51 protein-coding genes and 1 pseudogene (1 of these 52 running past the window's edge) are annotated in these 57,671 nt (G+C 36.5%); 27 read left to right on the forward strand and 25 right to left on the reverse strand.

The annotated features are described in order from the left end of the window. Nucleotides 1-484 precede the first annotated feature (484 nt). A complete protein-coding gene (locus M2R48_RS11370; protein ID WP_151803078.1) occupies nt 485-1,783 on the forward strand; it encodes an MFS transporter in 1,299 nt (432 codons plus the stop codon). A 109-nt stretch (nt 1,784-1,892) separates the two neighbouring features. Next, a complete protein-coding gene (locus tag M2R48_RS11375; protein WP_004821903.1) occupies nt 1,893-2,228 on the forward strand; it encodes a hypothetical protein in 336 nt (111 codons plus the stop codon). 138 nt (nt 2,229-2,366) lie between these two features. Here the strand turns inward: M2R48_RS11375 and M2R48_RS11380 are convergent, their stop codons facing one another. Together M2R48_RS11380 and M2R48_RS11385 are read right to left on the reverse strand one after the other, a co-directional pair. Further along, a complete protein-coding gene (locus M2R48_RS11380) occupies nt 2,367-4,397 on the reverse strand; it encodes a DUF4034 domain-containing protein (RefSeq protein ID WP_262086190.1) in 2,031 nt (676 codons plus the stop codon). Continuing rightward, nucleotides 4,394-6,289 carry a cytoplasmic protein gene (locus tag M2R48_RS11385; RefSeq protein WP_262086191.1) on the reverse strand — a complete coding sequence of 632 codons (1,896 nt, stop codon included), beginning with the start codon at nt 6,287-6,289 and terminating at the stop codon, nt 4,394-4,396. Before M2R48_RS11385 ends, M2R48_RS11380 begins: the two co-directional genes overlap by 4 nt. 171 nt (nt 6,290-6,460) lie before the next feature. Here M2R48_RS11385 and M2R48_RS11390 point away from each other — a divergent pair, with 171 nt between their 5' ends. Beyond that, nucleotides 6,461-7,162: an SIR2 family NAD-dependent protein deacylase gene (locus M2R48_RS11390; RefSeq protein ID WP_262086192.1), complete on the forward strand. Its 702-nt coding sequence runs from the start codon at nt 6,461-6,463 to the stop codon at nt 7,160-7,162. Nucleotides 7,163-7,216: 54 nt separating this feature from the next. Here M2R48_RS11390 and M2R48_RS11395 read toward each other — a convergent pair whose 3' ends face one another. Together M2R48_RS11395 and aspA are read right to left on the reverse strand one after the other, a co-directional pair. After that, a complete protein-coding gene (locus tag M2R48_RS11395; RefSeq protein WP_262086194.1) occupies nt 7,217-8,218 on the reverse strand; it encodes a DUF4349 domain-containing protein in 1,002 nt (333 codons plus the stop codon). A 144-nt stretch (nt 8,219-8,362) separates the two neighbouring features. Then, a complete protein-coding gene (aspA, locus tag M2R48_RS11400) occupies nt 8,363-9,814 on the reverse strand; it encodes an aspartate ammonia-lyase (RefSeq protein ID WP_262086195.1) in 1,452 nt (483 codons plus the stop codon). Between the two features lie 374 nt (nt 9,815-10,188). Here aspA and putP point away from each other — a divergent pair, with 374 nt between their 5' ends. Further along, nucleotides 10,189-11,694: a sodium/proline symporter PutP gene (gene putP / locus M2R48_RS11405; RefSeq protein WP_034617251.1), complete on the forward strand. Its 1,506-nt coding sequence runs from the start codon at nt 10,189-10,191 to the stop codon at nt 11,692-11,694. 50 nt (nt 11,695-11,744) lie between these two features. Here putP and M2R48_RS11410 read toward each other — a convergent pair whose 3' ends face one another. Then, nucleotides 11,745-12,242 (reverse strand): Lrp/AsnC ligand binding domain-containing protein, encoded by a 498-nt coding sequence (locus tag M2R48_RS11410; RefSeq protein WP_004821915.1) that lies wholly within the window; start codon nt 12,240-12,242, stop codon nt 11,745-11,747. Between the two features lie 120 nt (nt 12,243-12,362). Here M2R48_RS11410 and putA point away from each other — a divergent pair, with 120 nt between their 5' ends. Further along, a complete protein-coding gene (gene putA, locus M2R48_RS11415; RefSeq protein WP_262086196.1) occupies nt 12,363-16,118 on the forward strand; it encodes a trifunctional transcriptional regulator/proline dehydrogenase/L-glutamate gamma-semialdehyde dehydrogenase in 3,756 nt (1,251 codons plus the stop codon). A 141-nt stretch (nt 16,119-16,259) separates the two neighbouring features. On the opposite strand, the gene M2R48_RS11420 is transcribed toward putA, so the two are convergent. The 5 genes from M2R48_RS11420 to M2R48_RS11440 all read right to left on the reverse strand — a co-directional run bounded on the left by M2R48_RS11420 (nt 16,260) and on the right by M2R48_RS11440 (nt 19,746). Beyond that, complete coding sequence (locus tag M2R48_RS11420; protein WP_262086197.1) at nt 16,260-16,826, reverse strand: TetR/AcrR family transcriptional regulator; 567 nt, start codon at nt 16,824-16,826, stop codon at nt 16,260-16,262. Nucleotides 16,827-16,855: 29 nt separating this feature from the next. Continuing rightward, nucleotides 16,856-17,200 carry a DMT family transporter gene (locus tag M2R48_RS11425; protein WP_004821920.1) on the reverse strand — a complete coding sequence of 115 codons (345 nt, stop codon included), beginning with the start codon at nt 17,198-17,200 and terminating at the stop codon, nt 16,856-16,858. 902 nt (nt 17,201-18,102) lie between these two features. Continuing rightward, a complete protein-coding gene (locus M2R48_RS11430; protein WP_004821923.1) occupies nt 18,103-18,327 on the reverse strand; it encodes a hypothetical protein in 225 nt (74 codons plus the stop codon). A 77-nt stretch (nt 18,328-18,404) separates the two neighbouring features. Then, nucleotides 18,405-19,400 carry an alpha/beta hydrolase gene (locus tag M2R48_RS11435; protein ID WP_262086198.1) on the reverse strand — a complete coding sequence of 332 codons (996 nt, stop codon included), beginning with the start codon at nt 19,398-19,400 and terminating at the stop codon, nt 18,405-18,407. A 130-nt stretch (nt 19,401-19,530) separates the two neighbouring features. Then, entirely contained in the window at nt 19,531-19,746 is a 216-nt protein-coding gene (locus M2R48_RS11440; RefSeq protein WP_034617245.1) for a hypothetical protein, read from the reverse strand. 338 nt (nt 19,747-20,084) lie between these two features. On the opposite strand from M2R48_RS11440, the gene M2R48_RS11445 reads away from it, so the two are divergent. Continuing rightward, nucleotides 20,085-20,366: a hypothetical protein gene (locus tag M2R48_RS11445; RefSeq protein WP_004719854.1), complete on the forward strand. Its 282-nt coding sequence runs from the start codon at nt 20,085-20,087 to the stop codon at nt 20,364-20,366. Nucleotides 20,367-20,639: 273 nt separating this feature from the next. On the opposite strand, the pseudogene M2R48_RS11450 reads toward M2R48_RS11445, so the two are convergent. The 4 genes and pseudogenes from M2R48_RS11450 to M2R48_RS11465 form a co-directional block, all read right to left on the reverse strand. Next, nucleotides 20,640-21,866 (reverse strand): annotated as a pseudogene (locus tag M2R48_RS11450) (acetamidase/formamidase family protein). Between the two features lie 414 nt (nt 21,867-22,280). Next, nucleotides 22,281-22,661, reverse strand: a complete 381-nt coding sequence (locus M2R48_RS11455; RefSeq protein WP_262086199.1) for an MliC family protein — start codon at nt 22,659-22,661, stop codon at nt 22,281-22,283. A gap of 437 nt (nt 22,662-23,098) precedes the next feature. Beyond that, on the reverse strand, nt 23,099-23,476 hold the full coding sequence (locus tag M2R48_RS11460; protein ID WP_262086200.1) for a hypothetical protein: 378 nt from the start codon (nt 23,474-23,476) through the stop codon (nt 23,099-23,101). Between the two features lie 129 nt (nt 23,477-23,605). Continuing rightward, nucleotides 23,606-23,731: a hypothetical protein gene (locus tag M2R48_RS11465; RefSeq protein WP_004821939.1), complete on the reverse strand. Its 126-nt coding sequence runs from the start codon at nt 23,729-23,731 to the stop codon at nt 23,606-23,608. Between the two features lie 211 nt (nt 23,732-23,942). Here M2R48_RS11465 and M2R48_RS11470 point away from each other — a divergent pair, with 211 nt between their 5' ends. After that, nucleotides 23,943-24,407: a DoxX family protein gene (locus M2R48_RS11470; protein WP_262086201.1), complete on the forward strand. Its 465-nt coding sequence runs from the start codon at nt 23,943-23,945 to the stop codon at nt 24,405-24,407. 93 nt (nt 24,408-24,500) lie between these two features. Here the strand turns inward: M2R48_RS11470 and M2R48_RS11475 are convergent, their stop codons facing one another. Beyond that, nucleotides 24,501-24,902 (reverse strand): hypothetical protein, encoded by a 402-nt coding sequence (locus M2R48_RS11475; protein ID WP_262086202.1) that lies wholly within the window; start codon nt 24,900-24,902, stop codon nt 24,501-24,503. Nucleotides 24,903-25,396: 494 nt separating this feature from the next. On the opposite strand from M2R48_RS11475, the gene xseA reads away from it, so the two are divergent. The 3 genes from xseA to M2R48_RS11490 are packed head-to-tail and all read left to right on the forward strand — an operon-like array spanning nt 25,397 to nt 27,837. Then, a complete protein-coding gene (xseA, locus tag M2R48_RS11480) occupies nt 25,397-26,659 on the forward strand; it encodes an exodeoxyribonuclease VII large subunit (protein ID WP_262086203.1) in 1,263 nt (420 codons plus the stop codon). Then, the gene (gene xseB, locus M2R48_RS11485; protein ID WP_034615548.1) at nt 26,652-26,846 is read left to right on the forward strand and encodes an exodeoxyribonuclease VII small subunit; all 195 of its coding nucleotides are present in this window, start codon (nt 26,652-26,654) and stop codon (nt 26,844-26,846) included. Before xseA ends, xseB begins: the two co-directional genes overlap by 8 nt. Nucleotides 26,847-26,889: 43 nt before the next feature. Further along, nucleotides 26,890-27,837: a hypothetical protein gene (locus tag M2R48_RS11490; protein WP_262086204.1), complete on the forward strand. Its 948-nt coding sequence runs from the start codon at nt 26,890-26,892 to the stop codon at nt 27,835-27,837. Nucleotides 27,838-27,970: 133 nt separating this feature from the next. Here M2R48_RS11490 and pepN read toward each other — a convergent pair whose 3' ends face one another. Then, nucleotides 27,971-30,580 carry an aminopeptidase N gene (gene pepN, locus M2R48_RS11495; RefSeq protein WP_262086205.1) on the reverse strand — a complete coding sequence of 870 codons (2,610 nt, stop codon included), beginning with the start codon at nt 30,578-30,580 and terminating at the stop codon, nt 27,971-27,973. A 205-nt stretch (nt 30,581-30,785) separates the two neighbouring features. Here pepN and M2R48_RS11500 point away from each other — a divergent pair, with 205 nt between their 5' ends. The 5 genes from M2R48_RS11500 to dsbG all read left to right on the forward strand — a co-directional run bounded on the left by M2R48_RS11500 (nt 30,786) and on the right by dsbG (nt 35,262). Next, nucleotides 30,786-31,028, forward strand: coding sequence for a hypothetical protein (locus M2R48_RS11500; protein WP_262086207.1), 243 nt, complete (start codon nt 30,786-30,788; stop codon nt 31,026-31,028). Between the two features lie 27 nt (nt 31,029-31,055). Next, complete coding sequence (locus M2R48_RS11505) at nt 31,056-31,511, forward strand: hypothetical protein (RefSeq protein ID WP_262086209.1); 456 nt, start codon at nt 31,056-31,058, stop codon at nt 31,509-31,511. A gap of 68 nt (nt 31,512-31,579) precedes the next feature. Continuing rightward, on the forward strand, nt 31,580-33,613 hold the full coding sequence (gene dsbD / locus M2R48_RS11510) for a protein-disulfide reductase DsbD (protein ID WP_262086210.1): 2,034 nt from the start codon (nt 31,580-31,582) through the stop codon (nt 33,611-33,613). Nucleotides 33,614-33,624: 11 nt separating this feature from the next. Then, nucleotides 33,625-34,455, forward strand: coding sequence for a TlpA disulfide reductase family protein (locus M2R48_RS11515; protein WP_262086211.1), 831 nt, complete (start codon nt 33,625-33,627; stop codon nt 34,453-34,455). A 57-nt stretch (nt 34,456-34,512) separates the two neighbouring features. After that, complete coding sequence (gene dsbG, locus M2R48_RS11520; protein ID WP_262086212.1) at nt 34,513-35,262, forward strand: thiol:disulfide interchange protein DsbG; 750 nt, start codon at nt 34,513-34,515, stop codon at nt 35,260-35,262. Between the two features lie 136 nt (nt 35,263-35,398). Here the strand turns inward: dsbG and hpaR are convergent, their stop codons facing one another. The 3 genes from hpaR to M2R48_RS11535 all read right to left on the reverse strand — a co-directional run bounded on the left by hpaR (nt 35,399) and on the right by M2R48_RS11535 (nt 37,267). Further along, nucleotides 35,399-35,830, reverse strand: coding sequence for a homoprotocatechuate degradation operon regulator HpaR (gene hpaR / locus M2R48_RS11525; protein ID WP_262086213.1), 432 nt, complete (start codon nt 35,828-35,830; stop codon nt 35,399-35,401). Between the two features lie 698 nt (nt 35,831-36,528). Beyond that, nucleotides 36,529-36,909, reverse strand: a complete 381-nt coding sequence (locus M2R48_RS11530; RefSeq protein ID WP_004821964.1) for a hypothetical protein — start codon at nt 36,907-36,909, stop codon at nt 36,529-36,531. A gap of 19 nt (nt 36,910-36,928) precedes the next feature. Further along, nucleotides 36,929-37,267 (reverse strand): hypothetical protein, encoded by a 339-nt coding sequence (locus M2R48_RS11535; RefSeq protein ID WP_262086214.1) that lies wholly within the window; start codon nt 37,265-37,267, stop codon nt 36,929-36,931. A 137-nt stretch (nt 37,268-37,404) separates the two neighbouring features. Between M2R48_RS11535 and M2R48_RS11540 the strand changes: the two genes are divergently transcribed. Continuing rightward, nucleotides 37,405-37,944: a LexA family protein gene (locus tag M2R48_RS11540; protein WP_262086215.1), complete on the forward strand. Its 540-nt coding sequence runs from the start codon at nt 37,405-37,407 to the stop codon at nt 37,942-37,944. 107 nt (nt 37,945-38,051) lie between these two features. Then, a complete protein-coding gene (locus M2R48_RS11545) occupies nt 38,052-39,251 on the forward strand; it encodes a winged helix-turn-helix domain-containing protein (RefSeq protein ID WP_262086216.1) in 1,200 nt (399 codons plus the stop codon). Between the two features lie 135 nt (nt 39,252-39,386). Here the strand turns inward: M2R48_RS11545 and M2R48_RS11550 are convergent, their stop codons facing one another. Beyond that, nucleotides 39,387-39,593 carry a hypothetical protein gene (locus tag M2R48_RS11550; RefSeq protein WP_262086217.1) on the reverse strand — a complete coding sequence of 69 codons (207 nt, stop codon included), beginning with the start codon at nt 39,591-39,593 and terminating at the stop codon, nt 39,387-39,389. Nucleotides 39,594-39,944: 351 nt separating this feature from the next. Here M2R48_RS11550 and M2R48_RS11555 point away from each other — a divergent pair, with 351 nt between their 5' ends. From M2R48_RS11555 to accC, 4 genes are all read left to right on the forward strand, one after another. Next, nucleotides 39,945-41,261: a Y-family DNA polymerase gene (locus tag M2R48_RS11555; RefSeq protein ID WP_262086218.1), complete on the forward strand. Its 1,317-nt coding sequence runs from the start codon at nt 39,945-39,947 to the stop codon at nt 41,259-41,261. Between the two features lie 235 nt (nt 41,262-41,496). Next, nucleotides 41,497-41,952: a type II 3-dehydroquinate dehydratase gene (gene aroQ / locus M2R48_RS11560; RefSeq protein WP_004719793.1), complete on the forward strand. Its 456-nt coding sequence runs from the start codon at nt 41,497-41,499 to the stop codon at nt 41,950-41,952. Between the two features lie 17 nt (nt 41,953-41,969). Beyond that, a complete protein-coding gene (locus M2R48_RS11565) occupies nt 41,970-42,389 on the forward strand; it encodes an acetyl-CoA carboxylase biotin carboxyl carrier protein (RefSeq protein WP_004719790.1) in 420 nt (139 codons plus the stop codon). Between the two features lie 16 nt (nt 42,390-42,405). Continuing rightward, entirely contained in the window at nt 42,406-43,770 is a 1,365-nt protein-coding gene (gene accC / locus M2R48_RS11570; RefSeq protein ID WP_004719789.1) for an acetyl-CoA carboxylase biotin carboxylase subunit, read from the forward strand. A gap of 115 nt (nt 43,771-43,885) precedes the next feature. Here accC and M2R48_RS11575 read toward each other — a convergent pair whose 3' ends face one another. Beyond that, nucleotides 43,886-44,374, reverse strand: a complete 489-nt coding sequence (locus M2R48_RS11575) for a hypothetical protein (RefSeq protein ID WP_004821977.1) — start codon at nt 44,372-44,374, stop codon at nt 43,886-43,888. Between the two features lie 253 nt (nt 44,375-44,627). Between M2R48_RS11575 and M2R48_RS11580 the strand changes: the two genes are divergently transcribed. Both M2R48_RS11580 and M2R48_RS11585 read left to right on the forward strand, forming a co-directional pair. Further along, nucleotides 44,628-46,103 carry a GGDEF domain-containing protein gene (locus tag M2R48_RS11580; protein ID WP_034615571.1) on the forward strand — a complete coding sequence of 492 codons (1,476 nt, stop codon included), beginning with the start codon at nt 44,628-44,630 and terminating at the stop codon, nt 46,101-46,103. 22 nt (nt 46,104-46,125) lie between these two features. Further along, on the forward strand, nt 46,126-47,616 hold the full coding sequence (locus M2R48_RS11585; protein ID WP_262086219.1) for an amidase: 1,491 nt from the start codon (nt 46,126-46,128) through the stop codon (nt 47,614-47,616). Nucleotides 47,617-47,823: 207 nt separating this feature from the next. Here M2R48_RS11585 and M2R48_RS11590 read toward each other — a convergent pair whose 3' ends face one another. Genes M2R48_RS11590 through M2R48_RS11600 form a run of 3 tightly spaced genes read right to left on the reverse strand, consistent with a single transcriptional unit; the run spans nt 47,824 to nt 51,522 of the window. Continuing rightward, nucleotides 47,824-49,314 carry a sulfite reductase subunit alpha gene (locus tag M2R48_RS11590; RefSeq protein ID WP_262086220.1) on the reverse strand — a complete coding sequence of 497 codons (1,491 nt, stop codon included), beginning with the start codon at nt 49,312-49,314 and terminating at the stop codon, nt 47,824-47,826. Between the two features lie 12 nt (nt 49,315-49,326). After that, on the reverse strand, nt 49,327-49,917 hold the full coding sequence (locus M2R48_RS11595) for a PepSY-associated TM helix domain-containing protein (RefSeq protein WP_262086221.1): 591 nt from the start codon (nt 49,915-49,917) through the stop codon (nt 49,327-49,329). A 48-nt stretch (nt 49,918-49,965) separates the two neighbouring features. Next, nucleotides 49,966-51,522, reverse strand: coding sequence for a DUF2271 domain-containing protein (locus M2R48_RS11600; protein WP_262086222.1), 1,557 nt, complete (start codon nt 51,520-51,522; stop codon nt 49,966-49,968). Nucleotides 51,523-51,623: 101 nt separating this feature from the next. On the opposite strand from M2R48_RS11600, the gene M2R48_RS11605 reads away from it, so the two are divergent. From M2R48_RS11605 to M2R48_RS11620, 4 genes are all read left to right on the forward strand, one after another. Further along, nucleotides 51,624-52,520: a DUF4198 domain-containing protein gene (locus M2R48_RS11605; RefSeq protein WP_004821988.1), complete on the forward strand. Its 897-nt coding sequence runs from the start codon at nt 51,624-51,626 to the stop codon at nt 52,518-52,520. A gap of 356 nt (nt 52,521-52,876) precedes the next feature. Next, nucleotides 52,877-53,755: a sulfite exporter TauE/SafE family protein gene (locus tag M2R48_RS11610; protein WP_034615589.1), complete on the forward strand. Its 879-nt coding sequence runs from the start codon at nt 52,877-52,879 to the stop codon at nt 53,753-53,755. A gap of 143 nt (nt 53,756-53,898) precedes the next feature. Beyond that, complete coding sequence (locus tag M2R48_RS11615; RefSeq protein ID WP_004719768.1) at nt 53,899-54,990, forward strand: 3-deoxy-7-phosphoheptulonate synthase; 1,092 nt, start codon at nt 53,899-53,901, stop codon at nt 54,988-54,990. Nucleotides 54,991-55,064: 74 nt separating this feature from the next. After that, a complete protein-coding gene (locus tag M2R48_RS11620; protein ID WP_262086223.1) occupies nt 55,065-55,589 on the forward strand; it encodes a protein tyrosine phosphatase family protein in 525 nt (174 codons plus the stop codon). A gap of 128 nt (nt 55,590-55,717) precedes the next feature. Here the strand turns inward: M2R48_RS11620 and M2R48_RS11625 are convergent, their stop codons facing one another. Then, nucleotides 55,718-57,671 carry the 3' portion of a M66 family metalloprotease gene (locus tag M2R48_RS11625; protein ID WP_262086224.1) on the reverse strand. The gene runs 1,004 nt beyond the window's last position, so the window shows 1,954 of its 2,958 coding nt (coding positions 1,005-2,958); its start codon lies beyond the right edge, outside the window; the stop codon is at nt 55,718-55,720.

Consider the following 57,671-nt stretch of genomic DNA (forward strand, 5'->3'; position numbering starts at 1 on the left):
CCCGCTGCGCCTTGCGCTGCAAACAAAGCAGTGCTTTGTTCTTGCTCAGGGTTGTGGCTAAAATTATCTCAGCCTACGTTATGAAACTCGAAAATAGTCTCGCTATTCTCTTCGTTTCATGCCTTGCCTGCTCAATTTTAGTCTACAACGCAAGCCATTTATGAAATGTCAACAGACCCTATTTAACTTAAATCATAAGCAAATTTATCTAAAACCAAGTTTGATAATTATTTATTTTTTTCATTTTTACAACATAAAATTAAGCAATAAATTCTCATATTACGCAAATTAAAACAAGAACATTCGTGCGTTAATTTATAGATATAGCTGTATTAAGCTGTGTATTTTTTGTACCAATCCCGTATTTGTATAATCGTTTAATCTTAAAATCAAAATGCAAAATCCAAACAGTTTGAAATGCAAAAAATTTGATTTTTCACATTTTCAAGACATAAAAATCGCAGCAGCATAATAAGGATATTTTATGACAGAAACACATATATATCAGCCACATGAAAAACGTAATCGTGTCATGGCTATCGTTGGGGCTGCTTCTGGTAACTTGGTGGAATGGTTTGATTTCTATATTTATGCAGCATTCGCAACCTATTTCACCCATGCATTAACCGCTCCAGATATGGATGACTCCACAAAAGCAATTTATGTGTGGGGCGTCTTTGCTGCTAGTTTTTTCATGCGGCCCATAGGCAGTTGGCTTTTTGGCTGGATTGGCGATACCTATGGACGTAAAAAATCCATGATCATTTCTATTACATTAATGGCGATCAGTTCATTTTTATTTGCAGCACTCCCGACTTATGATCAAGTCGGTATGGCAGCACCATTTCTATTATTGGCTGTACGTCTGTTACAAGGACTTTCAGTAGGTGGTGAGTATGGTACTGTTGCGACCTATATGAGCGAGGTTGCTTTAAAAGGTCAACGAGGATTCTATTCCTCTTTTCAGTACGTCACGCTGTCTGGTGGGCAACTTTTAGCAAGCCTTTTAGGCGTGATTATGTTGGCCCTTATGTCTAAAGAACAATTAATGGATGGTGGCTGGCGTATTCCATTTATTATTGGTGGTGTAGTTGCCATTCTTTCATTCTTTGCACGTCGACATTTAAAAGAAACCTTATCTGAAGATGATAGTGCAAAAGAGGGTTCAGGTAGTTTAAAAGAATTACTCAGCAAGAACTGGAATACTTTCCTACTGGTTGTTGGTTATACCTCTGCGGGTTCATTGTGTTTTTATATCATCACAGTATATTCAAAAACCTATATCACCAGCCTTGGTTTTGCCGATAAAACGGTCGGCTATATGATGACCATTGCCCTATTTGTATTTATGTGTGCACAACCTTTGTTCGGGATGCTGGCAGATCGAATCGGTCGTCGTGCTTCAATGATGCTCTTTAGTAGCAGCTGTGCCATTTTTATCTATCCTGTCATGGTCATTGCGATGCCGTACTTTAGTGGTTCAGCTTTTATCGTGACCTTATTACTGATCTTCTTAATGATGTTACTCAGTTTCTACACCTCGATTAGTGGTTTAGTTAAAGCAGAAATGTTCCCGCCACATATTCGAGCCTTGGGGGTTGGTTTTGCCTATGCTGTCGGTAATGCAATCTTTGGTGGTTCTGCTCCGGCTGTAGCATTAAAGTTAAAAGATCTTGGTCATGAGAACAGCTTCTTTGTTTACGTGATTGTCATGCTGATAATTTGTCTTTTCTGTAGCATGCAACTCCCTAAACAGCCGAAATATTTACATCATGATCATTAAGCTCAGTATTTTAAGGTCTGTTTTTACAGACCTTTTCTTTTAATACATGCCATTTGTTGTAAAATAACAGCGTATATACAATAAAGTCTTATTAAATCTTGAGGAAAAGATGAAAAAAATATTGCTTATTCTTACCTGTATTTCAATCAGTCATTTTGCCAATGCCAAAACACAAAACTATATACTGGCCAATGGTGGTGGTGTTGATGACAACGGTTTGCTGTTAAAAAATACCCAAGGCAAAACCATTTATGCATACTGCAATCAAAAGTGCGGACCATGGTTTGACCATGATGAAGAAACAGGCGGGCAAATTCTAAAAAAGCAATATATTGAAAAAAAGGTCCAAGCAGATATTCAATTTGAAAAAAATGCAGATCGAGTTGCTGGTCCTAGTGCAGATGAGTCTTTTTACTTCATTAAACAAATCAAATTTATTGAATAATTTAAAAATAAATCATGACATTAGAATCCACTCTCCCTTCTAAATGTCATGCGCTTTATGCCTTTATTTTGATACTATAAATTGAGAGGGATCAAATCTTTAGACTTTATGTATTAATAATAAATCAATAAAAATCAACTAAATTAAAACATCTTGACGTCCAGGTATGTCTGAAGCAGCAATATTTGCAATTGTTTGGTTATACTTTTTGATACTGCGCTTGGTATTTCCCATGATCTCATATAAAACCTCTTTGACAAGGTCATGCTCTGGATCTTGTAGATAAGCCGCCTGACACCATTTAACTGCTTCAGCATAGTTATAATAATGAGGTCGATTTTTAAGATCAAAATGTAGTCTTGCTATCGCACACATTGCAGCAATATGGCGTTTATGTGCTTTTGTTTTTAAAACTGCAATCATTTCCTCTGCAATTTCAGGATAATAGCTAAAATTAAATAAGCGCGTGACATAAATATCAATCAGGTCATTCAGTAAATCAGAATTAATATAACGATGATCTTGTTGCGACTTCTCTAAGCTTAATCGACTCTGTTCAAAATACCCTAAGCTCTTTTTTAAATATTCTTTAGGTTGAGATTGGTTTTCATCCATACTTAAATTTAGATAGTGTATGCCCATATTATACATGGCAATATAATGACCTTGGTCTGCTGCTTTTTTTGCATAATACAGTTCTTGATTTACATCATATAAGGTATGTTCAGCCAAAGCATGAATATAACCTGCACTAAAACAACAATATACAAAACCTAAATCTGCACCTTGATGTAATAAATCAATGGTAAAAATATAGCCAAGATCATCATCAAAATTGTTTGCGACACGGTAAAAACAACAGTAGCGACCTTCAGGATAAGCTTTTGGTGCTTCCAATAATTTTGCGTGTTCATACCAAGATTGAGCAACCAATGGATTTTTTTCAACACTAGACCAACCATGTTGGCATAGAAATCCATAAAGAACCGCAGCACTGGCAAGACGCTTCCGATTGGACAATGCAATTCGACCTAGAAAATCTGAACCTTGAGCATTATGTCGCCAAAAATAAATTGCGCGATCAAGCTCATACTCATCGAATACGGGATAATCTGCAGCATTTTGATAACAAGATAAAATTCTTGGATCATTTTCATCTAACAAATAATAGAAATATGCCAATTTTAAATAGATGACTGCTCGATTACGTTCTGTTAAGGGACGTTTTAAGATTGCTTGGGCTTTTTGGATATGTTTTCTTATTTCAAGTGTCTGATCTTTATCAAAACTTGTATCAAGTGTATCAAACCACACGATATAGTTTAATTCACTTTTTTCGATTTCGCTAAAATGTTGACACCAATCCGACTGAGCAAAATCAGTAATGGCCTGATGATCGTGTCCCCATTGTGGCAAGAGATACCAGCAATAATCTCTTACTGCAAGCAAGCCAAAACCTGATTCTTCTATAAATATTTTTAACCAAAAAGCGGCATCTGCTTGAGGTAAATCAATTTCTTCTTTCAAATTTAGATATTTTTGTAAAAGTTGAGGCACATCTTGGGGTAAATCAATTTTTAAATCTTGATTTAAGCCACTTTTTTGCGCCATTGCTTGGGCTGAAGGTTTTATTTTATGAACTAAATTTGAAGGATATCGACGCTTAAGCATCCACTCTGCAAACCATTCAGGTTCATCCAAGTGAACTGTCGAATTTAATAAATGCAGTGCAATTGTCCATGTCTCCACACTAAATGCAAAAGCTTGCATTGCAGAAGCATACAACTGCTTTTGCGCCTCTCTTGCACAATCCCACATTTCATCTGTAACATTGCTTGACCATTCTTGCCCACGATATTCAGCTGCCCAAAAAGCCCAATAACGCACACGAACAATATAAGGGAAAAAGCTTTCTGGAAAAGCCAAATGCCATTCATTGATATGTTTTAATGCTGTTATGCCGTGATTTAAGAATATGTCCTTAAACATTTGTTTGGGCTGATCAAACCATTCATTTTCCCAAAGCTGCGGCGATTTATGACTTCGACTTTGCCATAACACATTGAAAAAATTTTCCAATTCTGCATAGTTTTTATTTTCCAATAAGCCTTGCGGACAATGGATATCTTTACGAAATACTTCATGGGTATATTCAGATTTAATCATCATTCAGCTACTTTGTCTTTATTATGGGTTGAGAATAAATCAATATTCCATGAATAAAGTGACCAATTATTGGGATATATGGATTGATATAAGTGTAAGTCTTGCTTTGCAGAACGATCATAATTTTCAAAATCTGAATGTTTAAACATCAAATAAAGCTCACGCCCTGCGACATATTTCTCGCCCATATCCTGCCAGCTAGAACAACAGTCTTGAATAATCTTCGATGAAGCAACAATATATTGCCATGCATCATATTCCTGTAATTCATAGAACTGCACCAATAACCGTATAGTAAATATTTTTTGAATATGGCTAAACACCAAAATATCTCTTAAATAACTTGCAGTACCAAATTCACTACTTGAATAAAGATTTTCTAATTGAGCGATTTGAAAATATTGATTTAAAAAATAACGAATCTGTTTCTCTTTAGAACCTGCTTTTTTCTGTTTAATATTTAACAATTGATTTAAATGTTTTTTATATATTTCTGGATGCTGTTCAAAATGCGCTAACGTTAAGCTATCCACCTGATACCATTGAATATGATTACGAAAATAAATCAGATCACCAGTTGCAAGCATCCATTGCTTACGATTATCCTGCTTTAAATTTAACAGCATCCAAGGCAAAGCAATGATATAGACGATAATTTTAATCATCCAACCAAGCAATGGAATCTTGCTTAAACCATATAAAGTCTGAATCAACCAGAAATAAGGCCTAAAGATCACGCTCCACAGCGATTTGTTAGACTTTGCTTGACTTAGCTCGACCTTTAAATCAAATTTTTTCTCAGTTTGCTTTTGCTTTGTATAAGCAACGATCTCTTCTATATATTTTTCTACTGGGTGCCTGATATGTTCTGGACGATTTAGTCCCAGCAAAAGATGCTGAATCACATGGGTTTGATGATCATATTGCGCCAATAGATGCTGATTTTTCATCAACAGCGTTTCAATTTTACAAGGATCATCTAATTCATGAAAATAGAAATATAAGGCTTGATTGACATGATCCGTTGAACCCTCATTTATCTCAGGTTGATAGACGATTCCCATACTTAAACAATCAGGGTTGTGATTATTATTTGGTTGAATATGATTTAAAAATAATAAGACATCATCTGCATATTTTTTAACTGGTGCTTGATTCTGCTTACCTTTAATCTGCTCAATACACCATGCTTCACCATCCCATTCTAAACTGATGGTAACATGTGGCTTATTGCTTGAATCCCTTAAGCTAAAATAACGAAATATTCCCTGCTCTTTTTGCGTTACATAATATTCACCATAGCCATCTTTCAGTTCAATCAGGTTGCTAAACTGCCCTAAACAGTGCTGCATATAACGTGATTCAAATGCCATTTCCTTACGCAACAACATTCCTGTTGCCGTAATTTCAATAAATTTGCCTGTATTTACAGTTAAAACCTCATCAATTGCCTGTTCACTGCTGTCCCATTGCCCTTTTTCTAAACGCTTTTTCATTGCTTCATGATCTTTATGCCAAGCGTCTAACACTTGCTTATAGGTCATTTTCATGAATTTGCCTTTTAAATTGCTTTTTAAACGCGAATTTAAAAACTCTAAAATGGGCTTTTCCAGTTCCAAAATCTGTTCATGTAAAGGATCAACATACAACATCTGATGTTCTGGCTGTTGTTCAAGCTTGTTCAAAAACCATGTAGGAATAGGCTGTGGAAGTTGACAAATTTTCCAAGCAGAGACCGAATTTACATGAAAAACTGGATTGAATTGTTTAATCACATATTCAAAGAATTTTTTTTCAAACCACTGAGTAATTTCTGGATCATCTTTACGGCGTTGACTACGCTCTACAATTGTTTTTTTCACTTCAGGGGCATTGACAATATCACGTGTTTCCATGCTGTTCCATTTTGACTTATTTCTAGTGCATTTGATTTTTATAAAAAATATTCGAAATGATCGAAGTATGACTTGCTGTTATTTTATAACAAATTAATTCTAAGAAAATACGTTTCACTCATATTTCACAATATTTATGTTAGGATTTTAAAAATTTTAATTGTTTATCCTATGAAAAAAATTGTAGTTTTCTCAGGTGCAGGAATGAGTGCAGAAAGTGGAATCAGCACTTTCCGAGATAGTAATGGCTTATGGGAGAATTATGATATTCAAGAGGTGGCTACACCTGAAGCTTGGCGGCGTAACCCTGCCTTGGTGCAACGTTTTTACAATGAACGACGTCAACATATTCTCAATGCTCAACCCAATCAAGCACACGATACCATTGCTCAACTCGAACAATATTTTGATGTCATTGTAATTACTCAAAATATTGATGATCTACATGAACGTGCTGGAAGCCAACAGGTTATTCATTTACATGGCAATATCCGCCTTGCTAAAAGTTCTAAACCTAATGCGCAGTACACAAATGAGTTCTATCCTATAGATGGTTGGCAATTGGATCTAGAACAACATAAATGTCCTGAAGGATTTCCACTTCGACCTCATGTGGTTTGGTTTGGTGAAGCTGTTCCTGCGTATGAAGAAGCAGTAGAGATGATCCGTGATGCTGATATTTTTATTGTTATTGGCTCAACATTGACCGTCTACCCTGTGGCAGGTTTAATTCACGAGATTCCAGAACACTGTGATGCGTATTATATTGACCCGCAAGCCAGTTATGAGCGTGTTCCCCAGCAATACCAATGTTTAAAAATGAGTGCGACTGAAGGGATGCAACAGCTTTTTGAGAAACTGACAACACATTAAAAAACCAGTGCAATTGCACTGGCTTTAAAAATTACAGCATAGCACTAAGTAAAATCATGCATTGTCATCTGTGGAATTCATCTGATCTTTTTTTACATCTTTAGAGGGTTTAGTCGAAGATGAATCATTGAATAATTTATTCATTAAAGGCTTAATCACTCGATAAATAATCAAGCCAAGAAATACCAGTAAATACAGTGGCCAAATGGTGACTAAAATAACCAATAAATCCAAAATAAATTGCCAGCCATATTGAACACCTTCCCAAGCACGTTTCCAAAAACTATCACCGTTTAAGCGTGCCACAGCAGCAACATCAACATCCAGACTTTCTCTCACCATCGCGGGTTGTTTAATGGCAATACTAATCGTGCTAAAACGCACACGATCTTGAACTTCAAGTTGGGTTAAGCGGGAAATTTCATTCAGCTGTGATTGTTTGGTATCACTAGGTACAGTTTGAGTTTGTCCGATTTTTTCTTCTAAAAGCTTTAACTCAAACCGCTTTGCAGAATATTGTTGTTGATTTAAAAAATACATCAAAGGCAATAACTGATTGACATATAACGCAGCTTTATCACTCGGTACTCTGACAATGATCTCTGCATGCGGATCAACTTTTTCAAAAACTCGGATTTTACCATCCGCAATTTTTTGTGTTTTGACATCGAGTACATCAAAACTGATATTTTTCTGCTCTATAAAGCCGCCCGCTTGAAAAGTGAGCTTATCAATTTCTAAAGCAGTTTTCACCACATCTTTGGCTGTGAAATTAACCTGAGCTTCACGTACCATACGACGTGCTTTTTCTGCTTGACTGACATCGGTACTTAAAATAGTTTCAGGTTTTTGTTCAGTCACAGGTGTGGTATCAACAGAATTTTCAGCTGCTTGCTCAGTACTTTTTTCTGCGGCATCAGCCGCTTGTGCAGCATCCTGAGCAACAACTTGTGCATCTTGAGCAGACGCCGAACTTTCAGCAGCTTGTTCCGACTTTTTGGCGCATCCTGAAAGAAGTACTAAGCTTAAGGCAAGAATTAAATGTTTATTATTCATAGATTATTGACTTTTGTTGGTGATTTTAAATTTTGTTGAATTATAAAGAAACTTTACTTTTTTTACCATGCATAAAAATACAGCATCGAAATGCTGTATTTATCAAAGTTTTTATATATAGATCAACAGGTGCAATTTAAACAGTTAGCCCGCTTTATCGATTTCTTCATAGGGTTGTACTGCAATTTCTGAAATCATATTTTCAAAAGAGAAAATTTCATCTAGACGTTCTTGGCTCAATAAACCCTGTTCAAGTACAACCTCTTGAATGGTTTTATTTTCAGCAATACATTGCTTCCCAATTTCATCACACTTCGCATGACCTAAAATTGGATCAAGTAAGGTAATAATTCCCACACTACGCATCACTGCATCAAAACAGGTTTTTTCATTGGCAACCACACCTTGAATACACTTCTCATCCAAGGTTTGAATCGCATTGATCAGTAACTCAATTGACTCATTCATGGTAAGCGCAATCACAGGCTCCATCACATTTAACTGTAATTGGCCTGCTTCTGCTGCAAAAGTAATGGTTAAATCATTGCCAATCACTTTAAATGCAACCTGATTGACGACTTCAGGAATCACAGGATTGACTTTTGCTGGCATGATCGATGAACCAGCTTGTAATTCAGGTAAGCGAATTTCCCATAAACCTGTTCTTGGGCCAGAACTTAATAGACGTAAGTCATTACAGATTTTAGAGAGTTTTACAGCCAAACGTTTTAAGGTGCTTGAAAGGATAATAAATACACCGCAGTCACTGGTCGCTTCAACATAATCTTCTGCACCAATTAAATTTAAACCTGTTAAGGCTTTTAAATTTTCATTGACCTGCGCAGCATAACCATGTGGCGTATTTACCCCTGTACCAATCGCAGTAGCGCCTAAGTTAATTTCTAATAAAAGTTCACGGGTCTTTTTAATTAGACGAACATCTTCTTTGAGTAATGTCGCAAAGGCATGAAACTCTTGTCCTAATGTCATTGGGACAGCATCTTGTAACTGGGTCCGTCCCATTTTTAGCACATACTGAAACTCAGCAGATTTTAAAGTCAGTGAACTAATCAAATTATTGATTTTTTCAAATAACAAATCCAGTGAATAGTAAGTTGCTAAACGTAATGCGGTGGGATAGACATCATTGGTCGATTGAGATTTATTGACATGGTCATTTGGGTGGATGATGTCATAACGTCCTTTCGCATAACCTAAAGATTCTAACGCGATATTGGCAATGACTTCATTGGTGTTCATATTAATTGATGTCCCCGCACCACCTTGGTAGACATCTGATGGAAATGCATCTTTCCAATTTTGCGGATTTTCAATCAGTTGATCACTTGCTTTTTGAATCGCTACACTGATTTCTTCAGAGATCTTATTAAATTGCAAATTGGTTTGTGCCGAGGCCTTTTTGACCTGAGCCAAAGCGCGGATAAAAAAGCTTTGCTCACCGACGCTATGTTTAGAAATATTAAAATTTTCTAAAGCTCGGATTGTATGAATGCCATAATAACTGTTTATAGGAACTTCTTTACTTCCCAATAAATCTTTTTCTATTCTTGTAACTTCAGGTTGAACCGTTTCCATGTGATCTGCTCATTATATATTTATGCACTATAGTTGTGCAGTTATAATAATATTCCTACTCCTCGGCTTTTGTACTAGCAAAATATGTCATTTCGATAAACAATTTTATGGAATTATCAATTAAACGTTAACAATGTAACTTTGCGTAAAGTATAATCCCGCTGTCACTAAACACTCCCAGTAGAATTTTTTTGGATATAAATTGCTGATTTTTTGCATTTGTATCTAAAGTTACAATCGGATACATAAATCTTGCACAATCACCTTATAAAAATCACAGCGATATTTTTTAGTTGTGTGAAAGAATTCGCTCGTGAAACTTATGCGATAAAAAATAAAACTTGGAGATTTACTCCACAAGGACTGAATTAAATATGGACTCACTCAACCCCACAGTTGTCACGTTTATCTTTTATATCATTGCAATGGTTTGTATAGGCTTATATGCCTATAGAAAAACCACCGATTTCTCAGATTATATTTTGGGAGGTCGAAGCTTAGGGAGTTTTGTCACTGCACTTTCAGCGGGTGCATCGGATATGAGTGGCTGGCTACTCATGGGTCTTCCCGGCGCAATTTACCTGACTGGATTATCTGAATCATGGATCGCAATCGGGCTCATTATTGGTGCTTGGCTCAACTGGTATTTGGTCGCAGGCCGTTTACGTGTCCATACTGAAATACAAAATAATGCATTAACATTACCAGATTATTTCACCAGCCGTTTTGGTGATAAAAAGAAAGTGATCCGTATCATTTCTGCGCTGGTCATTTTAATCTTCTTTGGTATTTACTGTGCTTCAGGCATGGTGGCAGGTGCACGTTTATTTGAAAGTATTTTTGCTATGAACTACACCACTGCTCTTTGGGTCAGTGCGATTGCAACCATCAGTTATGTGTGTATTGGTGGCTTCCTTGCCATCAGTTGGACAGATACATTTCAAGCGGGCTTGATGATTTTTGCATTGTTGTTGGCACCGATTATGACTTTCTTGGCAGTCGGTGATTTACAACATGTCAATCAATTGATTGAAGCCGCACGTCCACATGCAGCAAATATGTTCCAAGGGGTTAGTTTTATCGCCATCATTTCATCAATGGCATGGGGCTTAGGCTATTTTGGACAACCGCATATTTTAGTCCGTTTTATGGCAGCAGATTCAGTGAAAACCATTCCTAATGCTCGTCGTATTGGTATGGCGTGGATGATTCTATGTTTAGCGGGCGCTGTTGCTGTAGGTTACGTGGGTATTGCGTATTTCCAAGCACATCCTGATATTCCGTCAGCTGCAATTGTGGCAAAAAATCCAGAAACAGTGTTTATGGAATTAACCAAAATCTTATTTAATCCATGGGTTGCTGGTGTTGTTTTAGCTGCTATTTTAGCCGCTGTCATGAGTACCTTAAGTTGTCAGCTTTTGGTATGCTCAAGCACCTTGACTGAAGATTTATATAAATCTTTTCTTCGCAAAAAAGCCTCACAAAACGAGTTGGTTTGGGTCGGTCGTTTAATGGTTTTAGCCATTTCAGTACTTGCAATCATCTTGGCATTTAACCCAGAAAGTAAGGTACTTGGTCTAGTGGCTTATGCATGGGCTGGTTTTGGTGCAGCATTTGGTCCGCTTATTTTATTGTCTGTGTTCTGGAAGCGTATGACTTTAAATGGGGCATTGATCGGTATCATTGTCGGTGCTGTAACAGTAATTGTTTGGAAAAACACCATGGCGCATACAGGTTTATATGAAATCGTGCCGGGCTTTGTGCTTTCTTTCATCAGCATCATTGTGGTCAGCTTAATGGACAAAGCGCCTGAAAAAGAAGTAATTGATCGTTTTGAAAATGCTGAACAAATTTATAACCGTGAAATGAAAAATATGTAAATTCACATGTTTGAATAAACCATTAGAGCTGGGGCATTCATGCCCCTTTTCTATTTCTTTACTTTCGCTTTAAAATTTAAATGTAATTGTGAGCTGTCTTTAATCACTTCCATCACTGGATAACTACGTGTTTCCTTTACACCAGGCAATTGCCAGAGTACCTGCCCTGAAATACGACGAAACTCCTCCATATCAGCACATCGAATTTTCACTAAAAAATCAAAACCGCCACTGATCATATGACATGCCATAATTTCTGGATATTGTACGATGGCATCTGAAAAAGCATCTAAAGCATTGGGTGTGGTTTTATCTAAAAGAATCTCAACAAATACCACAAAATTAGCACCTAACATTTTCGGATTTAGCTTTGCTTCATAGCCTAAAATAAATCCTTCCCCTGTCAATTTCTGCACCCGAGCAAGCGCAGCTGTGGGCGATAAATTAACTTTTTCAGCCAACTTAATATTGGAAATTTTTCCATCTTTTTGCAAAATGTCCAAAATCCGAATATCTATACGATCCAAGCTTAAATAAGCACTTTCCATAGAATAATTCTCTAAATATTATTCAAATTATAGTGAGTTATTCACCAAATATTCTGTAATCATAAATTATATAAACCCATCTGCTCAACAAAAATATTTGCTAGTCACAGGACGTTGACAATGAATATGGATTCACCTCTAGTTTTAAATGCAAACTTACTTCCAAGTTTGGATTACATTACCGAATTTAAAGACAAAACTGGTTTTGAAGAAGAAATCAATCATGCGTGGCGTCGTACTGAATCGGAATGTGTTGAAAACTTACTTGAGCACAGTCAAATTTCTGAAGAAATGAATCAGAAAATTTATGACATTGCATTTAACTTAGCGCATAGCTTACGTGACCGTAAAAGTTCGTCAGGAAAAGCAGGTATCGTACAAGGTCTGCTGCAAGAGTTTTCATTGTCTTCACAAGAAGGCATCGCATTGATGTGCTTGGCTGAAGCCTTATTGCGTATCCCTGATAGTGCGACCCGAGACTTATTGATTCGCGATAAAATTAATCAAGGAAACTGGAAAGATCATTTAGGCCAAAGTAATCTGATGTTTGTCAATGCTGCTGCATGGGGACTCATGCTGACTGGAAAACTGATGGAAACGCCTAAACAAACCAGCCTTTCAGGGATTCTCACTTCGCTTTTAGCGCGTACAGGTAAAGGCATCATTCGTAAGGCAGTTGATGCAGCCATGCGTATGATGGGTGAGCAGTTTGTTACTGGTGAAACCATAGAAGAAGCGTTGGACAATGCCAAAACCCTTGAAGATAAAGGTTTCCGTTATTCTTATGACATGCTTGGTGAAGCAGCACTGACTGAACACGATGCAGATCGCTATTTTGAAGACTATACTCAAGCGATTCATGCCATAGGTAAAGCGTCTGAAGGTAAAGATGTTTATACCGGTCCAGGAATTTCAATTAAACTTTCGGCTTTACATCCACGTTATCAACGTTCTCAAACCGAACGTGTGCATCATGAACTTTATCCTCGAATTTTAAATTTGGCGCTTTTAGCAAAGACCTATGATATTGGCCTCAATATTGATGCTGAAGAAGCGGATCGTTTAGAGCTGTCTTTAGAATTACTTGAGCGTTTATGCTTTGAGCCACAACTGGCAAACTGGAAAGGTATAGGCTTTGTGATCCAAGCCTATCAAAAGCGTTGTTTCTATGTGGTGGATTATATTATTGATCTGGCAAAACGTAGTCAAAAACGTTTAATGATTCGTCTGGTCAAAGGTGCTTACTGGGACAGTGAAATCAAAAAAGCACAAATTGACGGTATGTCTGACTACCCAGTCTTTACCCGTAAAGTGCATACAGATTTGTCTTATATTGCTTGTGCAAAAAAACTATTGGCTGCGCCTGATCAAGTTTATCCGCAATTTGCGACACATAATGCGCAAACGCTTGCTACAATTTATGAATTGGCAGATCCACAAAAATATTATCTTGGTCAATATGAATTCCAATGCTTACATGGCATGGGTGAACCACTTTATGAACAAGTGGTAGGCAAGGTTTCAGATCAGAAATTAGGGATTCCATGTCGTATTTATGCGCCTGTCGGTAATCACGAAACCTTATTGGCCTATCTGGTTCGACGTTTATTAGAAAATGGTGCGAATACCTCATTTGTTAACCGTATTGCAGATAAAAATATTAAAATTGAAGACTTGATTGAAAACCCAGTTCAAGAGATTTTACATACTGCAGAAAAAGAGCATGCAGTCGGGTTAAAACACCCTGCTATTCCGCTTCCTCATGATTTATATCAAGGCATCCGCCAAAACTCTCAAGGTTTAGACTTAGCCGATGACAGCAAATTAAAAGATTTAAATCAAACTGTTCAGCAACATTTAAAACACCAATGGAACAGTTATAGCCTTGTCGATCAGCTTGATTTACAAGACTTGGCTGAAATAAATTCGCAAGAAATCCGTAATCCAGCTGATCATGCAGATCTAGTTGGTTATGTGATCGAAGCAGAAACAGCACAAGTTGATTTGGCCTTAAACAACGCTCATCAAGCTTTTGAAAATTGGAAAAACGCATCTCAAGATTTTCGTGCAGAGTTATTGCTTAAAGCTGCTGCGATTATGGAATCGCGTATTCAGGAACTGATGGTTTTACTGTGTCGTGAAAGTGGTAAAACCTATAGCAATGGTATTGCCGAAGTACGTGAAGCCGTTGATTTCCTCAGATATTATGCAGCTCAAATGCAAAGTATCGAAAAAAATGGTGCACTTAGCCCCTTGGGTACAATTTTATGTATCAGCCCTTGGAACTTCCCGCTTGCAATTTTTACTGGACAAATTTCAGCAGCACTTGTTGCAGGAAATACCGTAATTGCTAAACCTGCTGAACAAACCCCATTAATTGCAGCACAAGCAATTCAAATCTTATGGGAAGCAGGAGTTCCAAAATCAGTTGTACAATTACTTCCTGGTCGTGGTGAAACAGTCGGGGCAAAACTCAGCCAAGATGAGCGTATTCAAGGCATTATGTTCACAGGTTCGACTGAAGTTGCTAAGATTTTACAAAAAACCGTAGCACAACGCCTGAGTCCAACAGGTCAACCGATTCCGCTGATTGCTGAAACAGGTGGTCAAAATGCGATGATCGTAGATTCTTCTGCGCTGACAGAACAAGTGGTAATTGATGCAGTAAACTCAGCATTTGATAGCGCTGGTCAACGTTGTTCTGCCCTCCGAGTATTGTGCGTTCAAGAAGACAATGCAGCAACCTTGATTAAGATGCTTAAAGGCGCCATGCAACAGCTCAACATTGGACAACCTATTTTGCTGAAAACAGATATAGGCCCTGTGATTGATGGTGAAGCGCAACAAAATATTGAAAAGCATATCGAAATGATGCGGAGCAAAGGCTATGCAATACATCAACTTGCTTATGAAACACCAACATCTGATCTAAATGCAGGCACATTTATTGTCCCGACGGTAATTGAGCTTCCAAATCTGAATGATTTAAAACGTGAAGTTTTTGGACCTGTATTGCATGTCATTACTTATAAATATGGTGAATTAAAGCAATTGTTAGAACATATCAATGCAAAAGGATATGGCCTAACCATGGGTTTACATACACGTATCGATGAAACTATTCAAACCACCATTGAACATGCGGAAGTGGGTAACTTATATATTAACCGTAACATTGTAGGTGCTGTTGTCGGCGTACAACCTTTTGGTGGTGAAGGTTTATCAGGAACAGGACCTAAAGCTGGCGGTCCGATTTATTTATATAAATTGATGCAGCATACAGCCCTACCCAATCGCCCTTTTGGTACTGTAAAAAATATCTCGGAACAGCTCAATCTAAAACCATCTGAGATTCAAACAGAATTTAACACTTGGGCAAAACAGCACTATTCGCAATGGGCTATGCATCAGTATCAATCACCGATTGCTTTATATGAACTTCCAGGTCCAACAGGTGAATTGAATCAATACCATGTTGTATCACGTCATCGCATATTGGCAATCGCAACGCAAGAACAGGCTTTGCTGAATCAATTTAATGCAATTTTGTCTCTCAATGCGCAAGTCTGTATTTTAAGTGACGATGCGATTGCTTTAAAAATGATTCAAAGTATGCCAAAAGCGTTGCAACAAAAATTTTCGATGATCAATGATGTGACTGTTGGAGAGTTTGAGGCAGTTTTACATCAAGGTGCTGGTCTAAAAGAATTACAGACAGTGATTGCGCAACGTGAAGGTGCAATTGTTGGCATAACGCATTTAGCGGATGCCAATACAATTATCCCGCTTGCACCATTACTTATTGAGCGTGCGATCAGTATCAATACTGCTGCTGCGGGCGGAAATGCAAGTTTGATGACTTTAGGCAGTGAATAAATCATAAAGCAATGATTTAACCAAGTTAAAAGAAATTTTTCCATTCCAAGTCAATATCATTTGGCTTGGTTTTTTTTATTTAAGATCTTTATTTTAGTTTGCAGCTATTGGTTTTGCTTAAAAATCTGAGCAAATGAATCACTATTCAGGATAAGTCCTTAATAACAATTGCTGTTTAATTTCCTCATAATCATCCTGCATTTTTGGGGAGAGACTTTCTACAAACCATGCCCCATCCGCTGCATAACGTAATATTTTTAATGTGGCAGAATCATCCGTTGCAGCATGTTGAGATAATCGCCGTGTCAGCCATTGATCCCATTTCTCGCTATAAGATTTATCTGTCATCAATGTCATGCTTAAAGCACTCCATACTGTGTTGACTCCAAATGAAGCGCTTAAGGTGACATCAATATATGCGCGAGTAAAACAGCCATAAGTAACTGGATCTTTTTCAATGGCAAGACTGACTTGCTCGTCCAATTGTTGGATTAACTCTTCCAACATGGCCTCAATCAAAACGTGTTTATTGGCAAAATGATGAAATACACCACCTTTCGTTACACCTGAACGCGTTGCAATACTTTGAATAGATACGCCATTTACACCATGTTCAGCAACTAAACTCATTGTGTTGGCTAAAATTAATTTTTTAACACCTTCAGGATCTTTTTTACGTTGATAAGCATTTTCTACAATTTTATCCATACTCAAATCTTACCTGCTTCGTGCTTTTATCAATGTCCTGCTGATGTTGAAAATAAATTAATCACCAATACACCTGAAATAATTAATCCAATGCCTGCAATTGCAGCAAAGTCTAAGCTTTGTTTGAAAATGAAATAACCCACCAAAGCAGTGAGAATAATACCGACACCTGCCCAAATTGCATAAGCAATACCTAATGGAATCGTTTTAATCACTTGGGACAGTAAATAGAAAGAAATCACATAAAAAAATACCACCAGTAAACTTGGGACCAACTTTGTGAAGCCTTGCGATTTCACTAAGAATGTTGAACCTGTTACTTCAGCGATGATAGCGACCGCCAATAAACTATAGGCAAAAAGTATAGAATTCATAAATTCATCAAAAGATACCAGTTGGTTGGTATGTTATATAAATTCAATTTACAATACAATCTTTAGTTATTTGTAATCTCAGCCATTAGATTTGATGAATAATAAGCATTGCACTTTGATAAAAATTATTTTTTAAAATAAAAAAAGGCGAGTTATCAATATGATACTCACCTTTTTTCTTCAGTTTTCTACTTAATCAGGTAGGATGAATAAAGTAGAAAAATGAAATTATAAACAACAAGGCAATGACAGCCAAAATTAAATATGTGTTTACCGTGTTGAAACTCTTTATAAAGTTTAAAATTTCCATTATTTTTCGTCACAAAATAAACCAGCATTTATTTTAATATATTTTGTCACAATTTGTAAGATCATTAAGCCTGATTAAATTAAAAAACACTTAAAAAAAGAGTCTAACTGCCTACTTTTACAGCATGAAGAGAGATTCAAAAAACCCATTATAAATGATAAATATTCTCATATATTTGTTTTTATTCAATTATTATATATAGTTTAAAAACCATCTCACAAGAATTAAACCTATATAAGCTTGATTAAAAATCACTCAAATTAATTAGTTTACCTTAATAAATATGTTTTTAATGTTTTAAACACATGTTAAAAAAATTCAAAAAAATGAAATATTTAGACACATCATATAAATAAAGTGAATAATAAATGAAGGATTTAGAAAAAAATGTTACAAGTTGTGTTTAACAATGAGGTCACATATCTATGTTTTATATGTACTAAATTTTAATTTTAAAAGGCAAAAATGTTCACTATAAAATCTGGTAAGTGTTTAAAAATATATTACTTTTTCTCATGCAAAATCATAAAAAATTTACACTCATTCCTTGAGTTGTAAATTTTAAAAATTGTTATTCTATTTATTAAAAGACTTATTTCACCTCAAAATGGTGTTTTTCTGTGACCAATTTAATTTTTATATCTTTGTAGTAACGAACCATTGTGTTATTCGGATCTTTCTTGAGTGCCTCTGCAAATTTATCTTCATTCATTAACTTGGCATAGGTTTTATAGCCAATTTCTAAAGTTGATGCTTTCTTACTTGATTCTTGAAATTCATCTATACGCTTGTTGATTTGCTTTACACTAATTTCCATCTTTCATTTCTCACTGCAATTTTATTTTTTATAACACTCTTTTATGACAGTTCAGTTTAAATCATTATTTTTTGAGTTCATTTTTGATCTATATTTTTCTTTAAAAACATGAGGGTTCGATTAAATGTTTGCTGACTCGCCTTTTTGCCCAAGAAAAATTGATACTCATGGACCAACCATTCTTTTGATTCTGGGTAGAAAACGGCTTGAACAGGGATTTGCTTTTCTTGCAAAGCTTTTACAAAAGGAATGGACTGCGTATCTGTCAAAAAATCTTTATTACCCCCACTGATAAAAACAGGTGGATAGTTTTTGGTAAGATGCTGTATAGGTGATAAACGTTTTAAATATTCAGGATTATCTTTTTGATTACCAGTATAAGCTTGAACAAGATTATTTACCCCCCATTCAATCAGTTTGATTTCATCTGGTGCTGTATTAATAAAGGCATTCATATCATAAATTCCGCAATGCAGAATTAACCCCTTAAGTTGTGAAGCTTGAATTGAGGCTGTAAATCCAGATTCTATGGCAAAATTTGGGTTAGTGAGAAGCGCTGCATAATGACTGGCTAAATTAGCCCCAGCCGAATCCCCTGCTAAAAATAATTGATCAGCATCTATATGGTATTGTTTTGCATTTTGCTGGATAAATCGCAGTGCGTTGTTGATTTGGTGCAACTGCGTTGGATAAATTGCTTGCGGTGCAAATTGGTATTGCACAGAAACAACATTATAACCTTGTGCTGCAAGCAGTTTAAAATATCCTCTTGCATTATCTTTAGCACCTGAAATCCAACCACCACCATGAATCCAGATCACTGTTGGACGTTTTTCAAATTGTTGAATATCTTTTGGCTGATAGAGATCTAAACTGAGTTTTGGTTGCTCTTGGTAAGTCATATTATTGCTAACAATGACATTCTCTGGCGCATGTTTATCCATCAAATAGCGTTGAAAATGTGTTGAAGTATCAAATGCCTTTGCAATGATTTTGTTATTTTTTTGCACATTTTGGCAGGCAGACAATGTGAATAGTAAAAGTGTACAAATAAGAATTTTCAGTTTATGCATTTTGACCTCAAAATGTTCAATCATTGTGATTTTCACATTATCGATACATTCAATTGTGAGCCTAATATAGCTTAAAAATGAATTCCTTTTCTTTTAATTTAAATGCAAAAAACAACTTAAAAATTTAAATTTATATTTGCGCGATTTGTTGATGCAGACTTTGTAAAAATAAATCCGCTTCAGCTTTGGTTTGGCACTTTTTATGATATAAGCCATTGGCATTTTGATTGTGCGGTGTATATTCTATACTTATAGAAAAATTTTGCGTAATCATATCTTTAGAAACATGTATTGCGATAATATGCAGTGAATTTAGGTAAAAACCATCTTCTATTTTAACCAGCATTTTAAGCCTCAAACCTTATAACACACAGAGAGTAAGACAAAAAAGCCCATCTTTTGATGAGCTTTTTGTTTAAATATTTTAAACTTAAGCATACTTCAATTTAGCCAGTATTTAAAATTTTTGATTATTTATTGTGTAACAAAAGGAATATCTACTAAGAATTTTCTTGAACAATACAATAAAAAAAACTAACACATCATCAAAATTCAGCTTTAGATTGTCCGACATTTTTTTGATTGATCAAATTGCTTTGGTGTTAGATTGAATAAATCGTGATACTTATCACATTTCATAATAAAAGTTATTTTATCTAAATCTCTTTTATGGAGGTTGTTAATATGAATTATTTGATTATTCTAAATTCATCACAAGTACATCATTTAGATGAAGTCCATAAGCTTATCTGTGACTACGATGCTTCGATTCGGGTGAACCCTTCCACTTGGCTGATCAATACCAGCTATGAAGCCAACATCATTCGCCAACATTTAGCGAGTATTATTAGCATTCATGACTCTCTGTTAGTTTTTAAGATTGATGGTGAACATTCATTTACCAATGATTTGGATTTAAATGACTGGATGGAGGATATAAACAGTAAAAGTATGATTCGTGTCTAAAGCTCATTCCGCTAAATTGCTATAACTAAGGCTTAAATAAACATGATTTTTCATGTTTGAAGTGCTTTAGCATTGATGTCACATATCGAAAGCCACGATAACAAGCGACTAAATATCGTTTGAAAACATAAATGAATAAATTGCAGGAAAACAATCAACACGAATAAAGACGAAAAGATTATAGCTTTATATCATTTCAAAGATAATGATAAATCCTTGAAAGCTGAATACACGACCTCACGTCCAAGGATATTTAATTAAGCAGCTTTAGTTTTACTTAGCATCTTCAACAAACTCTTTAAAGTCAGCTTTACGTATTTTTGCATGAATCCCCTTGGTCTTATCAACCACTTGCGATACTTCAAAATCAGTAGCAGCACTCAGATAGGCATAAGCAATCGCTTCATCAATACCATATTCTTGATTTAAAAAACGAATCGCTTCACGTGTAGATTTTTTCATTGCTTCGTCTAAATCTTCATCTAATCCTGGTGTAATCCAAAATTCAGCATTCTCTGCTAATGGCTGTACGATTTCTTTACCTGGAATCTTATCTTTGCCTGTTTTTAATAAAGTGAACTTGAGTGTTGCTCTTGCTGAAGCTTCTAATGCAGTTAATGCAACTTCGCCATCACCTTGGGCAAAATGACTATCACCTGTATAGAACAATGCACCCGGCACTTGTACTGGTTAATATGCAGTTGATCCAGCACCTAACTCATTTATATCAATATTACCGCCATACATCGCTGGTGGTACTGAATGAACTGGCTGTGATGTATTCGGTGCGACCCCCATAATGCCCATAAACGGGCTTAGCGGGAAACGAATCGATTTACCTGATTGTGTTTTTAGTACCCCCTCATATTCACCCTTGGCATTTTTTTCTATTGGGGTAAAGACTGAAACGTTTCCATATCGCTCAGGATGTTCAGCCGAAGCATTTTCTTGTTGAGGTCTTTTAGGAAATTCGCCCACTAAAGCACCTTTACCATGACGATTTGAAATGACGCCATAGGGAACACGAGGCTCTACTTTAATGACTTCTACTTTTAAAATATCACCAGCTTGTGCACCTTGAATCTCAATTGGGCCAGTCACAATATGAGGTCCATCTTTATGAAAATCATGTTTTAGAGAAGATTTTGTAATATTTTTTGCTTCATCTAAAATGTATTCATCTTTCACCCCTTTTGATTTAAAGAATTTTTCCGCATCCCGCCCTTGATCTTCAAGTAAGCCTTCATGTGAAACTGTATCAAAAGTCACCACACTCCCCGACGGAACAGAAATCACAGGCTTGGCATCTTTATTCGGTAAGTAACCCCAAGTAATCGTGTTTAAAGTCGAAGGTACATAATAATTGCCTTTGTATTCACCGTCTTTTAATTGAACAGGCTTATTGGATAATTGCTTAAGAACAGTAAAACTTTCAGCATGAACGACTGAAGTACTGATAGCACTGAAAATAAACAGTGAAAGAACCGTGTGCTTAAACATAAAAATACCTTTAATAATTGAAAAATAAAAATATTGCAAAGGTGTTTTCAGCAAATTTCATGCCACGGTAAAATTACTTTAATCTGTTCATTTCAATAGCTATTGCGCCAATTGTTTACAATTAGTCGGTCTATTCAAGTGCATAAATAATGAAATGCCCGTAAATATATTATTTTTGAGTGGGTTTTAAAGTGTTTAATTTTAATGTGTACAGTTTTCTCTCAAGCTATTCAGCTTCTTTCATAAGTCCTTTTTAGAATGATATGCCAACATAAATCCCCCCTCATCCTCGCCTTCGCTCAAAGGGAGCAAGAACTTTCAATGCCAATATGATTCACTCAATACGATATTTTTTGATTGATGAATTACAAATAAAAAACCCCACCAAATGGTGGGGCTATTTACGTCACAATTCTATTTAACTTCTTTCACTGTAAAAGATTTATCTTTAGCAAGTTCAATGGTTCCTTCATCGCCTTTAGAATGAATTGAAACACCATTGTCACCTTCTAAACGCATACCGCTTCCAGCAGGTACTTCTTTCAATGAATAGTTATTTCCATCGCTATCCGTTAATGTCGCTGTAACAAAATTATCACTGGTCTTAAGTGTAAATTGTTTCTTATCAGCGGTTTCATATTTTACCGTTTTTTCAGCTGACTCATTTGTATCAACAGCAACGGCACTACTACTTGCCTCATTATCAGGAGATGTCGCTTTATCTTTGTCTTTTGCACTACACCCAGCAACAAAAACAACAGCTAAAAAAGATGAAATTAATAATAATTTTTTCATGTTTAATCTCGAATAAATATGGAAGTTAAGTTCTAACATAGCGCTTTAGAGCAATCCAACCACTTATTGCGAATAACTACTTGTTGCCTACACAAATTATAACAATCACTTAGAACCTTATACATTTTAAGCTTGAATTTTGTTTTAATTTAAATATTTAGTTTTATTCTTTGATCAATGAATAGGATGTATTAAGCCTAGATGAGTACAGTCATTGCAGATTAGGACGAGACGGCTTTATTTCATTAAAGAAAATTACTCGGCTATCTTAGCTTATGCCTACAGTATGATTTCTTATAAAGAAAGCCCAAAAATTACTTGAATTAGATATAAAAAATCCAAATAAAACTTTGCTTTAAAATTAATAACTCCCCCCACTTTTCTATAGAGTAAAACCTCCATTAAGGGACTAATTTATTCATTATTTTATTAAAATATTAATTCAGCAATAATTTCGGAGCACTTCGTTGCATATAAAGGTAAACCCCAAATTGTAATACAGCAAAATATCCCAAATTTCTAAAAATAACTTCAGTAATGCTTGAACTACCAAAAGCTAAATCGGTTACAAAAAGAAAAGCCACTAAAATTAAATGTAAATAAAAGGGTTGTTTGATTTTACTGCCTATTGCAGTAACAGCGTTGAGATAACCAACGATCATCAATCCAAGAATCATGATCATTACCACAAGAACAGTTAGCGCTTGCTCATATAAATTACTGCTGTATAGAAAGATAACTTTTACTATTCCAGCCAACGCACATAGCCCAATAAATGAGGCTAATAAATTTTTTATAAAGTATTTTAGATTCATAATTGCTCTATAGCTTTCTTAAGTCTAAAAATTATACAGCATTGTTTTGAAAAAAATCTAGGAATCTTATGCTATATCAACAGCCTTCTCACTCATATCAATCAGCCCACTGTATCAGTGGGCGTTGGGTTAACTGTCCTTATCGACTGAATGTGGCGTTGTTGTTTGATCTTGCTTTTGTGTATCTGTATCTCTTTTTTGACACGCTGTTAAGCCAATCAACATAGCTAAACTTAAAATTGAAAATATTTTCATACTTCGCTCAGTTTTGCTTAAAAATTATACCATATCAAAGTATAGACTTCTTGATGTGTATTTTATGAAACTTACGTAACATTTCCCACAGCCTTAGCAAAGTTTTAAATCAGTATAAATGACAAATTATATACACTCACCAACAATGCTTACATTTAAAAAATCTACTCAGATTATTAAAATATTTTTTAATTTTCAGAATCATAGACACATGCTTGGTTTTCTCTTTAAAAATCCATTTCATTCGCCAAAATTTAGTCACTTCGCCTTAATATTAGCCAGAATTTCGATCGGTTTATTTTTCTTAACAACTGGTTATAACAAATTATTTGTAGAGAAAAATCAACAAATCATGTTGGAAACGATTGTTTCGGCAGGTATACCTTTTCCAGAAGTGACAGCTATCATTGTTTCTTTATTTGAATTTGTATTCGGGCTATTGCTAACCATAGGGTTATTTACTCAGTTAACCAGCCTTATATTGATCTTTATTTGCTTTGTAGCACTTGTAACAGTTGGCATTTATACAATCCCGCCGGGTCTTAATTTGATCACTTGGATAAGCTGGTTTTTCTATATCCATGATTTGCTTTATATTTTCATTTTACTTTTTATTTTTACAAACAAGCCAGATTCTTTCACGCTAGATAAACTTTTTTTCAAAAAATACTTTTAGAAAATAGCCACTTTTGGGGGAAGTGGGTTATTAAAATAATATATCAGTTGATTATGATGTATGAGAATTTCTCTTTAAATGAAATTTTAAAGTTTATTTATCTAAACAAGCATCTTCAATCAACTTACTACCCTGTGGAAATTTAGTCACAGTTCTATAAGTTTCAGTAAGATCTGCATTGTAATCATAATATCCTGCATACAAGAAAATTTTTCTAGCTTCGCAGTCGTGATAACCAATCATTTTGATATAATTTTGAAGCTCATATTCTCTACCAAATATTATTCTAGTAACAATCACTTTATATTTAGGTTGATCTAAATCTGTTTCTCGTTCTGCGATTAATTTATCATTTCCAGGATACCGCGTATGATCACGATCAAAATATTCTTTGAATCTCTCTATATTTAATTTTTTATCAAAAATTGGCGTTATTAGATCTGCATAACAAAGCTGTGATATCCATAAAAGAAATAAAAAAAGGATTTTTTTCATAATTTATAATTTTTGAATGCTCTATAAAATAAATTTAGCTTACATAAAATTAAAGCCCATCCATTGATGAGCCTTTCAGTTATTTGGTTTGTTTCGGGTCAAGTTTATAACAATCGGTTCGCATCTTCGGTGAGAGTGTATTGCTGTTAAGCATACTCATCCCATTCTGACTCTGATATCTAAAGCGATCATAATCACTCATTGTTGATGTAATGTTACTGACATCTGCTCCATATCCCATACAATGCGCATGATTACTTTCTAAATCATAACTGGTACAAGATACCAAGAAAAAAAAGCTAATAAATATTAATGATTTCACTTGTGTTTTTACTTTAAAGGCTAAACAATAATTTGGTTTAAGTAGATGTCGATAACGCCCGTCTACATCATAAAAATATGCCATATCCGATGTATAAGATCAATATATCTTCACCGCCTTGAGCCACCATGTTATATACTATTTTAGATAAATTTACCGTAATTAGCTTTGTATGTCTGACTTACAATTTTCCTTAAGTGAATACCTTGCAACAGTTCAAGAAGTTATACGTGTAACTTTTGATGAAGCAATATGGGTAAAAGCTGAGATTAGAAATCTAAGTATCAAGGGCGGCCATTACTATTTAGAACTTGCTGAAAAGGAGGAAGATTCAGATAAAGTCATTGCCAGTTGTAAGGCAACAATCTGGAAATTCTCTGCTGCCAAAATGGTATTAAAATTTGAACGTGAAAGTGGTGTTGAACTCTCTCGCGATCTCAATGTACTGATTAAAGTGAAAGCTGTATTTAGTCCCCAATATGGTTTTTCAGTCAATATTGAAGCAATAGATTCAAGTTATACCCTAGGTGATATCGCACGGCGTTATCAACAAATTTTAGAAAGACTGACCAGCGAAGGTTTACTCAATAAAAATAAATTACTGCCTACCCCATTTGATATTCAAAATGTGCTCGTCATCGCTCCTGAAAATGCGGCTGGCTTAGGTGACTTTAAGAAAGATGCAGATGCTCTCGATCAAGCTGGCGTTTGTCATTTTGTCTATCATACGGCAACGTTTCAGGGGAACACTGCAGCGACAAGTATTTCTGAAGCTTTAGCAAATGCATTACGACAATGGGCGAAAGACCTCAATACCCCACCAGATCTTATTGTGATTATTCGTGGTGGAGGTGCAGTCAATGATCTGGCCTATCTCAATGACTACAATCTCGCTGCGCTACTCTGCAAACGCTCTGTTCCGATCTGGGTAGGTATAGGTCATGAAAAAGATAGAACCATTTTAGATGAAGTGGCAAACCGTTCTTTTGATACACCGAGTAAAGTGATTGGAGGTATTCGAAATCTAATCGTAGAGCGTACCCAAGATGTGCTAGATTCTCTACATAAGATTAAACTGTTATCTCAGCATCAAATCACTGCTTATCAAAGCCAGAATGATCAGTACATCAAAGTCATTAAAACGCTTTCTCAAGGGCAGATCAATGAGGCAAATAAAAACTTAGATTTGATGAAAGGTACTGTTCAATATTTGGCACAACAACTGATTAAATTGGCATCCAATCAAGTTGAATCACTCATGCGTGAAACGCTTTTGCAAAATCCACGTCATGTCATGGCCAAAGGTTATGCTATTGTGCGTAGTGATGGTAAAGCCATTCGTTCTATTCAACAAATTTCAACTGATCACATCCAAGTAGAGTTATTGGATGGTACGATCAACGCAAATGTGACACAGGTATTAAGTAATGGCTAAACAAGATTTAACGTTTAAAGAAGGTTATGACGTTCTAAAGAAAAATGCAGAATTATTAGAATCTCAAGAAGAACCTGATATTGATAATTTGATGAAGATTGTGGAAGAATCCATGTCTGCATATAAAGCCTGTAAGTCACGTGTAGATGCTGTGCAACAGGCTCTAAATGAAACTTTTAAAGAATAACTTACGAATCAGATAGAATATTTAACAAAAAAGAGAAATTACATTGAAAACAAATTTTAGCGTAGATTTAGCTCTACTTTTTACAGCCTTATCTATATTTTTATATGCATGTGGGTACTTTTATATTAAAAATTATGTTGGGTATTTTGGCTACTCCCATCACTCATTAGGCTATGATTTTCAAAACTATTTAATCACTGGTGGATTGCAAGGTGTAAAGGGACTAATGTTTAGCTTTATCCTTTTACTTTTAATATCTTTAGCAAATACATTGACAAACAAAAATATTAGTAAGTCTTTTATAAAAGGTGGGCTTTATATTGCTACTTTTTTATTTGTATTAATATTTAACATACTATTTTATACAATAATAAAACCTTTTTTATTTATTTTAAAAATACCTTATTACATCATAAGTATTTTTTCAGATTTTCTTTATCGAAAATTTCCAATTCTTTGCCATTATATTGAAATAGTACTTATTATTATCATCTTATTATTAGGTTTATTCTTTGCACTAATTACATATCCTTTAAAACTATTGTTTAGAAAAACCCACAATACTTCTAAAAATGAAATTAACTGGAATGACTCTATTGATACACAAAACATAGACAAAGGCTTTAAAGAAATTATTTATTATTACGCTTATCTAATTGTTTTTTATTTATTAATTCTAATAACTGTATTTTATTTGGCAGGTATTGAAAAGAAAGGAACTTCAGATGCTATAAATCAATTCATTTATTCAGATACTAATAGTATTTCAATAAAAGATGATAGTATTGATTATTTATTTAAATCTCAGAGATTAACCACTCCAAAATTTTTAAATGTTAAATTCATGACATGTGGCACAAATAAATGCCTGATATTAATAGATGCAAACAAAAATATAGACATTAGCTTCACAAAACAAGGATTAATAATTTTTAAAAACCCTTATTTTCACAAAACCATTTCAAATTCAGATTACACACTAATTGATTAACTTTTCTATTAATAATTTGTAAGACCTATATCAATAGGTCCAATAACATTATAACTTCTAAACAAGCTATTTCTCCTATAACAATAAGAGAAATAGCATTACAAATATAATTAAATCAAAAAATTATAAGCCATTAAACACTTAACATACTATTTAAGGTTTCACTAACATTTTTTGATTTCACTTGAGATTTTAATCCTTCAAGTGCGGCTTTTACTTCACTTCGTTGTGGTTCAGCTAATGTATACCAGCGTGTAAGGACTTGGAGTAAACGAGAGCCAACAATTGGATTCTTTTCATCCAAATATTTCGCCAAATCTACAAAATGCTGAACACCAAAACTCCATGCATTGACAGGATTGGCATTTAAACCACCGCTTACCGAACGAATACGGTTAGGTGTACCTAAATCATAATCAGCATGTGAAGTTAAATACTGAATCGTTTCAGCCGTTGCTTTCGGATGCGCTGCTTGAATCATAAACCATTGATCTAATGACAATGCTTCATCCTTAAAGCGTTTATAGAAGTCCGCTAAGGCTGCTTTTGCTTGTGGAGCATCATTCCATACCAATACTTTAAGTGCCCCGAGTCGCTCAGACATATTCACAGAATTTTCATACTGTGCATAAGCCAAATCAAATACTGCGGTATCCCCCTGACGCGCCATAAAACTCAACATGATATTTTTCAGAGCACGAACACCCATTGCTTGTGAAAATTCATTTTGTGAATCTGGATCAAGTGATACATATGTTTCTTTAACAAAGTCACCCAAGACTTTAGCCAATTGATTCAACAAGGCTTCACGTGCTTCATTTACAATCAAAGGATTATAATCTTGATCAATGCGACTACCCAAATAACCTTCACTTGGTACATCAAATAAGCGTGACGCCAATAGCGGGTCTTTTTCAATTACATTTGGTAAGGTATGTTTAATTGCATCTACATAAATTTGAGCATCATGACCATTAAGCAAAATACGCTCAAGCAAAGTCTGTGTGGCTTGCCACTGGTTAAAACCATTGGTTTCATATTGCAATAAGAAGGCAAGTTCTTCATCTGAATAGTTAAATTCAAGATTTACTGGAGCTGAGAAATTACGTAATAAAGATGCTACAGGCTTTTCGGTCACACCTGTAAATTCAATACTTGCTTCTGTTTGATCAAACAAATACACCCCATCTTTTACCCCATTCTCAAATAAAGCCTCAGAATGCAAGGTGTACTGCTCACCTGTTTCTGCATTAAACAATGCTAAAGCCACAGGAATAGGTACAGCTTTTAAGTTTGGATATTTAGGATGGGGTTTTAAACTTTGTTTAAAGCTTAAACGATAAGTTTGAGTACTCGCATCATATTCACCTTTCGCTTCAAGCTTTGGCGTTCCTGGTTGGTTATACCAGATTAAAAATGCAGATAAATCGACACCTGAACCCGCAGTTAAGGCAGCAACCCAATCTTCAACAGTAACCGCTTGACCATCATGACGTTGAAAATATTCATCGGTACCCTTACGGAATTTTTCCTTGCCCAATAAAGTTGACATCATGCGGTTAATTTCCGCACCTTTCTCATACACTGTCGCAGTATAGAAGTTATTGATTTCCACAAAATGATCTGGGCGTGGCGGATGCGATAATGGGCCTGCATCTTCTGGGAATTGATGTGCTTTAAGCACTGCAACATCGTCGATACGTTGTACTGCTGCTGATTGTAAATCTTCTGAAAAAGACTGATCACGGAAAACCGTTAAACCTTCTTTTAAACACAATTGGAACCAATCACGGCAAGTAATACGGTTACCTGTCCAGTTATGGAAATATTCATGTGCAATCACAGACTGTACACGCATGATTGCGGCATCAGTGGTATATTCTTCATCAGCAAGCACACATGATGTATTGAAAATATTTAAACCTTTATTTTCCATTGCGCCCATATTGAACTGACTGGTTGCCACAATCATATAATTGTCTAGATCATATGCACGCCCATAATGTTCTTCATCCCAACGCATAGAATGCTTTAATGCTTCCATCGCAATATGACATTTTGGGATATCTTTTTCTTCTGCATAGATTTCCAATGCCACATCACGACCTTCTGAAGTGGTATAACGGTCTTTTAAAACCGCTAAATCACCAATCACACAAGCAAATAAATAGGCTGGTTTTTTGGTTGGATCTTCCCAAATGGTATAATGGCGCTCATCATCAGTTTTACCCGCTTCAATCAAGTTACCATTTGCCAAAAGCACTGGGTATTTGTTATCGGCTTCTACACGAGTGGTAAACACAGATAAGACATCTGGACGGTCAGGATAGAACGTAATTTTACGGAAACCTTCTGGTTCATTTTGAGTGACAAATAAATCACTCCCCGCAAGATACAAACCTTCGAGTTGTGTATTGGTTTCAGGATGGATGACCACAGATGTTTCAACGATGGCTTCATCTGGTGCATTGGCAATCACCAATTGCTCAGAATCAAGCCTATACTCACTTTCAGTAAGTTTCTTACCATTAATAGAAATTGATTTAAGCTCAAGATCGCGTCCAAGCAATACCATATCTCCTGCTGCTTGGCGTTTCATGACTAATTTGCTGTTTACATTGGTATGGTCATCATAAACTTGGATATCGAGATTAATTGAATCTACAACATATGAAGGTTTTTGATAATCTTTTAGATATATAGTTTGATCTGCTTCAACTACTGGGTTTGCCGCGATATTCATATGATGTCCTAATCCTATTGTTGAGCTTCGACTTGTTATCGTGAGCTTGATCATCAATCAAATTTCACAAAGTGTCTGTTCTGTACTGTTGATTAATTTCTATATGGGTCTAGTTGAAATTAATTTCAATTGTTGGAATGCAAAAAACGTGCGAGATGGCCTATATTTATACAACAATTTATCCTGTAAATTAGAAATGATGCTTATGAAAATTAATGCAATAAAAAGCAAACAAGATTTTTTAACATTTTTAGATAATCTCAAACAAGATCATCTTGAAAATATTCAACAATGGGAAAATAAAGATCTGCAAAGCTTTTTAGCAGCAATGCACAATTGGGTGGAAGATATGGAAGGTTTTTATGCAAATACCCAACAGCCACAACCAGAGTGCGTCCCATGGAAAATTTTTGCAGATATTTTAATGGCTGCAAAAATCTATGAATAATAACAAGAAAAACTTTGAGGAAAGAGTATGAAATTGCTTAGGCTATTTATAACTATAATGAGTCTTCTCCCTTTGCCTGTTTATGCAAAGCAAACTACCCCATATTTTTGCTTTAAAGAAAGTCAAAACAACGTAGACGAATTGTCAACAGATCCCAACTTTCTGCTTATTTTTGAGGAAGAATTTCCAAAAGTCAAAACAGTTCAATATTATCCTTATATGAAAAAAATCTCGTTAAAATTTACCCACTATGATGCTGTTGACACGGCACAAGGTAGACCAAGTGAATTTCACGATTTCTATAAAGAAATAATCAATCAGAAAGAAACAGGAACTTATGAAATCGTTTATCAAGGTGCTGTGCTTTACAATGTCAATTACACCAGCAAAAAAACCAAGAAAATGACCCAATTCAACAGACTCTATCCTGATGATGGACAAATTTTTCAAAAACTTAAGCAAAATGGAGTTGAATGCTTTTAACGATATTTTTACAAAGAAAAACTTAGAATAATGACTTCTTTATCTGAAATTATGGATAATGGCTGTAAATGAAACAAAGATATGGAATTATGAAGTTGCGAACCTTGCTCAGTGTATGTGGTTTTACTTTGTTGAGTCTAAGTACCATCAGCCATGCAAATCCTGAGTTTCTCCCACCAGATCAAGCTTTTCAATTCTCTGCTGAATCAATTTCAGAAAATAAAGCACAATTGAAATGGATAGTTGCACCTCACTATTACCTTTATCATGATCAATTTAAAGTAACGGTCAACAATAAAGCTGTACCTTTAAGCCTCCCAAAAGGTCATATTAAAGATGATCCAACCTTTGGGAAAACAGAAGTTCATTATGAAAATGTGACTACACAGATTCAGGTCAAACCAAATTCACAATATTTAGTGATGTATCAGGGTTGTTCTGCGGATGGTTTATGTTATCCATTACAAAGAAAAACCATTGCAACTGATGCAGATGGCTTATTACCACAAAGCAATACATCGTCTAAGCACCTATTCAATAATAATTCAAATAGCACATTACTCAATCAGCCTGATACTGTCCCAGCTCAAGATAAAAAGCTCAAAGAAAACGCTGAAACTAAACCCAATTCAACTGCTGAAAAACCAGTTCCAAACAAATTATTGGATGACCAAACTACTACTCAGCTTGGACAAAAAACTGCCAATGAAGCAGACAACACTGCAAATCTAATCGACCCCAACGCTTCTGTTGCAAGTAGCAATGCAATTACAGATACAGAAAAATCTGCTGATTTAAACAGCAATACGGACACTAAAAACAATACATCGTCATTACAATGGAATGATGATCAATCATTCTTTAAACTATTGTCTAAAGATTCTCTGTTTCTAAATTTATTGGTGTTTTTCGGTTTAGGTATTTTACTGGCGTTTTTACCCTGTTCGCTGCCACTTATTCCAATTCTCTCTGGCATCATCATTCAGCGCGCGAAAGGTTATAAAGCTGTTGTGATTGCCTTGTGTTTTGTAGTGAGTATGGCGGTGGTTTACGCCATTATGGGGATTGTGGTTGCTGAAATTGGTTATAGCTTTCAACGTTGGTTCCAAAGCCCTTGGATTGTTTCATTATTTGCAGTTTTATTTGTTGTATTAGCTTTAAATTTATTTGGTCTATATCAATTAAACTTACCACAATTCATCACCAATAAATTAAGTCATCTGCAAAATAATCAAAAAGCTGGGACAGTGCTCGGTGCTGTAGTTATGGGTGCATTATCAGCACTTATTGTTGGCCCTTGTATGAGTGCCCCACTTGCTGGTGCATTATTATTTGTTTCACAAACTCAAAGTGCTGTATTAGGTGGCTTGTACTTATTTATTCTCGGTCTAGGTATCGGTTTACCTTTATTTATCGCCAGTGTATTTGGTTCTAAATTATTACCAAAACCAGGTAAATGGATGGATCGGATTAAAGTCAGTTTTGGCTTTATTATGCTGATGGTTGCATTGTACTTTATTCGCCCTATGCTGCCTTCGACTGTATATGCTGCAATTTTTGCCTTGCTGTGTATTGCATTGGCAATCTATCTCTTTATTGCTCTACGTGACAGTGAAAAAACGGTTAATAAAGTTATTCTTGCCATTATCGCAATAGCCAGTTTAATAGCTGGTTTTTGGAATATTCAACAAAGTTATTCTGCTTATCAAATTCAACATAGCCAAACAGAACATTTAGTTTGGAACAAAGTGACCACCGCTGAACAATTGGAACAGGCTTTGGTCAATGCAAAACAGCAAGGCAAACCGATGATTATTGATGTCTATGCGGACTGGTGTGTGGCGTGTCAACCGATTGAAAAAGAGGTATTCCCACGTACCGATGTACAAGAGGCATTGAAAAACTTCACCCTCATCCAATTAGACTTAACGGAATACAACGCCTCACAAGACATCATTTTAAAACAACGTGAAATTTTAGGTCCGCCAACCATGCTGTTTTTAAATAGCAATGCAGAAGAAATCCGTGAATTGCGCTTTACAGGTACCTTCTCAGCGCCACAACTTATTCAACAAACTGAAAAAATACATACAGGACGTTAAGCACACTCTCCATGATCACTGCACAAGCAATTCATTTAGGACCGATTATGTTGCCATGGGGATTAACCATCCTCATGCTTGCGATACTGATGAGTGTGGTAATTGGAAAGTTTAGCTTTCAATATTTTGCTGTTTCAGATTTACAGTGGTCTGCGTTTAAAGACTCGATTTGGTCTGCATTCTTGGTCGGCTTGTTATCTGCACGACTGGGCTTTGTCTTACTCAATTTAGATGTTTATTTAGAGCATCCAATTGAAATATTGAAGATTCAAGATAAAGGTTTTCATCTTTATGTGGGAATTGCTTGTGCTGGGCTATGGATGATTTGGAAAAATCGATCTCTAAAGAAAAGCTTTATTGCACTATGCTTTGCAGCTTTTGCCATGTTTTTCATTTCAGGGCAATATTTCTATCAACAGGTACAATTGCAATACCAACAATTTCCTCAAGTCAATTTAGTGAATCTTCAACAAGAGCATGTTGAGCTGACTCAGTTCCTCGGCAAACCCACTGTAATTAATCTTTGGGCCAGTTGGTGTCCGCCTTGCAGACGTGAAATGCCAGTGTTAAATGATGCTCAACAACGATACCCCAATGTGCAATTTGTCTTTATTAATCAAAATGAAGATGCCAAAACTGTACAAACGTATTTGCAACAACACAAACTTAATTTGCATTGGACTTTACTGGACTTTGACGGCGTAACGGCACAAAAAATGGGAATGTTTGGCTTACCCAGCACTTTATTTTTTAATGCACAAGGTAAATTAATCGATACACATATGGGCGAACTTACCCATGCAGCACTTCACCAAAAAGTTCAAAGGATAGTTTCGAAATAATTTATTTCATTGGCATTGATTAAAGAATTATTGCTTTTAACCTTAGGAGTCATCTTGATGATTGATTTAAAAACACTCGGTATTTATTCGCTTGGTTTGGTATTAAGTGGCTCTTTGTTTGCTGCTGATGCAAATTTCCTTAAAAATAAATTGGAAAAAGAAGGTTATAACTTTGTTAAGCAAATAGATGCACCCGAGGGTTTAGAAGGTTGGACGGGCTATAAAGATGAATATCCATCGACAATCTTTATTTCAAAAGATCAAAAGCACTATATCGTTGGTGACCTATTTAATGCTTCAGGAAAAAATTTAACCGAAGAAGCGATTAACACCCATGTTAAAGGTGCAGTATTAGATGAAATTTGGAAAAGCCTAGAAAAATCAAGTTGGATCCAAGACGGTGATCGCAATGCGCCAAAAGTCGTTTATGTGTTTAATGACCCAAACTGCCCCTACTGCCATACCTTCTGGCAACAAGCACGTCCCTTTGTAGATTCAGGAAAAGTTCAATTACGTCATATTATGGTTGGGGTCATTCGCCCAAGCAGCAAAGGACAAGCCGCAACGATTTTAAACAATGCCAATCCTGCAGAAATTTTTAAACAATACAATTTAAGCAACGGTAAGAATAAATTGGTGGAAATGAAAAGCATTCCTAAGCCGTTATCTGAAAAGTTAGATGAAAATACCAAACTGATGGATAAATACGGTTTTTATGCTACTCCCGCAATGGTATGGAAAGATGCAAAAGGTGAAATTCAAAGCCAGCAAGGCGCACCGAAAGACATTAAAAAGTTATTTGATTAAACAGTGATAAAATGAGTGATTAAAACCCACTCATTTTTGATTAGGGTGTTTTGCATATTTAAAATGAATTGAGTGACATGCAGTTTTATTTTAACTCTTAAACCATTGTTTCACTTGAAATCTGATAATTTAAAATTTATCGTGGTTTTATTTTTGAGAGATCGTTTAACAATTCCATAAGCTGCTGGATTTTCTCTGCACCATATTGTGTTTGAATATCTGTATAGCTTTCTTCCATTTTCACCGCTTGCGTCTCAAAGTATCTTTTACCTTCATCGCTCAGCTGAATCAAACTCACTCGTTGATCATGTAGATCTTTTCGTTTCTTAATCAGATTTTGATCAAGCATACGATTTAAAATCCCCGTTAAACTGGGTCTTAAAATACATGCCAAATCAGCCAAGTGGTTATTTTCAAGTTCATCATATTGATAAAGTACAGAAATCACACGCCATTGCTGCTCAGTCAAACCCATTTCATTTAAAATCGGTCTAAAATACATCATTGTAGCTTCTCGCGCTTGTAACAAAGCTAAAGTCAAAGATGGCGATACGCGAATCGGTTTCATAAAAATCCTTTAAATAAAAATTTATAGATAGATTAATCACTTGATTAATTAAAGAATTTCTTCAATACATATATTGCAATAGCCCCACGATTTGACTGATGAGTGAATTCATACAAATCCATATTCTCTTGACTACAAAATGATATTAAAAATTTATACTGCTCATGCGAACAATCTTACAGTAACAACATTTGCCTAAAATAAAAATATTGTGGTAATGCTTGTTGCATATCATAAAAAATCATCAATAAAATGAATGACTCACTTTATTTATATGATTGTAGTATATAGCAAAATTTTCAGCTTTTGTTCAAGTGCTTCAGCCTGTTTGGCTTTATCCACGATCTTGAATTGTCCTTTTCTTCTTTTTAAAATTCTACGCAAAAACGAATGCTGGTTGATTTTTCTGTTTCTTTTTTGAGTGGTTATTTTCTTTTTAATTGGCTTGCTATCTTTTTCCGATATTCAGGCAAATAAAATCCATAAAAAATGCATTAAAAAACTCGCAATTAAGCGAGTTTAGGGTGCGTCAATCATACAATTGACGCTTAAAGCCACACAAAATACAGACCAGGGAAAATCAAATCTTGTACTGCTTTAATGCGTCTATTATTGATCATTTTTTTAAAAACAACTTATCATTTTCAGCCAATTAAATATCATTTTCTGACTAAAATAAGGCTTAAATGACATTTTGTTTATTTCTTAATCGAACAAAATCGCTCAAGCGTCATTCCTGACTGCTCAATACTTTGTTTTTGTCGATCTAAAAAATTATTGGCGATCACCAACATCATATTGGCCGTATCAAGTTCTAAATTTTCTTTCGAAATCCTAGCAATCGCTTGATAAGCATCTAAACGTGAACAAAATGCTTGATGCTGTTCAATCGCAGTGATCGTGCTATGCGCTTCATCCAAGATATGTTTAGTTGCATTGACTTGATCAGTATAGGTTTGTATACGTTGGTCATACTGTTCTTGGGTGAGTTTTTGCGTGGATGATTCAGCAAAACTTTGCGTGCTCAATCCACTACTCAGAACAATACTGCAGAGGGTCAAAATAAATCTATAGATCATGCTTAAGCAAACCTTTTATTTATAAAACATCTGCTTTCCATACATCTTCGTATTCATCAGCATCTATCATAAATCTAAAGCCTTGTTCCAAAGCCAGATAAGGGATCGCATCAGGAAAAACCTCTTCAAGCTCTTTTACACTGATCACATCAAAAAAATCTTCACCCTCTTCCAACTCACCACCATAAATAAACCATGACACGTTTTCAGCATCTGGCTGTTTACGTAAACCCACAATCGGTTCTTTACTTAAGGTTTGCTTAGCGATAGCCACGAGATCCGTTTCATTGACTTTGATATATCGAGAGTCAAATTCTTCACACACTAATTTCTGTTCTTCTACAAAATCTTGCAACATGTACATTTCCGAGCGATTGGATTTTGTCAAATTGTAAGCTGACAGTTTGACAATCACAATCAATTCACCAAAAGAATCTTGCATCGCGTGTTTATTTTGTTAAACTTGATTATGTTACATTTTCAAGGTGAATCGTGATGCCGCCAAATTTGACTCCGCCATCGAAGTTAAGTGATCGCTCTGTAAGAGAAAATTTTAAGACAATCAATTCTCTTATTTCTATTATTGAGCCTATCTCAAAGCAAGATTTACGTACAATTGAATTTCGTAGCAACATCTGTATTCCCTATCCTTTGGAAACCGTTGCAGCAGGTTTTCCATCACCCGCTCAAGACTATACTGAAAAGAAAATTGATTTAAATGAACACTTAATTCATAACCCTATTGCAACCTTTATGTTAAAAGTTAACTCCTTATCAATGAAAAATGCAGGTATTGAAATTGGAGATGAAATTTTAATTGACCGTAGCCTAGAGGCTGAACACGGCGATGTTGTTTTGGCATTAATCAACAATGAATTTACAGTCAAACGCTTTATGCAAGTTAAAGTATCTACAGGACTTTATGATATTTGGCTCAAAGCAGAAAATCCTGATTTTCCAGATATTCACCCACACAGTGAAGAACAAATTATGATTTGGGGTGTTGTTACTTGTATTCTTAAAAAATTAAAATGATCATTGAACGTCATAGCCTTTGTTTGTGCTACTCACCTTCAAGCTTCATTTGTGATACCCACCTAGTAACCAAGACTCACTAAAAATAGGTTAAAAAAATAATTGTTATGATTGAATCATTAAGACGTCTGGCACTCTCTCATCAAGGCCTAATTTCACCTGCTTCCTTTGGTACAGGATTATCTGGAACACGCCATGCGATTGAACATCTAGGCTATGTTCAGATTGATACAATTTCTGTAGTAGAACGTGCCCACCACCATATTTTATGGAGCCGTGTTCCAGATTATCAGCAAAGCCATTTAAATCAACTGGTCAAACAGCAGCATATTTTTGAATATTGGTTTCATGCAGCATCTTATTTACCAATGCAAGATTATCGCTATGCACTTCCTCATATGACATCAATTAGAAATGGTGAGCATCGTTATTTTAATCGTGGTGATCAAGCTTTTATGAATGAGATTCTGGCTCGGGCGAAAGCTGAAGGCAGTATTCGATTACGCAACATTGAACAAGGCAATAAGCAAAATTCGGGAGGCTGGTGGAACTCAAGTTTAGCGCGTCGTTCTATTGAACAATTGTTTATGCAAGGCGATTTGATGATTTCTGAACGTAATGGTATGGAAAAAGTCTATCAACTGACCGAATATTGTATCCCAAGTCATCTTGATCTGAGTGTTCCTACACTAGAAGAATATGCCCGCTACTTGTTCAATACCACGCTCCGTGCACATGGCGTGTTTGCATGGAAGCAATTGTTGCATTTAAAAGTTGGGCAAAAGATTCGTGAGGCAATGCGTGACATCGTCAATGAACAATTAGATGCAGGTGTGATCACCACTTTAGCTCAATTAGGCAGTAGTGACAAAGAGAGTCAAAATCTTTATATGCAAACCGATGCCTTAGAACAGATCCCCAATATTGAGTTAAAAGTCAAAATTCTTTCTCCTTTTGACAATCTGGTGATACATCGTGACCGTTTAAATACCCTGTTTAAATTTGATTATCGGTTGGAATGTTATGTGACGCCGCCTAAACGTGTATTTGGATATTTTTGTTTACCTATTTTATATGGGGATCAAATTGTCGGACGTATAGATTGCAAAGCGCATCGGGCAAAAAATCAATTTGAAGTCATCAGCCTACATCTTGAACCGCAACATCTCAATCATACTATTGCGGACCCAGCACATTTCTTTAGCGCACTAAACACTGAAATACACCATTTTGCCCAATTTAATCAATGTATAAATATAAATGAAGGTCTTCATAAAATCCTTGATGAAAGCAATAAACGATTTTAGTAATCGACAACGTAAGCTTAAAATCAAGACACTTAAAAATGAAGAAGTTTAAAATTCAAAATAGCTAAAATGACAAAACGCCTAAGTTGAGGCGTTTTGTCATTTAGAAGCTAAGATTAAGATGAGTTCAAAGCCCTATTTTTGCTGAGGCTTATGTTGGCTTTGCTGATTTTGTTGAGCCTGTTGGTTGGATTGTTGCTTTTGCTGGTTTTGTTGATTTGATTGTTGATCTTGCTGACTGTGTTGCTTCTGCTGCTGATTAGATTGGTTGGGTTGACCTTGTTGGTCATTCTGCTGGTTGTGTTGCTGATTTTGTTGCTGATTCTGTTGTTGATTAGCCATTTTCATATCCATCCTTTTCAATATTGGGATATGCCGTACAAATCGACGACAACTGTTAATTTAGCCCTCTCAGTTTTCTATACAAGCATTGAGATGTTTCATTTTTCGACATTGTAAGCTGCAATTTAAGATATACCTTTTAAAAGAACCACTTCTCTATTTACTCTTTTTACCTAAATTACTTAAACCACTACGAAGCTCAACAGTGCTTAGTCAGTTTTGCATCTCACCACACCGACGATTTAATCATCCAGCCCAAAGGATGAACAAATCCACACTAGATTTGATTTGAATTTATTTTAAACATCTTTTAATATTTCACTTGAATTTGTAACTTTTTCAAGATAGCCCATGAGCGAACAAATTTTTGCTTTGATCGACATTAACAATTGTTATGTCAGTTGCGAGCGCGTATTTAACCCCAGTTTAAATAATAAGCCAGTTGTCGTCTTAAGCAATAATGATGGTTGTGTCGTTTCACGAAGCAATGAAGCCAAGGCGTTAAACATAGATATGGCTATCCCTTGGCATGAAGTTGAACAACAAGCTAAAAAAGCTGGGGTACTCGCCTTTTCAAGTAACTATGCTTTATATGGTGATTTTTCAGATCGTTTTTTTAAAATTTTAAAGATTTTTTTTAAAGATGAGGATTTGGAAGCCTACTCTATTGATGAATGTTTTATCAATCTCAGCTCTTACCAAGACTTATTCGATCTACAGGATTACTGTAGAAAACTCATCAAAACCATCCAAAAATGGCTTGGTCTGCCCTGTTGCATTGGTATCGGCTATAGTAAAACCCAAGCCAAGCTTGCCAACAATTTTGCCAAGAAACGTATAGGCTTTGATAGCGTCTGTGACCTGACTGGTTTAGATTTATGCAGTTTTGAAGGCCTACTGCTCGAAACCAGTGTTGCAGAAGTCTGGTGTGTTGGACGTAAAACCAGCAAACGCTTACAAGCTTATAATATTTATAATTGCTATGACTTAACTTTTGCCAATGAACATTACCTTGCACGCGAGTTTTCAGTGGTCATTGGACGCACCATTCGTGAGCTAAAAGGTCAATCCTGCATTGCTTTGGACGATACAGACATTCCCTCCAAACGCATCCTATCCTCACGCAGTTTTGCATCTGCTCTAAACAATGCTGAGATTATCAAACAAGCCATTATTTTCCATGTCAATCGTGCACATCAACGACTGAGCAAGCAACGACAGCTATGTGCTGTTGTGCATGTTTCCTTATATGAAAAAGTTGCACAAGCGCCCTATAAAAAGGCACAAAGCAGTGTCATTGGCTTGATGTATGCAACAGATGATTTGATGATTTTAACCAAGTCAGCATTACAGCAAATTGATGTTTTATTTAAAGAAAATTTAAAGTATGTAAAAGTTGCTGTGATGTTCTCAGCACTGCATAGCAAAAGCCAGCACATCAATGACTTATGGCATCCTGTAGACTTTATTCAGCAACGTGATCAGCTTATGGATACGCTCTCAAGTATGAAACAACGCTTTGGCTCAGACTGTATACAAGTGGGTTATCACTCCAACCAAGAAACATGGAAAATGCGCCAGCAAAATCGGTCTCCAAGCTATACAACACGTTATAGTGAGATCTTATCTATTGACGATAGTCATATGGCTGTTACACAAATCAAATGAATAGTTTTGGTCACTCAGTTTAAAATAAAGTCTCTGTAAAACATCTGCTAAAAATGTCATATTTTAACATTGCCATTTACAGACAAAATTAACATTATATAGCCCATACAAGGCACTGCGTTTCCGCGACGATTCAAAGAAAATATAAAGTATTTGTGGAAAAATATGCCATAATATGCAAACTTTGCAGACATCTTGCAAATTTTTTTGCGACTTTTGAATTGGAGCACTCTCAATGAGTTCGACCATTTTGGTCATTCACGGACCAAACTTAAACTTGCTAGGAAAGCGCGAACCTGAGGTCTATGGTCACCTCACATTGGATGACATTAACCAACAATTGAGTCTCCAAGCACGTCAAGCCAATATAAGTTTAGATACTTTTCAAAGCAACTGGGAAGGTGCTGTGGTCGATCGTATTCATCAAGCACAACAAGACGGCATAAAATTTATCATTATTAATCCTGCCGCGCTGACCCATACCTCAGTCGCTATACGTGATGCCCTACTTGGCGTTGCGATTCCATTTATTGAAGTACATCTTTCTAATGTTCATGCACGTGAAGCATTTAGACATCATTCTTATTTATCAGATAAAGCCGTTGGCGTCATTTGTGGTTTAGGTGCCAAAGGCTATTCTTTTGCACTTGATTTCGCCATCGAAAAACTTAAATCTTCAACCCAATCATAATTTAGGAATACGAACCCATGGATATTCGCAAAATTAAAAAGCTCATCGATTTGATGATCGAATCTGATCTTCAAGCAATTGAAGTGAAAGAAGGCGATCAATCGATTGCTTTAACTCGCCGTAATCCTGTGGTTGCTGCTGGTGTAGCACCTATTGCCCTCCCAACCGCTGAAGCGCCTGTAGTTAAAGCTGCCTCTCGTGGTGCAGTAGAAACGTCTCCAATGGTTGGTGTGTTCTATTCAGCACCAAGTCCGGGTGAAGCACCCTTTGTAAATGTAGGTCAAACTGTTTCTGCAGGTGAAACTCTCGGGATCATCGAAGCAATGAAAATTATGAACCCGATTGAAGCAACTCAAAGTGGTGTAGTTGAAGAAATTTTAGTAAAAAATGGTGATGTAATCCAGTTCGGTCAACCTTTATTCCGCTACCGCGCGTAATACCTCGGGGGTTGATATGTTGCAAAAAGTTTTAATTGCAAACCGAGGTGAGATTGCGTTACGCATCACTCGAGCTTGTAAAACTTTAGGAATCAAAACTGTCGGCATCTATTCAGATGCTGATAAAGATTTGATGCATTTACGTTTTTGTGATGAAGCAGTATGTATAGGTCCAGGAGCGAGTAGCGAAAGCTATTTAAACATTCCTGCCATTATTACCGCAGCAGAAATTACAGGCGCAGATGCTATCCATCCCGGTTATGGTTTCTTATCTGAAAATGCTGAATTTGCAGAAATTGTAGAAAACTCAGGCTTTATTTTCATTGGACCGCGTCCTGAACATATTCGTCTAATGGGAAATAAAGTTTCTGCAATTACGGCGATGCGTAAAGCAGGTGTACCAACAGTTCCTGGTTCAGCACATGCAGTGACACCCAACAATGCGTTGGCTGAAGCCAAAGAAATTGGTTTCCCGCTGATTGTAAAAGCTGCTTCAGGCGGTGGTGGTCGCGGAATGCGTATTGTTGAACGTGTCGATACATTACTTGAATCGGTTCAAGCTGCACAACGTGATGCTGAGATGTGGTTCGGTGATGATACGGTTTATATGGAACGTTTCCTGCAAAAACCACGTCATGTTGAAGTACAAGTTTTAGCAGATGGTAATGGTCAAGCGATTCATTTATATGACCGTGACTGCTCTTTACAGCGTCGCCATCAAAAAGTGCTTGAAGAAGCACCTGCACCGGGTTTACCAGAAGAAGCCCGCGCGCATATTCTTGAAGCCTGTGTCAATGCATGTAAGTTGATGCAATACCGTGGTGCTGGTACTTTTGAGTTCTTATTTGAAGATGGTGAATTCTTCTTTATCGAGATGAATACCCGTGTTCAAGTTGAGCATCCTGTGACTGAACAAGTAACTGGTGTAGATATTATTGAACAGCAATTACGTATCGCTGCGGGTCTAGGTTTAAATCTTCAACAAGAAGATATTAAAATCGAAGGTCATGCGATTGAATGCCGTATCAATGCAGAAGATCCGTCGACCTTCTTACCATCACCAGGTAAAATTGAATCATTCTATGCGCCAGGCGGTGCAGGTATCCGTTTAGATTCTCATATCTATCAAGGGTATAGCATTCCTCCGTATTATGACTCAATGATCGCAAAGTTGATTTCTTATGGTAAAGATCGTGAAACTGCGATTGCCCGTATGAAACAAGCCTTGGATGAGATGATCTTAACTGGAATTAAAACCAATATTCCATTACATAAAGATCTGATCCTTGAAGACAAAAACTTCTGTTCACAAGCAATGGATATTCACTACCTTGAAAAACACTTGTTAAAACAAGTTCAAGGACATGAAAAAGATGCTTAATATGCATCCTCTAATCCAGTAAAAAAGCCAATAAAAAACCTCTGTAAAATCAGAGGTTTTTTATTTTAAAGCAAATGCTTGATTATTTAGCCAAGCATTGATGCTTTAAATCAACTTAAGGCAAGACTCTACGTAAAGTAGCAAAGCATTGATCACCTTTGTCAGAAATACAAAAATTCAAAGTGTTCTTATTAACCCACTTCACAAAATATTGGGTAACTTCACCCGACTGATCTTCTTTACGCCCCGAACAATCTGTTTCATTATTTTCATAGCGAATTTGCATGATTAATGCGGGTGGCTTTTCCAGCGTATTATCGGGTGAAGGCTGATAGTCAAACAGACCAATTGACCACTCTTTGGCACTATTCACCACCACTTCATTGGAACCGCGGAAATTATAATATTCTGTACATTTCTTATTTTCTGGAATTTCCATGCCCCATAAGCCTAAAATTTCAGGGCGAGTATTTATACGAATTGTGCTTGTGGTATTGGTTGCAGCCACAGTCGCAGGATTGGTTGCTTGAGGTTGAACTGTTTCAGCTCTCGCAAAAGGTGAAAGGCTAAGCAATAAAGAAATTATAAGTGCTGTTTTTTTCATACCAAGTCTGTATGTAATATTTCATCAGACATAAATTAGCATAGATTTAGAATAAAACATGTAAAATTAACCATATATGAACAATCTTTCTTGTTTACTCTATGCAAAAACATTTTTGTGACGAACCCGAATTAAGGTAACTAAAACTATTGATTTATCGATATAAATAGATATGATTACTTATTAATACCTTAGCAGAGCCAGATAAAATATTGGCTTAGAGATTAATCCCTCTTTAGAATAGGTTAGTAAATTGCCTCGAGCTATCGCATATTTAAGTCAAACGCTTAAAGACAACATCTCTGCATTTTTTATTATTGCAATGATTATTTTTGTCTGCGCATTGGCTGGAATATTTGGTAGACCCTTATCCTTTCTTGCCATTTTTTGGCCCGCAAATGCTGTTTTACTTGGACTTTTTTTAAGGTTTCATCGCTTAAAAAATATAGGGGGATGGATTGGCGCATTTACCGCCTTTATGCTCGCAGATCTGCTTACTGGCAATTCATTTTTAATCACCTTCTTTCTGACTTTGGCCAATCTAGCTCATGCCTTGGTCACATTAGGACTGATTCGTTTTTTTAAACTGGATTATAAACAATATAATAAAGGCCTAACATTTTTATACTTATTTGCAATCAGTGCCTTTGGCGGTTGTTTAGCCTCACCAATCGTTGCAAGTCTAACAGTCCCTTATTTACCAAATACCTTTATGGTTATGGATAGAATCTGGATTGATTTTGGCATGTGGTGGACGGGTGAAATCCTCAATGTCATTGCCTTTTTACCGATTATATTGGCAATCCCAGATAAAAAAACCATTCAAAGCCATATCCAACAATTTAAACAACAGCCTTTTCAATACGAAAAATTTCTTCCGCTGTTGGGCGTGATTTTATCGGTCATTCTGACTCATTTTTTTCTGGGACCAGGTGCAATCATGTTCCCCATTGCAGCACTGGTCTGGGCTGCACTAAGCTATAATTTGTTCTTTGTCTCTATCATTAACTGTATAGTATGTATGCTGCTCTATAATGCATTGACTGCATATTATATTGCTCAATCTCCAGATGCCTATTTGGGCACCACACTGTCTGTACGCATCGGTTTAATGATGTTGGCTTTAGGGCCTTTAACCCTTGCTATTATCAGTTTAAATCGCCAAAAGCTTTATCACCAAATCTTATACTTAGCCAATCATGATGGTCTCACCACCACACTCAATCGTCGTTATTTCTATGAAGAAAGTGAACGTACCATTGCTGAAGATGTTGAAAAGCAACAAGCACACAGTGTCACGATTTTGGTTTTAGATTTAGATCATTTTAAGAAAATTAATGATCAATATGGCCATGTGATTGGCGATTATGTTTTGCAAGAGTTTACCCATCAAGTCAAAGCACAAATTCGTGCGAATGATCTATTTGGTCGCTTAGGTGGCGAAGAGTTTGCTATATTATTAAAAGATCTATCTTTAGAACAAAGTGTTGCCATTGCACAAAGAATTTGTAATAGCGTTTTTAATACCCCGATTCATTTAGATGATCAGCGTAGCTTAAATATCAGCGTCAGTATTGGCTTAAGTTATCAGACTTTACCCTATTGCATACCTTTTCAACAGCTGATTAAACGGGCTGATGATGCTTTGTATTTAGCCAAGGAAAAAGGTAGAAATCAACTTTGTCTAGAAACCACGATCGAACAAAACCAAAAGATATTTGCCCAATAACTCAGAACAGCAAGGGAAAGCTATGAAATTTTCAGAATATATTCAATATGATGGTATCGGTTTAGCACAGCTTGTTCAAAATAAAGAAGTACAAGCACATGAATTATTAGAAATCGCAATTCAACGTGCTGAACTGGTAAATCCTAAAATTAATGCGATCGTTATTCCGATTTATGAACAGGCATTAAAAAATACCCAAAACTATGCAACTGGCCCCTTTTCAGGTGTGCCGTTTTTACTCAAAGATCTACACCAAGAATATGCGGGTGTCGCAACTTCATTTGGTTCTAAAGCATTTAAAAATGCTAAATATATTGCCAAAGAAAACTCAGAAATCGTCAATCGCTGGGTAAAATCGGGCGTGGTTACTTTTGGTTTAACCAATTCGCCAGAGTTTGGCATTAAAGGTATCACTGAACCTGAAGCTTGGGGCAGTTGCAAAAATCCGTGGAATTTAAAACACAATAGTGGTGGTTCTTCTGGAGGTTCTGCTTCTGGCGTGGCAGCAGGTATCGTACCAATTGCAGGTGCGAGTGATGGAGGTGGTTCTATTCGAATTCCAGCCTCGTATTGTGGCCTATTTGGTTTAAAGCCAAGTCGTGGACGTACACCTTGGGGACCTGAAATCAGTGAAGCAATGCATGGGGCTGCAATGCAACATGTATTGTGCAAATCAGTCCGTGACAGTGCCACAATGTTAGATGCTACTCAAGGCTCAGATCGCACGGCGCTTTTCAATATCCAAAGTCCAACTGAACGCTACTTAGACATTATTGAAAAAGCCCCAAAACGTTTGCGAATTGGTTTTTCCACTGTTTCCCCAATTGGAACCAAAGTTTCAAAAGATGCAGTACAAGCCATTCAAAAAACCGCCAAACTTTTAGAATCTTTAGGCCATATTGTTGAAGAAGCGACGCCTCAGATTGACGGTATGGCGCTTGCCAAAGACTTTATTACCACATGGTTTAGTCAATGCGCTTATACAGTCAATCAAGTCAAACAGCGATTTGGCGCAACAGACCAAGATTTTGAATTAGATACACTGGCAATTGCAGCATTTGGTGCCAAAGCTTCTGCTGTGGACTATATTAACAACCTCAATAACTGGGGTGTTTATGTTGCAAGAATGAACCATTTCTTTGAGCATTATGACTTATTTCTGATTCCGTCTACAGCCTCAGTTGCACCTAAAAATGGTGAGGTAAAAACACCATCTTGGCAGGTTCCGATTTTAAAAGCCTTGCTCAAAGTCGATCAAGCCCACTTACTGGCAAAAGGTAAGCTGGTTGAGCAGATGATTAAAAATAATTTGCAATGGGTTCCATTCACTCAATTGGCCAATATCACGGGCTTACCTGCCATGTCAGTACCTTTATATTGGAATAAAGATAATCTGCCTTTAGGTTCACAATTTATTGCACCTTTTGGACGTGAGGATGTGTTATTACAACTGGCGGCACAATTGGAGCAAGCGCAACCTTGGGCAGCTAAATATAAAGGTATTGCGATATAAATTTTATCTGCATGAATATTCACATTAGACATCTGGTACTGGTGTGAATATTTTTTGAGAATAGCGTGGCATTGCAAGCTTTTCAATCATACATATTCATTTTTTATAGAAGAGTATAATTTCCATAAGTTATAAAGTTTGCTTTCGTAAGACTATTCTTAGTTCATTACTTTAATCCTCTTTATAAAAATGAGAAACACAACGCAATCAATATACATCACGTAAGTAACGTTTTTGTTCAATCAACTGCTCAAACTGATCTTCACCTAAAATATCGATTAATACTGTTTCAACCCCTTGTGCCATCCCTTTTAAACTACCACAAATGTAAATTGATGCACCTTGCTCAATCCATTGTTTAAGTTGTGCTGATTTCTCCAATACACAATCTTGTACATATTTCTGATTATCTGTATCACGTGAAAACGCATAATCAATTTGCGGTAGTACACACTGTTGTTGCCATAGATTCAATTGATCTGCAAAGCCAAGGTCAACTTGGTACTGACGTTCACCATAAATCAACCAGTTTTGCTGAAAAGACCATTCTGCGCGTTGCCGAATATGTGACATCAAGCCTGCTATCCCAGAACCATTTCCAATCAGAATAATAGGCTGATCATTTTGAAGCAGATAAAATGCAGGATTTGAACGAACTCGACAAGAAATTTGCTCACCTAAAGCCAGCGCATGGGTAAGATAGCCCGAACCCAGCCCTAAACCTGTTTGATGAACTTCTCGTCTGACCACCAACTCAATCTGATTTTGCGATGTAATACTGGCAATCGAATATTCACGAATCGGTAAGTCTTCTGCCTGTGCCAACCATTGCTCAAATGCCGTTGAATGTTGCATGGCATCAAATGAACGTAAATTCTTAAACCGCAATAATTCTATTGGATGATTAGCCTGAAACACACTGGAGTTTTGAAGATTAAAATGATCTAAAAATGCCTTGATTTGTGAATCTGTATTGGCACATTGAATTTCAAGAATATCACCAGATTTCCAACATAATGCTTCAACTTCGGTAAACACAAGATGATACATTGGATGCCCTAAACTGCCTTGATTTAACAAATGGCGTTCAGATAAAACCACAGAATGAAATGGATGTTGTGTCAATTGAACAGGTTGAACGAAAAATTGCGGCAAAACTAGGTCAAGTTGAGTTTGCCATTCCGTCAGACCTGTAGGGTTAAGTTGATCAACACAAATCATGGGGAACAAAGCTTGTGCATGGTTTTTAGTTAACCATAAATCCAATTGTTTACCAAAATTACAGAAATTTGCATAATGCGAATCACCAAAAGCCAATACAGCATACTCAATGTCATTTAAATCAAATGACTTTGTCATTACATTTTTAACAAACTGACGTGCTGAATCTGGTGCATCACCCTCGCCATAAGTACTAACGATCCATAGAATCTTTAAGCTACGTTTAAATAAAGCGGCATTCACCTGTTCAATACTCAAGCACTGAACCAAATAACCTGAAGCAGACAATTGCTGGGCTGTTTGCAAAGCAAAACTTTCTGTCTGCCCTGACTGACTTGCATATACAATCAAATATTCATCTGCATTTTGAGTTAAATTGCGTTTTGATTGAGGTCTCAATAAAAGCAACAGAAAAATGCCATGAAATATAAACAAGATTGCTAAAAATATAAGTACAGTCAGTACAGCATGTGTCATTGTTCTAACCTTTTATACCACTGTCCAAACCAGAAGCATCAATAGCGCTAAGCTGAATACCGTCAAGAAAAGATGTGTTTTTAAGCGAGTCTTAATACTTAAAAATAGGATATAGCCTGCCAATGATAAGATCGTAATGATGATTGCACTGATATCAATCAGCCAAGTCCATGCTTTACCCGCATTTTTTCCACGGTGCAAATCACTGATCAATGAAACGGTAGAGGCTGGTTTAAGCGTAATTTCAGCTTGACCATTGTCTAAAGTGACCCAAATATCTGTTGAACCTGCTGGGCTTGCCAAATGAATCATGACCTCATTGTCCGTGACTTCACCACTCTTATAACGACCAATGACTGCATGATGTTGTCGTAGATAATCTACGATTTGAGTGCTTGGATTCTCTTGGTCTTTAATTTGAGTCAGGACATTTTCAGGTAAGGTAATCGTTTCAGTATGTTCATCTGTTGCAGGGGTAAACCATTCAGGGTGGTTTAAAATTAGTCCCGTAACAGCAAAAAAGATTAATACAATAAAGGCAAAAGCTGATAACCAGCCATGCACATAACGTGCATGGCGGTAAAAATCTCGACGTTGATACACAATTAGACTCTCATCAAAACGCTTATCCGAACAGGCATAGTCAGCAAATTAATTCACTTTCTGGAAATTCAGTTTGACGATACCTATTTCCTTTTGTGCAGGTAAATTTTGAGAGGAAGCTTTTGCTTTTACGTCCAAGTTAAAAGTTTGATAAGAATGATCACCATGCTCACGTGAAGCTTCAACATGTATTTGATATTGCCCTGCATCTACAGTTTTACCATTGTCATCTTTACCATCCCAAGCCAGTTTATAATTACCCGGTTGGCGTGACGGTTTAGCAACTGCATCCAAGTTCGTTATTTGACGACCATAACGGCGCCACCATACATAGTTTGAATTAATCCATTTCGGGTCTTTGCCCCAAGCTGCAAGTGTCCGCACTAATTTTTTATCACTGTCGGTCACCCAGATCGAGATATAAGGTGCACGATAATTTTCCACAACCAATTTGGGAACAACCAAATCGATCACCGCTTGATAACCTGCGGGCCATTTTGCTGAAGCATTTGCTGCAACATTATGAAAATCTGCTTGCTGTGGCAGTTGAACCAAAGCATTCCAACCTGTGCTTTGATGCGTTTCACCCGTTGATAGTGTCAGTTGAGCTTCATAACCGAGCAAAGATTCGATCAGTTGCATGCCTTCTGCTGGCTTCATCACAGTTAAGGCTGTTGCTAAAGCATCTGCATCCGCAGCACATTTTCCAACAACTACACATTGCTCAACATGTTGGATTGGCAAACCGGTATGTGGATCTAAAAGATGAGATTGCCCCGCCAGGCTACGATAACCCTGACCACTGAATGCGACCGCTTGGTCTTTTAAGTTTAAAACTTGGCTTGGTGCTAGATTGTCATAGTGATTAAAGGCATCTTGTACACCAACATTCCAACCCGCTTGATTGGGTGAGGTTCCCCAAACGCGCATGTCACCACCGATATCCAGTAAAATACCTTTTAAATTAGGGACCGCTTGACGTGCTGCAATTAAAGCTCGATCAATAATATAACCTTTTGCATAGCCATCTGGTGCAAAAGTAACAGAGCTATCCATTTGCACACTTTTTGTTTTTTCATCCAAGCGAACACTGTTGTCTTGCAACTGTGAAACTAATTGATCACGTGTACTTTGATCAATTTCAATCACACCATTGGCCTGTTGCCACATTGTAATCAAATTGCCTAAACGCGCATCAAATGCGCCACAGGTTTTACCACGCCAAGCTTCACATGCAGCGATGACTTGATACAAATCCGAAGATGCTGTGAGATGCTTTTGTTGGTTGAGTTGCGAAATTTCACTGTCATTTTGCCAAGTAGATAACACTTGATTCAAATCAGAAATTTCTTTTTCGATTACAGCTGTTGCACGAGCAGCTTCTTGTTGCGAAGTTCCAGTAATCACCACATCTAAAGATGTACCCAAAACATGATCACGATGGAAATGATGGCTTTCCAATCCAACATGGTTATTACTTGTAGCAGAAACCTGCACTGTTTCTGCATAACTATGCAGTGGAGATATCAGTGCTAATGCCATGACCAGAGGCGAAAGACGAAATACGGCACGAGTTGAGGGTGAACGTCTGCTTGATGAGGACATACGGATAGTCTCTGAATTTTGTTAAAATAATATTGATAATGATACTTGTTATCAAGTACATTATGTAAAATATTTTAACTTAAGTTTACAGGACGCTTAAAATGAATCAATGGCTCAAAATTGCCTTGCTATCTGCATTACCCGTAGTTGGTTCTGCACATACCATCAGCCCTTTTATTCTCCCTGAAGTTTTTGATACCAGCGCATCCCAAAATGTAAGCTTTCAGAGTTCACTGACCCTTGAAAAATTTTTTGTTCCCAGCATTAACTTTAAAACCAGCTATCTCCTTACAGATCCTAAAGGTCAGCAAATAAAAATAAACCCTGCTGCCGAATTAAAACGCTTTAATGTTGCTGAGTTTGATCTTCCAAGTGAAGGGACTTACCGTATCCGTACAGATAATGCTTTAGGGAATAGTAGTAAATATGCCCTTATAGATGGTCGTTGGTTACGTATCCGCCCCGTACGTCCACAAAATGCAAATATGCAAGCGCCTAAACCAGAACAACCAAAAGCCGATGCTGAAAAAAAACCAGTAACACCACCACAACCGCCACGTTCAGTTTCAGCAGACCAAGTCCCTGCAAATGCACAAACCTTAGAGGTTAAAAACAATATTATTGCTGAAAGCTTTGTCACCAAAGGCAAACCAAGCCCTGTTCCAGCAGTCAGCAATAAAGGATTTGAAGTTAAGTTTTTTACCCATCCAAATGAGTTGTTTGCGGGTGAATCATTAAAAGCGCAGATTTTACTCAATGGCAAAGCTGTACCAAACCTTGAGATTGATGTGTTTAAAGGCGCCAGTAGTTATGAAACCAGTGCGCAACGTGAACAACCACATGTAAAAACCAATGCAAAAGGTGAAGTGGAAGTTAAATTTGAAAAACCTGGAATTTATTTGATTACGACTTCTTATCCAGAGGCTAATCCTGACAATAGCAAAAAGCCAGAAAGTGAAATTTTTACTTATGGTCTAACCGTTGAGGTTGCTGAATAAATTCTATTAAGATCTTAATTTTTATTTAATAATTAGTATATTTATTAAGTTCTTTTACAAGTGTTTTTAAAAGCATAAATCGACATAAAAGCACCCTCATCCTAGCCTTCTCCCAGAGGGAGAAGCAACTTTCAATACCAATATGATTCAATTCAAATGATCATTTTTCAACCCATCAAAGATGACCCAATCAAAATTTAGAATAATAATCAATTAGATAGATATAAAAACTTGCATTACATTAAAGTTAAAAGACTTTAGCATTTTTTTGCATAAGCAAATCAACAATCAAGACAACCACTTATACAAAAAAGTCATAAGATATGCCTGTTTTTTGATATCTGGCAATATAAGTCATGTTTGGTCCTGTTGAGTTTATTCTAGCTGGCGTTTTAGTCGGCTTCTGTGTAGGTATTACTGGTGTAGGCGGTGGTTCTCTTATGACCCCCATCCTGATTAGTTTATTTCGAATAGAACCACACATCGCAATCGGAACAGACCTACTCTATGCGGCTATTTCTAAGTTTTGTGGCTCAATGGTTCATGCTAAAAAACTCAATATCGTTTGGCCGATTGTTCTCTGGTTAGCCTTGGGCAGTGTCCCTGCTTCATTTATCACCCATTGGGTTTTAGACAATTACCTCAGCAGTTCAACGCACTACAAAGCCATTTTAACCATGGTGTTAGGCTTTATGCTGACCATAACAGGCTTGTCTATCGTGTTCCGTTCTAGAATTGAAAAATTCTTTGCCAAATTTCGTGCAGAAAAACAAGATTTTCATGAAGCCAATAATTTCAACATTGAAGGCAAACGCACTTATGTTGTGATTATGGGGATTGTACTGGGCGTATTCGTGACCCTTTCTTCTGTAGGTGCTGGCGCATTTGGTATCATGGCACTGATCCTCATGTTTCCAAATTTACCGATGATTCGTATCATTGGTTCTGATGTGGTACATGCTGTTTTATTAACCTCTGTTGCTGGTTTTGCGCATATGACATCTGGCAATGTAGATTTTCATCTGCTTGGATGGTTACTGGTGGGCTCAATTCCTGCAATTGTGGTGGGGACCTTGATCAGTTCTAAAATGCCAGAAAAAATGATTCGCAAGGTTTTGGGGATCACCCTATTTGCCTTGGGTATTAACTTTATCTTAAACCCAGTTAAATCCAAACCTGTAGAAAAACCACAGGCTGCAATGGTGACGCCATCCGTCCAACAACCACAGGTTTAAAATTAAGCTTTTATTGATAACTAATAATTATGAATTGACCGCAAAGTTTTAATGATTTATTTATGACAAAACTTCGGCCAATTCGTGTTATATTCTGACCACTAAAAATACTTTCTGTATGTTTCTAATACCCAGTGACGGCAATGAATACATTAAATTCAAATCCAATTACTCAATCAGATATTGATGACGTGAATGTCCAAAGCATTCAAACGCTGGTAACCCCAGCGGAACTTAAAGCTGAATTACCATTAAATGAAAATGCCTACCAAACTGTACTTCATGGTCGGGAAACTGTTCGTAATATTTTAGATGGTAAAGATAAACGTCTATTTGTTGTGATTGGCCCTTGTTCTATTCATGACCCTGTTGCAGCACATGATTATGCAAATCGTTTAAAAGTATTAAGTGAAAAAGTAAAAGATACTTTATATATCATCATGCGTGTTTATTTTGAAAAACCTCGTACAACCGTTGGTTGGAAAGGTTTGATCAATGATCCAGATATGAATGATTCTTTTAATATTGAAAAAGGTCTACGTTTAGGTCGCAAACTATTGCTTGAGTTAAACGATAAAGGCTTACCTTGTGCAACTGAAGCGCTTGACCCAAACTCACCACAATATTACCAAGATCTTATTTCATGGTCTGCGATTGGTGCACGTACAACGGAAAGCCAAACGCATCGTGAAATGTCTTCTGGTCTTTCTTCACCTGTAGGCTTTAAAAACGGTACAGATGGTGGTTTAACCGTTGCAACCAATGCCATGCAGTCTGTTAAACATGGTCATAGTTTCTTGGGTTTAAATAACGAAGGCCAAGTTTCAGTGATTCGTACCAGCGGTAACCCTTATGCACACGTTGTATTACGTGGTGGTAATGGTAAGCCGAACTATGATGCGGGCTCTGTTGCTGAAGCGGAAAATGCGTTAGCAAAAGCCAAAGTCAGCAATAAAATCATGATTGATACCAGTCATGCCAACTCAAATAAAGATCCGTATTTACAACCGCTTGTGTTGAAAAATATCACTGAACAGATCTTAGATGGCAATAAATCTATTGTCGGCATTATGGTTGAAAGCCATATCAAAGGTGGACGCCAAGATATTCCTGAAAATCTGGCTGATTTAGAATATGGTAAATCGGTGACTGATGGTTGTATCGATTGGGAAACCACTGAAAAAGCGCTTCTGGAAATGGATGCAGCTTTAAAAGAAATTTTACCAAATCGTTAATTAATATAAAAACGCCATCTACATAGATGGCGTTTTTGTTTATGATGTTATTAAACATTTTCTGTAAGAATGCTATGAACGAACTTGAACAAGAACTCTGTCAAATCGCAAACTTCCAGTTTGTCCACGAACATTTACTGACTTCAGGCCAGCCAAGTGCTGAACAACTGAAACAGATTAAAGAATACGGCGTAGATACAATCATCAATCTGGCATTTACAGATGCCAGCTTACACCTTGAACATGAAGATAAAATCTGTGCTGAGTTTGGGCTCAACTACATTCAAATTCCAATCCATTGGGATACACCAGCAGATGATCAATGCTTATTTGTGTTAGATTTGATCGCGCATTTGGTACAGGAAAAAATTGTTTGGGTACATTGTGCAAAAAATATGCGGGTGAGTTGTTTGATGTATTTATATCGCCAATATTATATGGATATCGATATGCCAGCCGCACAAGAGTTGATGCATCAAATTTGGGAACCCAATGAGACTTGGACTGGTTTAATACATGCTGTTGCCTTACAACTGCAAGGGCGTAAAGCCACTGAAGATTTACAACACTCCTTGATGAATGCGGATCAGTTTTCTTAAACCAGCATAACAACAGTTCAATCATTGATGTATTTAAGCAAAATCATCAACATGAACAAAAATAAGCGCCTTATGGCGCTTATTTTATTGTGATAAGTTAATGTTTGATTTGCTTACTTGATCAATGGTTACTTGATTAGAAGCTGCTTGATCAAAGCTAAATTTTCAGCACGGGTTACAGCCAAAATCAAACTGTTATTGGCAGTAAGATTTGTCCATTTTTGATTCCCACCAGTACCGCAATTATAACTAATCAAACGTGCTCGGTTATTGCTTAAATAGCCATATTCCAAATCAAAACATTTTGAACCTTGCTCGATACGTTGCAGTGTGGCATTCATCGCCCACACTTGGCTTGCTGCATCATGATTACATGAGCTTAGATTAATCACACCACCCTGATTGGCTAAACACTGATCCATATATTTTTTGCTGTGGATTTTACCCATTGCATCGTAGATCCACTGTTCAGTGTCATCACCCGTGCAGCCGCTCTTACCACTGATATAAGCATTCAATTTGCCATTAGACAGCGTTTCAACTTTTAGACAATTTGTCCCGTTTTTAATGCTGGAAACATGGTTTAAATTGAAATCATTGCTTAATTCCAACTTTGCCACAAACTGATTAAATGCCTCAATTGCTTCAACATTGCCACTTTCGAGATCAGTTCGATATGCATTTATCCAACGATTTAAACGATAAAGTTTAATTTGCTGTTGGGTATAACGGACCATTTCTGTTTGCGCGTCCGCTGACAATTCAGTTTTAAATTGACGATAAGAGTCAAATAATAAGCGTGAATCCGCATCTAGGCTAACTACTTCTTTACCTTTATTATTCAGCAAAGCTTGTTCGAGTTGTGGCATTTCAAGTGTTCTTAAGGCCGAATACTCTGCTTCTTTACCAATAGAAACAAAAGCTGTCATTGCTTGTGTCGTGACTGGAATATTGATATTCGACAATTTCACTGCTTGCTGGCCTGCTTTTTGGCAGTAAAGATCAACATTTTGAGGCGTATCACTTTGTGCAAGGTTGATATGGAACTTATTAGCATTGCTACCTGAATTTACCCGTTGTGGAGCAAGTGCAATATTTTCTACTTTGTTGGCATACTGCACATTTAACCAGCAACTTGCAGCTGTGCCAGCCGTGTTGGCCTGAGGTAAATTAAACACATTGCCCCAATTGCCTCGTGCCGCAGGATAAATGATTCCCACCTGATTAACTGGATCATAGCCACCTAAAATCGTATAAACAGGCACACTAAACAAACGTGGTTTTAAAAAGTTACCATCAGCACTGTTATACCAAACATTGCCTGAGTTTGGTGTTTTTGGTTGTGCATCTACCATTTCACGTGTTGCTGCATTCCATTTTTTATAACCTGTCGTAGAGTTTGGATCCCACACGTATTTATCAAAAGCAGGTTGAATTTTTAACCACATACTATAACCAGTATAGTGGGTATATTTGGAAATCGAGCTAGCGCTAGATCCACCACTCATGGCATCCCAACCATAGGCATAGAGATTTTGGAAGTTTGGTACACCATTACTGCCATCACCTAAATTGGTATTGCCCCAATTTAAATTGCCACGCATTTTATTTCGAAATGCAATGTATCCCCAACCGCTGTCCGCATGGTGTGCAGACCAGAAATAATTTGTGGGACTTCCACTAGTTTCGACTGAGCCAGGATAATGCCCTAGACCATAGTGATGCCCGATTTCATGGCTAAATTCATTCCCCACCGAATCAATCAATGTCAAAATACCATTTCCACCACTTAAGCCGTGATTGGACTCACCATTGGCATATTTACCTCTGGCATGATGAATCACCACACTTTGAGTCACTTGTGGTTGCTCTTGGCTTTGCATCGATGAACTGGTGACACCCCAATTCGCTAAGTTAATTCCAACACTAAATGTCGATTTAGCGGTGTTTTCACGCATATCTCCATCATAGACACCACCATTTGTTGCACTGACAGAATCGTAAATGACACCACTTGCAACCATAACCCGATTAAGCTTCATTTCATCGTATTTGCTGACAATCATTTTTGCAGCAGGGATG

Source organism: Acinetobacter sp. I-MWF, assembly GCF_025433935.1.
In the GTDB taxonomy this organism is placed as follows: Bacteria; Pseudomonadota; Gammaproteobacteria; order Pseudomonadales; family Moraxellaceae; genus Acinetobacter; species Acinetobacter guillouiae.

Excerpts from the sequence above, each read along its gene's own strand:
- M2R48_RS11370 (WP_151803078.1), top strand. The coding sequence starts at position 485 with ATGACAGAAACACATATATATCAGCCACATGAAAAACGTAATCGTGTC.
- M2R48_RS11375 (WP_004821903.1), top strand. The coding sequence starts at position 1,893 with ATGAAAAAAATATTGCTTATTCTTACCTGTATTTCAATCAGTCATTTT.
- M2R48_RS11380 (WP_262086190.1), bottom strand. The coding sequence starts at position 4,397 with ATGATGATTAAATCTGAATATACCCATGAAGTATTTCGTAAAGATATC.
- M2R48_RS11385 (WP_262086191.1), bottom strand. The coding sequence starts at position 6,289 with ATGGAAACACGTGATATTGTCAATGCCCCTGAAGTGAAAAAAACAATT.
- M2R48_RS11390 (WP_262086192.1), top strand. The coding sequence starts at position 6,461 with ATGAAAAAAATTGTAGTTTTCTCAGGTGCAGGAATGAGTGCAGAAAGT.
- M2R48_RS11395 (WP_262086194.1), bottom strand. The coding sequence starts at position 8,218 with ATGAATAATAAACATTTAATTCTTGCCTTAAGCTTAGTACTTCTTTCA.
- aspA (WP_262086195.1), bottom strand. The coding sequence starts at position 9,814 with ATGGAAACGGTTCAACCTGAAGTTACAAGAATAGAAAAAGATTTATTG.
- putP (WP_034617251.1), top strand. The coding sequence starts at position 10,189 with ATGGACTCACTCAACCCCACAGTTGTCACGTTTATCTTTTATATCATT.
- M2R48_RS11410 (WP_004821915.1), bottom strand. The coding sequence starts at position 12,242 with ATGGAAAGTGCTTATTTAAGCTTGGATCGTATAGATATTCGGATTTTG.
- putA (WP_262086196.1), top strand. The coding sequence starts at position 12,363 with ATGAATATGGATTCACCTCTAGTTTTAAATGCAAACTTACTTCCAAGT.
- M2R48_RS11420 (WP_262086197.1), bottom strand. The coding sequence starts at position 16,826 with ATGGATAAAATTGTAGAAAATGCTTATCAACGTAAAAAAGATCCTGAA.
- M2R48_RS11425 (WP_004821920.1), bottom strand. The coding sequence starts at position 17,200 with ATGAATTCTATACTTTTTGCCTATAGTTTATTGGCGGTCGCTATCATC.
- M2R48_RS11430 (WP_004821923.1), bottom strand. The coding sequence starts at position 18,327 with ATGGAAATTAGTGTAAAGCAAATCAACAAGCGTATAGATGAATTTCAA.
- M2R48_RS11435 (WP_262086198.1), bottom strand. The coding sequence starts at position 19,400 with ATGCATAAACTGAAAATTCTTATTTGTACACTTTTACTATTCACATTG.
- M2R48_RS11440 (WP_034617245.1), bottom strand. The coding sequence starts at position 19,746 with ATGCTGGTTAAAATAGAAGATGGTTTTTACCTAAATTCACTGCATATT.
- M2R48_RS11445 (WP_004719854.1), top strand. The coding sequence starts at position 20,085 with ATGAATTATTTGATTATTCTAAATTCATCACAAGTACATCATTTAGAT.
- M2R48_RS11455 (WP_262086199.1), bottom strand. The coding sequence starts at position 22,661 with ATGAAAAAATTATTATTAATTTCATCTTTTTTAGCTGTTGTTTTTGTT.
- M2R48_RS11460 (WP_262086200.1), bottom strand. The coding sequence starts at position 23,476 with ATGAATCTAAAATACTTTATAAAAAATTTATTAGCCTCATTTATTGGG.
- M2R48_RS11465 (WP_004821939.1), bottom strand. The coding sequence starts at position 23,731 with ATGAAAATATTTTCAATTTTAAGTTTAGCTATGTTGATTGGCTTAACA.
- M2R48_RS11470 (WP_262086201.1), top strand. The coding sequence starts at position 23,943 with ATGCTTGGTTTTCTCTTTAAAAATCCATTTCATTCGCCAAAATTTAGT.
- M2R48_RS11475 (WP_262086202.1), bottom strand. The coding sequence starts at position 24,902 with ATGAAAAAAATCCTTTTTTTATTTCTTTTATGGATATCACAGCTTTGT.
- xseA (WP_262086203.1), top strand. The coding sequence starts at position 25,397 with ATGTCTGACTTACAATTTTCCTTAAGTGAATACCTTGCAACAGTTCAA.
- xseB (WP_034615548.1), top strand. The coding sequence starts at position 26,652 with ATGGCTAAACAAGATTTAACGTTTAAAGAAGGTTATGACGTTCTAAAG.
- pepN (WP_262086205.1), bottom strand. The coding sequence starts at position 30,580 with ATGAATATCGCGGCAAACCCAGTAGTTGAAGCAGATCAAACTATATAT.
- M2R48_RS11500 (WP_262086207.1), top strand. The coding sequence starts at position 30,786 with ATGAAAATTAATGCAATAAAAAGCAAACAAGATTTTTTAACATTTTTA.
- M2R48_RS11505 (WP_262086209.1), top strand. The coding sequence starts at position 31,056 with ATGAAATTGCTTAGGCTATTTATAACTATAATGAGTCTTCTCCCTTTG.
- dsbD (WP_262086210.1), top strand. The coding sequence starts at position 31,580 with ATGAAACAAAGATATGGAATTATGAAGTTGCGAACCTTGCTCAGTGTA.
- M2R48_RS11515 (WP_262086211.1), top strand. The coding sequence starts at position 33,625 with ATGATCACTGCACAAGCAATTCATTTAGGACCGATTATGTTGCCATGG.
- dsbG (WP_262086212.1), top strand. The coding sequence starts at position 34,513 with ATGATTGATTTAAAAACACTCGGTATTTATTCGCTTGGTTTGGTATTA.
- hpaR (WP_262086213.1), bottom strand. The coding sequence starts at position 35,830 with ATGAAACCGATTCGCGTATCGCCATCTTTGACTTTAGCTTTGTTACAA.
- M2R48_RS11530 (WP_004821964.1), bottom strand. The coding sequence starts at position 36,909 with ATGATCTATAGATTTATTTTGACCCTCTGCAGTATTGTTCTGAGTAGT.
- M2R48_RS11535 (WP_262086214.1), bottom strand. The coding sequence starts at position 37,267 with ATGTTGCAAGATTTTGTAGAAGAACAGAAATTAGTGTGTGAAGAATTT.
- M2R48_RS11540 (WP_262086215.1), top strand. The coding sequence starts at position 37,405 with ATGCCGCCAAATTTGACTCCGCCATCGAAGTTAAGTGATCGCTCTGTA.
- M2R48_RS11545 (WP_262086216.1), top strand. The coding sequence starts at position 38,052 with ATGATTGAATCATTAAGACGTCTGGCACTCTCTCATCAAGGCCTAATT.
- M2R48_RS11550 (WP_262086217.1), bottom strand. The coding sequence starts at position 39,593 with ATGGCTAATCAACAACAGAATCAGCAACAAAATCAGCAACACAACCAG.
- M2R48_RS11555 (WP_262086218.1), top strand. The coding sequence starts at position 39,945 with ATGAGCGAACAAATTTTTGCTTTGATCGACATTAACAATTGTTATGTC.
- aroQ (WP_004719793.1), top strand. The coding sequence starts at position 41,497 with ATGAGTTCGACCATTTTGGTCATTCACGGACCAAACTTAAACTTGCTA.
- M2R48_RS11565 (WP_004719790.1), top strand. The coding sequence starts at position 41,970 with ATGGATATTCGCAAAATTAAAAAGCTCATCGATTTGATGATCGAATCT.
- accC (WP_004719789.1), top strand. The coding sequence starts at position 42,406 with ATGTTGCAAAAAGTTTTAATTGCAAACCGAGGTGAGATTGCGTTACGC.
- M2R48_RS11575 (WP_004821977.1), bottom strand. The coding sequence starts at position 44,374 with ATGAAAAAAACAGCACTTATAATTTCTTTATTGCTTAGCCTTTCACCT.
- M2R48_RS11585 (WP_262086219.1), top strand. The coding sequence starts at position 46,126 with ATGAAATTTTCAGAATATATTCAATATGATGGTATCGGTTTAGCACAG.
- M2R48_RS11590 (WP_262086220.1), bottom strand. The coding sequence starts at position 49,314 with ATGACACATGCTGTACTGACTGTACTTATATTTTTAGCAATCTTGTTT.
- M2R48_RS11600 (WP_262086222.1), bottom strand. The coding sequence starts at position 51,522 with ATGTCCTCATCAAGCAGACGTTCACCCTCAACTCGTGCCGTATTTCGT.
- M2R48_RS11605 (WP_004821988.1), top strand. The coding sequence starts at position 51,624 with ATGAATCAATGGCTCAAAATTGCCTTGCTATCTGCATTACCCGTAGTT.
- M2R48_RS11610 (WP_034615589.1), top strand. The coding sequence starts at position 52,877 with ATGTTTGGTCCTGTTGAGTTTATTCTAGCTGGCGTTTTAGTCGGCTTC.
- M2R48_RS11615 (WP_004719768.1), top strand. The coding sequence starts at position 53,899 with ATGAATACATTAAATTCAAATCCAATTACTCAATCAGATATTGATGAC.
- M2R48_RS11620 (WP_262086223.1), top strand. The coding sequence starts at position 55,065 with ATGAACGAACTTGAACAAGAACTCTGTCAAATCGCAAACTTCCAGTTT.